Annotated in this window: 73 protein-coding genes, 1 pseudogene and 1 riboswitch (1 of these 75 only partly in view); of the genes and pseudogenes, 37 read left to right on the top strand and 37 right to left on the bottom strand. The window is 59.2% G+C overall.

The genetic code is table 11. The annotated features are described in order from the left end of the window. Positions 1-331 precede the first annotated feature (331 nt). A complete protein-coding gene (locus CAG11_RS29715) occupies positions 332-526 on the bottom strand; it encodes a hypothetical protein (protein ID WP_085599786.1) in 195 nt (64 codons plus the stop codon). 220 nt (positions 527-746) lie between these two features. On the opposite strand from CAG11_RS29715, the gene CAG11_RS29710 reads away from it, so the two are divergent. Further along, a complete protein-coding gene (locus CAG11_RS29710) occupies positions 747-1,016 on the top strand; it encodes a hypothetical protein (RefSeq protein ID WP_085599784.1) in 270 nt (89 codons plus the stop codon). A gap of 161 nt (positions 1,017-1,177) precedes the next feature. Here CAG11_RS29710 and CAG11_RS29705 read toward each other — a convergent pair whose 3' ends face one another. The 18 genes from CAG11_RS29705 to CAG11_RS29620 form a co-directional block, all read right to left on the bottom strand. Continuing rightward, positions 1,178-1,942 carry a C40 family peptidase gene (locus tag CAG11_RS29705; protein ID WP_085599782.1) on the bottom strand — a complete coding sequence of 255 codons (765 nt, stop codon included), beginning with the start codon at positions 1,940-1,942 and terminating at the stop codon, positions 1,178-1,180. A 2-nt stretch (positions 1,943-1,944) separates the two neighbouring features. Then, positions 1,945-2,694 carry a phage minor tail protein L gene (locus CAG11_RS29700; RefSeq protein WP_085599780.1) on the bottom strand — a complete coding sequence of 250 codons (750 nt, stop codon included), beginning with the start codon at positions 2,692-2,694 and terminating at the stop codon, positions 1,945-1,947. 9 nt (positions 2,695-2,703) lie between these two features. Beyond that, on the bottom strand, positions 2,704-3,042 hold the full coding sequence (locus CAG11_RS29695) for a phage tail protein (protein ID WP_053138299.1): 339 nt from the start codon (positions 3,040-3,042) through the stop codon (positions 2,704-2,706). Further along, complete coding sequence (locus tag CAG11_RS29690; protein WP_085599778.1) at positions 3,042-6,335, bottom strand: phage tail tape measure protein; 3,294 nt, start codon at positions 6,333-6,335, stop codon at positions 3,042-3,044. The genes CAG11_RS29695 and CAG11_RS29690 overlap by 1 nt, the downstream gene beginning before the upstream one ends. Beyond that, complete coding sequence (locus CAG11_RS29685) at positions 6,332-6,586, bottom strand: DUF1799 domain-containing protein (protein WP_085599776.1); 255 nt, start codon at positions 6,584-6,586, stop codon at positions 6,332-6,334. Before CAG11_RS29685 ends, CAG11_RS29690 begins: the two co-directional genes overlap by 4 nt. A 62-nt stretch (positions 6,587-6,648) precedes the next feature. Next, positions 6,649-7,029, bottom strand: a complete 381-nt coding sequence (locus CAG11_RS29680) for a phage tail assembly chaperone (RefSeq protein WP_085599774.1) — start codon at positions 7,027-7,029, stop codon at positions 6,649-6,651. A 3-nt stretch (positions 7,030-7,032) separates the two neighbouring features. Next, a complete protein-coding gene (locus CAG11_RS29675; RefSeq protein ID WP_085599772.1) occupies positions 7,033-7,686 on the bottom strand; it encodes a phage tail protein in 654 nt (217 codons plus the stop codon). Between the two features lie 73 nt (positions 7,687-7,759). Further along, positions 7,760-8,176 (bottom strand): phage tail terminator-like protein, encoded by a 417-nt coding sequence (locus CAG11_RS29670; protein ID WP_085599771.1) that lies wholly within the window; start codon positions 8,174-8,176, stop codon positions 7,760-7,762. Beyond that, a complete protein-coding gene (locus CAG11_RS29665) occupies positions 8,173-8,826 on the bottom strand; it encodes a hypothetical protein (protein ID WP_085599769.1) in 654 nt (217 codons plus the stop codon). The genes CAG11_RS29670 and CAG11_RS29665 overlap by 4 nt, the downstream gene beginning before the upstream one ends. After that, positions 8,823-9,194, bottom strand: coding sequence for a hypothetical protein (locus CAG11_RS29660; protein ID WP_053138268.1), 372 nt, complete (start codon positions 9,192-9,194; stop codon positions 8,823-8,825). Before CAG11_RS29660 ends, CAG11_RS29665 begins: the two co-directional genes overlap by 4 nt. A gap of 2 nt (positions 9,195-9,196) precedes the next feature. Then, positions 9,197-9,700, bottom strand: a complete 504-nt coding sequence (locus tag CAG11_RS29655; RefSeq protein WP_085599767.1) for a DnaT-like ssDNA-binding protein — start codon at positions 9,698-9,700, stop codon at positions 9,197-9,199. A gap of 59 nt (positions 9,701-9,759) precedes the next feature. Then, positions 9,760-10,350 (bottom strand): hypothetical protein, encoded by a 591-nt coding sequence (locus CAG11_RS29650; protein WP_085599812.1) that lies wholly within the window; start codon positions 10,348-10,350, stop codon positions 9,760-9,762. A gap of 46 nt (positions 10,351-10,396) precedes the next feature. After that, positions 10,397-11,359: a major capsid protein gene (locus CAG11_RS29645; protein ID WP_053152060.1), complete on the bottom strand. Its 963-nt coding sequence runs from the start codon at positions 11,357-11,359 to the stop codon at positions 10,397-10,399. A 12-nt stretch (positions 11,360-11,371) separates the two neighbouring features. After that, on the bottom strand, positions 11,372-12,136 hold the full coding sequence (locus CAG11_RS29640; protein ID WP_085599765.1) for a hypothetical protein: 765 nt from the start codon (positions 12,134-12,136) through the stop codon (positions 11,372-11,374). 117 nt (positions 12,137-12,253) lie between these two features. After that, complete coding sequence (locus CAG11_RS29635; protein ID WP_085599810.1) at positions 12,254-13,345, bottom strand: minor capsid protein; 1,092 nt, start codon at positions 13,343-13,345, stop codon at positions 12,254-12,256. Continuing rightward, positions 13,320-14,738 (bottom strand): DUF4055 domain-containing protein, encoded by a 1,419-nt coding sequence (locus tag CAG11_RS29630; RefSeq protein ID WP_085599763.1) that lies wholly within the window; start codon positions 14,736-14,738, stop codon positions 13,320-13,322. Before CAG11_RS29630 ends, CAG11_RS29635 begins: the two co-directional genes overlap by 26 nt. Further along, complete coding sequence (locus CAG11_RS29625; RefSeq protein ID WP_085599761.1) at positions 14,735-16,222, bottom strand: terminase; 1,488 nt, start codon at positions 16,220-16,222, stop codon at positions 14,735-14,737. The genes CAG11_RS29630 and CAG11_RS29625 overlap by 4 nt, the downstream gene beginning before the upstream one ends. A gap of 3 nt (positions 16,223-16,225) precedes the next feature. Further along, positions 16,226-16,825 carry a hypothetical protein gene (locus CAG11_RS29620; RefSeq protein WP_085599759.1) on the bottom strand — a complete coding sequence of 200 codons (600 nt, stop codon included), beginning with the start codon at positions 16,823-16,825 and terminating at the stop codon, positions 16,226-16,228. 83 nt (positions 16,826-16,908) lie between these two features. On the opposite strand from CAG11_RS29620, the gene CAG11_RS29615 reads away from it, so the two are divergent. Continuing rightward, positions 16,909-17,439 (top strand): GNAT family N-acetyltransferase, encoded by a 531-nt coding sequence (locus CAG11_RS29615; RefSeq protein ID WP_085599808.1) that lies wholly within the window; start codon positions 16,909-16,911, stop codon positions 17,437-17,439. Between the two features lie 19 nt (positions 17,440-17,458). Here CAG11_RS29615 and CAG11_RS29610 read toward each other — a convergent pair whose 3' ends face one another. The 12 genes from CAG11_RS29610 to CAG11_RS29555 all read right to left on the bottom strand — a co-directional run bounded on the left by CAG11_RS29610 (position 17,459) and on the right by CAG11_RS29555 (position 25,215). Beyond that, complete coding sequence (locus CAG11_RS29610) at positions 17,459-17,806, bottom strand: hypothetical protein (protein ID WP_085599757.1); 348 nt, start codon at positions 17,804-17,806, stop codon at positions 17,459-17,461. After that, positions 17,803-18,132 (bottom strand): MFS transporter, encoded by a 330-nt coding sequence (locus CAG11_RS29605; RefSeq protein WP_085599755.1) that lies wholly within the window; start codon positions 18,130-18,132, stop codon positions 17,803-17,805. The genes CAG11_RS29610 and CAG11_RS29605 overlap by 4 nt, the downstream gene beginning before the upstream one ends. A 158-nt stretch (positions 18,133-18,290) precedes the next feature. Then, a complete protein-coding gene (locus CAG11_RS29600; RefSeq protein ID WP_085599753.1) occupies positions 18,291-18,803 on the bottom strand; it encodes an acyloxyacyl hydrolase in 513 nt (170 codons plus the stop codon). 441 nt (positions 18,804-19,244) lie between these two features. After that, the gene (locus CAG11_RS29595) at positions 19,245-19,940 is read right to left on the bottom strand and encodes a hypothetical protein (protein ID WP_085599750.1); all 696 of its coding nucleotides are present in this window, start codon (positions 19,938-19,940) and stop codon (positions 19,245-19,247) included. Further along, positions 19,937-20,548, bottom strand: coding sequence for a recombination protein NinG (locus CAG11_RS29590; RefSeq protein ID WP_085599748.1), 612 nt, complete (start codon positions 20,546-20,548; stop codon positions 19,937-19,939). Before CAG11_RS29590 ends, CAG11_RS29595 begins: the two co-directional genes overlap by 4 nt. Continuing rightward, on the bottom strand, positions 20,545-21,132 hold the full coding sequence (locus CAG11_RS29585) for a DUF1367 family protein (protein WP_085599746.1): 588 nt from the start codon (positions 21,130-21,132) through the stop codon (positions 20,545-20,547). The genes CAG11_RS29590 and CAG11_RS29585 overlap by 4 nt, the downstream gene beginning before the upstream one ends. Positions 21,133-21,237: 105 nt before the next feature. Continuing rightward, positions 21,238-21,849 (bottom strand): hypothetical protein, encoded by a 612-nt coding sequence (locus tag CAG11_RS29580; RefSeq protein ID WP_085599744.1) that lies wholly within the window; start codon positions 21,847-21,849, stop codon positions 21,238-21,240. Continuing rightward, positions 21,849-22,667, bottom strand: coding sequence for a hypothetical protein (locus tag CAG11_RS29575; protein ID WP_085599742.1), 819 nt, complete (start codon positions 22,665-22,667; stop codon positions 21,849-21,851). Before CAG11_RS29575 ends, CAG11_RS29580 begins: the two co-directional genes overlap by 1 nt. Then, positions 22,654-23,586 (bottom strand): hypothetical protein, encoded by a 933-nt coding sequence (locus tag CAG11_RS34270; protein ID WP_085599739.1) that lies wholly within the window; start codon positions 23,584-23,586, stop codon positions 22,654-22,656. The genes CAG11_RS29575 and CAG11_RS34270 overlap by 14 nt, the downstream gene beginning before the upstream one ends. A gap of 37 nt (positions 23,587-23,623) precedes the next feature. Continuing rightward, entirely contained in the window at positions 23,624-24,418 is a 795-nt protein-coding gene (locus CAG11_RS29565; protein ID WP_085599806.1) for a Rha family transcriptional regulator, read from the bottom strand. Positions 24,419-24,483: 65 nt separating this feature from the next. Next, the gene (locus CAG11_RS29560) at positions 24,484-24,897 is read right to left on the bottom strand and encodes a phage regulatory CII family protein (protein ID WP_256578774.1); all 414 of its coding nucleotides are present in this window, start codon (positions 24,895-24,897) and stop codon (positions 24,484-24,486) included. Positions 24,898-24,993: 96 nt separating this feature from the next. Next, the gene (locus tag CAG11_RS29555; protein WP_085599735.1) at positions 24,994-25,215 is read right to left on the bottom strand and encodes a YdaS family helix-turn-helix protein; all 222 of its coding nucleotides are present in this window, start codon (positions 25,213-25,215) and stop codon (positions 24,994-24,996) included. 106 nt (positions 25,216-25,321) lie between these two features. Between CAG11_RS29555 and CAG11_RS29550 the strand changes: the two genes are divergently transcribed. From CAG11_RS29550 to CAG11_RS29480, 17 genes and pseudogenes are all read left to right on the top strand, one after another. After that, positions 25,322-26,044, top strand: coding sequence for a helix-turn-helix transcriptional regulator (locus CAG11_RS29550; RefSeq protein WP_085599734.1), 723 nt, complete (start codon positions 25,322-25,324; stop codon positions 26,042-26,044). Positions 26,045-26,071: 27 nt separating this feature from the next. Further along, a complete protein-coding gene (locus CAG11_RS29545) occupies positions 26,072-26,452 on the top strand; it encodes a hypothetical protein (protein ID WP_085599732.1) in 381 nt (126 codons plus the stop codon). A 28-nt stretch (positions 26,453-26,480) separates the two neighbouring features. Further along, complete coding sequence (locus CAG11_RS29540; protein WP_085599730.1) at positions 26,481-26,717, top strand: hypothetical protein; 237 nt, start codon at positions 26,481-26,483, stop codon at positions 26,715-26,717. Beyond that, positions 26,714-26,932: pseudogene (locus CAG11_RS29535) on the top strand (hypothetical protein); the annotation flags it as partial. The gene CAG11_RS29540 and the pseudogene CAG11_RS29535, both read left to right, overlap by 4 nt. Before the next feature lie 107 nt (positions 26,933-27,039). Continuing rightward, on the top strand, positions 27,040-27,303 hold the full coding sequence (locus CAG11_RS33465) for a hypothetical protein (RefSeq protein WP_143494815.1): 264 nt from the start codon (positions 27,040-27,042) through the stop codon (positions 27,301-27,303). Beyond that, positions 27,278-27,682, top strand: a complete 405-nt coding sequence (locus CAG11_RS29530) for a hypothetical protein (RefSeq protein WP_085599728.1) — start codon at positions 27,278-27,280, stop codon at positions 27,680-27,682. Before CAG11_RS33465 ends, CAG11_RS29530 begins: the two co-directional genes overlap by 26 nt. A 252-nt stretch (positions 27,683-27,934) precedes the next feature. After that, positions 27,935-28,507, top strand: coding sequence for an SPOR domain-containing protein (locus CAG11_RS29525; protein WP_085599726.1), 573 nt, complete (start codon positions 27,935-27,937; stop codon positions 28,505-28,507). 1,528 nt (positions 28,508-30,035) lie between these two features. Then, the gene (locus CAG11_RS29520; protein WP_085599724.1) at positions 30,036-30,887 is read left to right on the top strand and encodes a ParB N-terminal domain-containing protein; all 852 of its coding nucleotides are present in this window, start codon (positions 30,036-30,038) and stop codon (positions 30,885-30,887) included. Positions 30,888-31,062: 175 nt separating this feature from the next. Beyond that, the gene (locus CAG11_RS29515) at positions 31,063-31,275 is read left to right on the top strand and encodes a hypothetical protein (RefSeq protein ID WP_085599722.1); all 213 of its coding nucleotides are present in this window, start codon (positions 31,063-31,065) and stop codon (positions 31,273-31,275) included. After that, positions 31,272-31,565 carry a DUF551 domain-containing protein gene (locus CAG11_RS29510; RefSeq protein WP_085599720.1) on the top strand — a complete coding sequence of 98 codons (294 nt, stop codon included), beginning with the start codon at positions 31,272-31,274 and terminating at the stop codon, positions 31,563-31,565. The genes CAG11_RS29515 and CAG11_RS29510 overlap by 4 nt, the downstream gene beginning before the upstream one ends. A gap of 20 nt (positions 31,566-31,585) precedes the next feature. After that, positions 31,586-31,990: a hypothetical protein gene (locus CAG11_RS29505; RefSeq protein ID WP_085599718.1), complete on the top strand. Its 405-nt coding sequence runs from the start codon at positions 31,586-31,588 to the stop codon at positions 31,988-31,990. Then, complete coding sequence (locus CAG11_RS29500) at positions 31,987-32,214, top strand: hypothetical protein (protein WP_085599716.1); 228 nt, start codon at positions 31,987-31,989, stop codon at positions 32,212-32,214. Before CAG11_RS29505 ends, CAG11_RS29500 begins: the two co-directional genes overlap by 4 nt. 163 nt (positions 32,215-32,377) lie before the next feature. Next, positions 32,378-32,551, top strand: a complete 174-nt coding sequence (locus CAG11_RS33875) for a hypothetical protein (protein WP_177409195.1) — start codon at positions 32,378-32,380, stop codon at positions 32,549-32,551. Between the two features lie 150 nt (positions 32,552-32,701). Then, positions 32,702-33,514: a phage recombination protein Bet gene (gene bet / locus CAG11_RS29495; protein WP_085599804.1), complete on the top strand. Its 813-nt coding sequence runs from the start codon at positions 32,702-32,704 to the stop codon at positions 33,512-33,514. Next, on the top strand, positions 33,511-35,133 hold the full coding sequence (locus CAG11_RS29490; RefSeq protein WP_085599713.1) for a YqaJ viral recombinase family protein: 1,623 nt from the start codon (positions 33,511-33,513) through the stop codon (positions 35,131-35,133). Before bet ends, CAG11_RS29490 begins: the two co-directional genes overlap by 4 nt. Further along, positions 35,130-35,645, top strand: a complete 516-nt coding sequence (locus tag CAG11_RS29485; protein ID WP_085599711.1) for a hypothetical protein — start codon at positions 35,130-35,132, stop codon at positions 35,643-35,645. The genes CAG11_RS29490 and CAG11_RS29485 overlap by 4 nt, the downstream gene beginning before the upstream one ends. An 81-nt stretch (positions 35,646-35,726) precedes the next feature. Next, positions 35,727-36,041, top strand: a complete 315-nt coding sequence (locus CAG11_RS29480) for a hypothetical protein (protein WP_085599709.1) — start codon at positions 35,727-35,729, stop codon at positions 36,039-36,041. Between the two features lie 36 nt (positions 36,042-36,077). Here CAG11_RS29480 and CAG11_RS33460 read toward each other — a convergent pair whose 3' ends face one another. After that, a complete protein-coding gene (locus CAG11_RS33460; protein WP_143494813.1) occupies positions 36,078-36,347 on the bottom strand; it encodes a hypothetical protein in 270 nt (89 codons plus the stop codon). Positions 36,348-36,460: 113 nt separating this feature from the next. Here CAG11_RS33460 and CAG11_RS29475 point away from each other — a divergent pair, with 113 nt between their 5' ends. The 14 genes from CAG11_RS29475 to CAG11_RS29415 all read left to right on the top strand — a co-directional run bounded on the left by CAG11_RS29475 (position 36,461) and on the right by CAG11_RS29415 (position 45,159). Continuing rightward, the gene (locus tag CAG11_RS29475) at positions 36,461-36,844 is read left to right on the top strand and encodes a hypothetical protein (protein WP_085599707.1); all 384 of its coding nucleotides are present in this window, start codon (positions 36,461-36,463) and stop codon (positions 36,842-36,844) included. An 85-nt stretch (positions 36,845-36,929) separates the two neighbouring features. After that, a complete protein-coding gene (locus CAG11_RS29470; protein WP_085599705.1) occupies positions 36,930-37,298 on the top strand; it encodes a hypothetical protein in 369 nt (122 codons plus the stop codon). Positions 37,299-37,349: 51 nt separating this feature from the next. Continuing rightward, the gene (locus CAG11_RS29465) at positions 37,350-39,455 is read left to right on the top strand and encodes a DNA cytosine methyltransferase (protein ID WP_085599703.1); all 2,106 of its coding nucleotides are present in this window, start codon (positions 37,350-37,352) and stop codon (positions 39,453-39,455) included. 241 nt (positions 39,456-39,696) lie between these two features. Beyond that, on the top strand, positions 39,697-40,194 hold the full coding sequence (locus tag CAG11_RS29460) for a hypothetical protein (protein ID WP_085599701.1): 498 nt from the start codon (positions 39,697-39,699) through the stop codon (positions 40,192-40,194). Next, positions 40,191-40,730, top strand: a complete 540-nt coding sequence (locus CAG11_RS29455) for a hypothetical protein (protein ID WP_085599699.1) — start codon at positions 40,191-40,193, stop codon at positions 40,728-40,730. Before CAG11_RS29460 ends, CAG11_RS29455 begins: the two co-directional genes overlap by 4 nt. A gap of 44 nt (positions 40,731-40,774) precedes the next feature. Beyond that, the gene (locus tag CAG11_RS29450) at positions 40,775-41,026 is read left to right on the top strand and encodes a hypothetical protein (protein WP_085599697.1); all 252 of its coding nucleotides are present in this window, start codon (positions 40,775-40,777) and stop codon (positions 41,024-41,026) included. Next, positions 41,023-41,586: a hypothetical protein gene (locus CAG11_RS29445; RefSeq protein WP_085599695.1), complete on the top strand. Its 564-nt coding sequence runs from the start codon at positions 41,023-41,025 to the stop codon at positions 41,584-41,586. Before CAG11_RS29450 ends, CAG11_RS29445 begins: the two co-directional genes overlap by 4 nt. Positions 41,587-41,638: 52 nt before the next feature. Beyond that, the gene (locus tag CAG11_RS29440) at positions 41,639-41,884 is read left to right on the top strand and encodes a hypothetical protein (protein ID WP_085599693.1); all 246 of its coding nucleotides are present in this window, start codon (positions 41,639-41,641) and stop codon (positions 41,882-41,884) included. Beyond that, positions 41,881-42,627 carry a hypothetical protein gene (locus CAG11_RS29435; protein ID WP_085599690.1) on the top strand — a complete coding sequence of 249 codons (747 nt, stop codon included), beginning with the start codon at positions 41,881-41,883 and terminating at the stop codon, positions 42,625-42,627. The genes CAG11_RS29440 and CAG11_RS29435 overlap by 4 nt, the downstream gene beginning before the upstream one ends. 50 nt (positions 42,628-42,677) lie before the next feature. Further along, a complete protein-coding gene (locus CAG11_RS29430; RefSeq protein ID WP_085599688.1) occupies positions 42,678-42,884 on the top strand; it encodes a hypothetical protein in 207 nt (68 codons plus the stop codon). Further along, positions 42,871-43,056: a hypothetical protein gene (locus CAG11_RS33455; RefSeq protein WP_143494812.1), complete on the top strand. Its 186-nt coding sequence runs from the start codon at positions 42,871-42,873 to the stop codon at positions 43,054-43,056. Before CAG11_RS29430 ends, CAG11_RS33455 begins: the two co-directional genes overlap by 14 nt. After that, positions 43,053-43,262, top strand: coding sequence for a DUF4224 domain-containing protein (locus tag CAG11_RS29425; protein ID WP_085599686.1), 210 nt, complete (start codon positions 43,053-43,055; stop codon positions 43,260-43,262). Before CAG11_RS33455 ends, CAG11_RS29425 begins: the two co-directional genes overlap by 4 nt. A 1-nt stretch (position 43,263) precedes the next feature. Beyond that, on the top strand, positions 43,264-44,295 hold the full coding sequence (xerC, locus tag CAG11_RS29420) for a tyrosine recombinase XerC (protein ID WP_085599684.1): 1,032 nt from the start codon (positions 43,264-43,266) through the stop codon (positions 44,293-44,295). A gap of 444 nt (positions 44,296-44,739) precedes the next feature. Continuing rightward, positions 44,740-45,159, top strand: a complete 420-nt coding sequence (locus CAG11_RS29415; protein WP_085599682.1) for a hypothetical protein — start codon at positions 44,740-44,742, stop codon at positions 45,157-45,159. Positions 45,160-45,311: 152 nt separating this feature from the next. Here the strand turns inward: CAG11_RS29415 and CAG11_RS29410 are convergent, their stop codons facing one another. Beyond that, positions 45,312-46,205 carry an MFS transporter gene (locus CAG11_RS29410; RefSeq protein ID WP_256578771.1) on the bottom strand — a complete coding sequence of 298 codons (894 nt, stop codon included), beginning with the start codon at positions 46,203-46,205 and terminating at the stop codon, positions 45,312-45,314. A gap of 72 nt (positions 46,206-46,277) precedes the next feature. Here CAG11_RS29410 and CAG11_RS34260 point away from each other — a divergent pair, with 72 nt between their 5' ends. Continuing rightward, on the top strand, positions 46,278-46,577 hold the full coding sequence (locus tag CAG11_RS34260) for a hypothetical protein (protein ID WP_256578770.1): 300 nt from the start codon (positions 46,278-46,280) through the stop codon (positions 46,575-46,577). Between the two features lie 92 nt (positions 46,578-46,669). Here the strand turns inward: CAG11_RS34260 and crcB are convergent, their stop codons facing one another. Then, the gene (crcB, locus tag CAG11_RS29405) at positions 46,670-47,053 is read right to left on the bottom strand and encodes a fluoride efflux transporter CrcB (RefSeq protein ID WP_085599680.1); all 384 of its coding nucleotides are present in this window, start codon (positions 47,051-47,053) and stop codon (positions 46,670-46,672) included. Between the two features lie 139 nt (positions 47,054-47,192). Next, positions 47,193-47,253, bottom strand: a riboswitch (Fluoride riboswitch). A 180-nt stretch (positions 47,254-47,433) separates the two neighbouring features. Beyond that, positions 47,434-47,697 carry a DUF1652 domain-containing protein gene (locus tag CAG11_RS29400; RefSeq protein WP_085599678.1) on the bottom strand — a complete coding sequence of 88 codons (264 nt, stop codon included), beginning with the start codon at positions 47,695-47,697 and terminating at the stop codon, positions 47,434-47,436. A gap of 354 nt (positions 47,698-48,051) precedes the next feature. Here CAG11_RS29400 and CAG11_RS29390 point away from each other — a divergent pair, with 354 nt between their 5' ends. After that, positions 48,052-48,540 (top strand): ATP-binding protein, encoded by a 489-nt coding sequence (locus CAG11_RS29390; RefSeq protein ID WP_085599674.1) that lies wholly within the window; start codon positions 48,052-48,054, stop codon positions 48,538-48,540. Positions 48,541-48,589: 49 nt separating this feature from the next. Here the strand turns inward: CAG11_RS29390 and CAG11_RS29385 are convergent, their stop codons facing one another. After that, on the bottom strand, positions 48,590-48,859 hold the full coding sequence (locus CAG11_RS29385; RefSeq protein ID WP_085599672.1) for a hypothetical protein: 270 nt from the start codon (positions 48,857-48,859) through the stop codon (positions 48,590-48,592). 801 nt (positions 48,860-49,660) lie between these two features. Here CAG11_RS29385 and CAG11_RS29380 point away from each other — a divergent pair. Next, positions 49,661-50,401 (top strand): HAD family hydrolase, encoded by a 741-nt coding sequence (locus CAG11_RS29380; protein ID WP_085599670.1) that lies wholly within the window; start codon positions 49,661-49,663, stop codon positions 50,399-50,401. A gap of 131 nt (positions 50,402-50,532) precedes the next feature. On the opposite strand, the gene CAG11_RS29375 is transcribed toward CAG11_RS29380, so the two are convergent. Then, positions 50,533-51,018, bottom strand: coding sequence for a helix-turn-helix domain-containing protein (locus tag CAG11_RS29375; RefSeq protein ID WP_085599668.1), 486 nt, complete (start codon positions 51,016-51,018; stop codon positions 50,533-50,535). Positions 51,019-51,136: 118 nt separating this feature from the next. Between CAG11_RS29375 and fabF the strand changes: the two genes are divergently transcribed. Next, positions 51,137-51,281 carry the start of a beta-ketoacyl-ACP synthase II gene (gene fabF / locus CAG11_RS29370; protein WP_085599666.1) on the top strand. Its footprint extends 1,124 nt past the window's final position, so the window shows 145 of its 1,269 coding nt (coding positions 1-145); its start codon is at positions 51,137-51,139; the stop codon falls past the right edge of the window.

Below are 51,281 nucleotides of genomic sequence, written 5' to 3'. Positions count from 1 at the left end.
CCTTTTCTATGCGAGACGGACGAGAGTTCAGCTGGGCGATGATCTGAGCTTGTGCTCGCTCGCACCGACTGAAATCCATTGGTACCACGCTTGAATGGGTGTCAGCAGACACCGCGAACGGGCAGGAAAGAAAAAGTAAGGCAACCGCAAAACATCCTTTACCCATGACCAGCCCCTCCATGCACATGATCAGCTACCTTGGCGATGCATACGCCAGCGCCATACATGTGCCTGGACCTGCCGTTTATCCTTTCGTTCAAGCTATTTGATGCTGCTGCGAAAGGGCTGGATCCAGATGCAAAAAGCCCAGCGCGGGGCTGGGCTTGGCGGATCAGCGGTGATCGGCATCTCTGCGTCGACGCTCGTCGATCATTTCATCTGCGATTTCACCTGCTTTTGCAACTGCTTTCTTGATGTCGTCATCGACCGAATTTCTGAAAGCGCCAGGGGTTGAAATAGCAGTAATCGCGGCAGCGTAGTAAGCATCCCAGGCAGCCAATTCCTCTTTGTCCAGCTTCCGAATCATACCCACCTCATTCAATGAAGATGGGCGCAACGCTATCACGTCCTTCGGTGCAAAAACCTGATCAGCCTAAAGAAAATCTGATCCTGTCCACCCATCCACCCTGGACGGAAAGCCAGTACGTGAGCTGGGCTTGGGCGTAGTAGCGTTGTGCCTCCCAACGAACCGTTCCAGTCCGTTGCAGGAAAGCCCATAGACTGGGGAGATGAAAAAGGAGAGGCATATGTTAGAAGAGCTCAACATTACCCCGCAGCAGGCATTGCAGCAAACCGCTCAGACGCTTATCGCTCTTTCAAAAGTCCTTGCGAAAATCGCCCCAGGAATTACCCAGATCCAGCTTGAGCTTACGGTTGAGACATGCCTTGCTGAAGGCTGTGGGAGTGAATTGCCTGAGGCTATTCTCGAAAAGGTATTCAAAGGCGCAGCACCTGCAACATTTCTTAAACCTGAAGATTTCGACAACAAGCTGCAGGACACCAGTCAGAAATCTTGATCTTGATTCTGTCCCGAACCGCTTCTTCAATCGCGTCTGTCGAGATGAATATTTTTCCTTCTTCATCTATCAGCCAACGCTGACTCTGCGCCGGGCCTACATCGGAGCCCGGTGTTTTAACTTTAATATCTTCCATCATCCTCTCCTGCGGCCTGGCCGCATCAAGTTGTTGATTGTGCTTCTTTGTGCCTGAGGATCAGGCGAGCCCTGTCGTGCCACGGACCGCCGTAAACGATGATCTCGCTGAGTCGCCCGTACAGGTGGTGCAACAGGAAAGGTCCTGGGCCGAAGGTGCCTGAATCTTCCCCGGGCAATACGGGATCGGCACCCAGGTAGATGCCGGCATGGTTAGGATGTGCAGTGCGCCCCACGGACATGACGATCATGTCGCCGCGTTGCGGCTGGTCGACCCGATAGAAGCCGGCAGCCTCATAGGCCTGCTCGTACAGGCTTGGACCGGCGGCCTGCTCCCACCAGCCGTCCTCGCGGGTGTAGGGCGGGAAGTCCAGGCCCCGCTCGCGCTTGTACCAGTCGGCGCAGACCTGCCAGCAGTCCCAGGCGCCGTGTACGAATGAGCGGCCCAGCAGCGGCGTCTCGCCGTTGGGCATGATGGTCCGCAAGTCACCCTCAGGCCACGACAATATGTGCCACGGCAGACCGGTGGCCTCGCACATGGCCAAGTCACGGGGTGATGGCCTGCTGGTGGCGTCTGGATGCGAATGCACTATGCCGATCACCTCGCCCTGCTCCTCGGCTTCGGCGTACTGCTCTGGTGCGATGCGGAACTCCTCCGTCGGCTCGGTGGCGACGTTGGCGCAAGGGAAGTAGAGCTGCTTTCGGCCCACAGCCAGGATCAGCCCGCAGCACTCCCGCGGGTACTCAGCCGCAGCGTGCTTCTGCACGGCAGCAAAGATGTGTTTGAGCATGGTCAGCTCCTCGCGATCAAGGAGACAGCGGGATACCCCCCGAATGGCAAGGCATTTCCTTCGCCAAACCTGCATTTGCAGCCGGTCGAAAGCAGCCCATTGCACTGGTCTTTTTCAGGATCATCGGTGGGGTTGCCGTCCATGTCGAAGTAGCCTCCGGTCCACCCACAGTTCGGGCCCCGGTACCCGGCGGTCAAAGCCCAGTGGCAAAGCGTGGTCATCTGGCGGCCAATTGACTCCGAGCCCACATCACCAGGACTGGCAAGCTCCCAGGTCACCGACTCCCCGTCCTCGTTCGTCTTCTGGTCGATGTACCAGACCTCTATGGCTTCCTGGGTAGGGTCGGCCTGAGGATTTCCGCCCTCGAAATTTGCGGCGTCCAGGAACTGGCCCAAGGTGTTGCGCATGGTCAGCTTGAACTCCAGCAGATCGTCGAACGCCAAGCACAAGGCCGTGATACGACCGTTGACGTTGCCGACGGAGAGCTTCGGCCGAACAGCAGTACCATCGCCGTTCGCCTCAATGCCCTCGATCTGCATGGGCCAGGCACCGTACTCGTTGCCCTGCCACCAAATCGACTTGGCGGGCAGCTCATCCGCTGCAGCGCCGGCGGCGATCAGTTCCGCAGGCGTGTGCGGTATAGCGTGCCCATGGAAGCGAAGGATATCGGCGCCATAGTCCGTTCCGTCGAGTTCGAACAGCAATACCTCGCTGCCAGGCTCGAGAGTCTGGATATCACGAATCAGAGACATGGGATTCCCTTAGGGGTGAAAGGCCCGCTCGAAAGTGGCCGTGAGTTTGAACACGCCTCCGCCCACAGGAACCGGCGTGGGATTCTTGCAGGTGAACAGGCCCAGCTGGCCCAGGGGTGTAGTCCACAGAAAGGCTTTCGCGCCGGCGTGCCGGTCGAAGAAGGCCATGATGTCGGCTACCTTCGACTTCGAGCCGGTATAGGTGATCGGATAGGAGTCTTGCTTATTGTTGGGGCCGTCCCCCACCACCTGCTTGTACCCGCCCCCAAACTGGGTTGATCGAGTTCGATATTCGATGGTAGGGGAATCCCCGTTCTGCGTTGGCCAGGTGAAGGTCTCTATCGCCATCACGCCCTCCCATTGGTGAGTCGCCAGATGGATCCGCCAGGCTGTAGCGCCCGATTAATGGCTGTTTCCGCTTCGGTCTTGGCTGCTTGCTGGATGCTCTTCCCAATCTGGGCGGCGTCCTGTGGTGCCGTAGCGGCTCCTCCATCGCCGGAGGTCTGGACTGACACCGATACAGGGAAGTTGTAGGTATTGCCGCCGCCCTGGGCACCAGCGGCGCCAGCAGGCGCCCCAGAAGTCAGCGGAGTGACGCTACCGCCGTTGGCACCGGTCATCAGGAACGACCGACCGCCCTGGCTGTACAGCTCGGGGCCGCGTTCGTTGACCTCGTACAGCGAGTTCGCGGCAACAGGGCCGCCAGTAGCACGCTGCCCGGCAACCCACGACGAGAACCCGCTACCGGTGTACCCAGCCTGAGTAGCTCCGGTAGCACCGCCGCCGAAGTACGAGCCTGCAGCAGATGCCGCCATGCCGAACAACGAGCTGAGCGCAGAAGATGCCGCCTGCCGTGCTGCGATCCGAGCCATGTCGGCCAGAATCGATTTCGTGAAGTCCGCAAACGAGAACTTCCCCGTGGTGGCAAACTGCACGATCGCGTCTTCCATGGAGCCGAAGGCGTTGGTGAATAGGCTCTTGGTTTGGCCGGCAACATCCCGCGCTGACTCCAGGTAGTTCTGCCAGGCGGAAGAAGCTCCATTCGTCCAGTCGCCCTGGGCGGCCGTCATCTCGTCGTAGTTGCTGACCACGGTGTCGTGCAGCTTCTGCTGGGTGGCTTCCAGCGCCTGTAGCTTTTGCGTGTACTCATCAAGGCTCATGCCCCGGGAGCCATTGCCGTACTGGTTGGCCAGGTCCAGCTTCTGCTGGTTGATGCGGTCGTCGATCGCGTTCTGTTGGTTGGTCAGATCCCGCTGGCGATCACCCTGGCCAAGGCCCGCGGCAGCGCGCAGGCCCTGCTCGCGCAAGGTTTCGACTTGCTGCTGCAGGGCGTTGGTGTAGGTCTTGACCGCCAGTTCCTGCTTCTTCAGCCGGCCTTCTTCGTTCTTGGCCAGCACGCTCAGCTCGGTGTCAGCGTCTCGCTGAGCCTTGACCATGGCGGCGCGGGCATCGGCGATCTTCTGGTCCAACTGGATGCGCTGGGCCGCTGAGGTACTGGCCTTGCCCTTGGCAGCCTCAAGTGCCGCAATCTCTGCCTCATAGGCCGCTGTGACCTCGTCCCGTTCATTGCCGATCAAGGCCTCACGCTTGAGCAGATAGTCGGCCTGGGAAACCAGCCCGGCCTTCTGTGCTGCGTCCAGCTCCTTCTGGGCGTTTTTGTACTCGGACAGGATGCCGGTGAGGTTGTTTTTCGAATTGTTGAAGGCCGTCAGGTCTACCGCGCCGGCGGCAGATTTGGGGTCCTTTTTCTGCTCGTCGATCGCCTTTCGCAACTTGTCGTAGGCTCCGCCGGAAAACTTCTTACCGTCGTACTGAACCCCATCCAATAGCGAAACCTTTTTCCCTGTCTCTTCGCTCCTCCGGAAAAGCGTCGTGAACTGATCGTCGAGCTTTTTGTAAGCCTCCTGCCGCTTGGCGAGCGGGTTCAAATTCTCCATCTGCTTGTCCAGTTCCTTCTGGACCGCAATGAGCTCCTTATTCGCCCGGGTTTCCTCGCCAGTTGCTACCGCATTACTCTGGCTGGCCGCCTGCCGCGCCTTCAGTGCAGCGAGCTTTGCTTCCAGCGCAGGCGTGGAGTCGTCGTTCTCCCCGTCAGCCAGCCCAAGAAAGGAGTTAAGCGAGCTCAGGCCATTCGATACAGCGCCTGCGACACCGCCTCCCTTGCGGGTATCCAGCACCCGCTGGGTGATCTCGATTTGCTTGGCCAGGTCCGGGAAGATCTCAGATCGAATCTCGGCGTAAGCGCCCTTGATGGCGACCTTCACCCGATCCCAATCGCGCTCGATGTCCGACAGCGATTCACGGTAGTTTTTTAGCCGCTCCTGCGCAGACTGATTCAGGTTTTCACTGAGAGTATCCAGCGCACGCTGGTGGTCACCCTGCTCGTCGATGGCCTTGATGACCTGGTACTGCTCATAGGTCAGCAGACCATATTGATCGCTGATCTTCGAAGCTGCTTCCGTCGCGGTATCACCAGCGTTGGCCAGTGACTTCGCGATATCCCCTGCCCCTTTACCAGTCACCTCACCGATAGCGGCGGCGGCCTGGGCTAGGTTCTGCATCTGGAAGCCGCTGGTAGCTGCACCAGAAGCCAGTGCGATAACAGCTTCACGCGCACCACTCAGGTTACCGGTGAGAGCCCCGGCCGACTCGCTCATTGCCTGGAGGCTGGCGATGCTTTGCCCCGCGTCGTTTGAGCCGCCGTTGATAGCGCTGTTGAACTCCCGTGCCTGCTTCATGGCGTCGAGATAGGCATACCCGAGACCACCAATGACCCCGGCGAGCAGACCTGCCGGCAACAGGGCCGCAGCCAAACTCTTAGCCGAGGCACCAGCTTCGGCGCCGAGCTGGGCAACGGCACGAACGCCGCTCCCCCAATCCCCCGACTGCAGGGCATTGCTCAACTGCATGACGTTTTCTTGAGCCTGGCGGGTGCCGAGCTTCAATTTGTCGAATGCAGTTTCTGTTGCAGTCAGACCAGCTCGGTCCTTGCCGATCTTGGCCAGGGCCTCGTTGTAGCGTTCAGCGCTGATCGTTCCACGCTGAAACGCCTCATTCGCCGCCCTTTCTTGCGCCTCCAGCTTGGCCAGCTTCGCGTTCACCGGGTCAATGCTGTTGACCGTGCGCTTGAGTGCTTCGATCTGCCGGTTCTCGGCATCGATTAGGCGCTGTTTCTGCGCCGCCTCCTTCGCCTCGGCCTTCTCGATCTTGTCGAAGGATTTGCCGAGACGCTCCTGGTAGGCCTCCTGCTGCTCGATGGTGACCAGACCACCCTTGCGGGCACGCTCAAGCAGTCCCTCTGCCTGAACCAACTTCTCCATGCTGTCGATGTTGCCGGTCATCGCTCTGTCGAGCTGGCTGATGATGGCGATTTCGCTTGCTGCGCTTGCACCAGCCTTACGGCTGGCGTCGACCTGGCGGTCTTTCGCGCTGGTGGCCTTGTCGATGCCCTGGGCAGCCTCCGCCTCCGCTTGGCTGATTTTCTTGCCGGTGCTGGCCAGGCCCTCCCCGGCCTTGCCAAGATCATCGACGGCCTTCTCTGCCCCTTCGGCCGCGTCGACCAGTTTATCCAGGTCATCGGCAGCCTTGACCGCCTGAGACGACTCAACCGCAATGCCAAGCGAAGCGAAGGTAGTGCTCATTTGTTGTCTCTCTGTTCAGCCATGACGGCCAGGGCTTCAGCCTCCATCTGCCGGATGTCACTGAAAATGCTTTGCCGGGAGCTGGCTGGCACGCCACACATTCGGATGACACTTGGCAGCGCTCCGTAGTCCAGGCCTGTCGCGCCACACGCCCCCACTCGCCATTGAGTGCTCATCGCTTCGAAGACAAGGAAAGCTGGCCAAACATCCGGCCACACCTCAACGTCCTGGCCAGTCAGATCACCCGCCAGGAAGCCAAAGGTCTTGAGCTCTTCAGTAGATGGCCCCTGCTGATACAGGGCGCGTGCGACGCTTAGGAGTTTCCCAGGCGGGCCTGATTGAAGGCCTCGGAGTAGGCCGCCAGCACAGCGCTGGGTACCGAGACAATCGAGGAGACCAGGAGCCGGACATTCTGGTCGTTGAACTCTTCCTTGAAATCCCAGCCAGCCACCACAGCCTTGACCTGGTCGACCTGCAAATCGATCTGGGCAGCGGTGAAAGCCATCAGGTCCATGTCATCAGCCTTCGCGACCAACGCCTTGTGGCGCTCACCCCACTCGGCGTAGAGCTCGGCCAGGCCGGCCCTATCGAGGTACTTGAACACGAACCCAACCTTTACCGGCTGGCCGCCCAGTTGCGGGACCATCACGTCGGCCTTGAAGGTCGGATTCTGGATAAGTGAGAACTTGGCCATGGGTTACACCGAGGTCAGATAGCGGGTTGGCTCGGATTGCAGCGCCAGGTTGACGGTGCGGGTCAGCAGGTTGTTACGGGAAACCGCCGGCTGCTTGGAGAACGAGGTGTAAGCCCCGTACAACAGGGTGTCATTGCCTGGAAGATCGAGGCGTGCAGCATGTACCTGCTTGCCGGCATCGGCCGACATCAGCACAGCATTGAACGGCTGGGCCGGGTCATCAGCGATAGTCAGGACCATGCTGGCAGCCGACTTGTCAGTAGGGATCTGCTTGCCCTGGTCGTTCTCGAGGAACACCACGTCGAGGTAGTTCTGCTCCCCGCCGGAGAAAGCCAGATCGGTTACTTGTGGAATCAGCACCCAGGTCAGCACCTTCTTCATGGTGCCCGAACCAGTGCCTGCTGGGTAAATCTGGGTATCAGTGGTGTCAATGCCTTCCAGCGTAATCGCGGTTGCCGTAGCAGCTTTCACGCGAACGACTTTGCTGTCCAGCTTGCTCCAACCGGAGGTGAGCAGCACGATGTCTCCAGCATCCAGATCGGCGCCTACAACGGTGGCCACAGCCTCACTTGCATTGGAGATCGCAGTAAATGCCAGCGGAGCCTCGTAGGTGGCAGCGTGTTTAAAAGTGCCGCCGTTAGGAATTTTGTATCCCATTGGGTGTTTCCTCTTTGCAGAAATAACAAAACCCGCTCGATGGCGGGTTCGTTGGGTTGCCCGATGGGCAGAATCAGTTGGTATCAGCTCGGTACTGGAATGACACAGGCACCGTGTAGGTCGTATCCCCCTGAATGCCTGGGCCCTGATCTGGTGGCGTCATGGTGACTACCGTCAGGCCGCCCTTCTCGTTCCGCTCGTACAGAGGGAACAGTGCGCTGATCTCGTCAGCCAGGCCGCCAGCCATACTGCGGTACTTGCCCGAGGGCGTCACGATGCTGACCTGGAACACTCCGGTGTACAGCTTGTGGTCACCCGCCAGCGTGTTGCTCGCGGTATCACCTGGCAAAGTGAACGCCCTCAGATAGGTGGCGCCATCAACAGGTGTATAGGCCTCGTTCTCGACCATGACCTTCAGTGGCGCCGGCAATGCTTTCGCCCAAGCGATTAACTTGGCCTCGTAGATCGTGGCAATTAAATTGTGGCTCATGCCTGGTGCTTCCTGATGGCTTCATCAACGATCTGCTGGAAGCGGGACAAGGTCACCCGGATCATCCCGTGGGGAGCCAGTTTCGAATGCCCATATTCAAGCGGGATGCCGTATGGCAGGTTGTTCACGATGTACGCCGTTTGCCCGATGGTCAGTTGCTCAACCTGAAGCTTCAGCTTCGCCAGGGTGACATTGCCGGATGGGTCGATCTGATCCAGCACACCCTCAGCCGGCGTATCGATCGAGAACTGCCAGTTTCCCCGGAAGCGGCCGCCGACATAGTCCTTTCCAGCGACCAGACCGTTCACGTTGAAGTTTTGGTCGCGCTCGGTCTTGGTCAGGGGCTTGGCGTACTTCACGCCGCGGCGCAACTTGCCGGCCTTGGTGAAGTTGCTTTCGTCCAGGTTGATCAGCGTGTTGCGTACCGAGACTTTGAAGTCGTAGTCGTCGGCCGCACGCTTGTTGGCTTGTCGATGCGTTACGTTCGCCGCCCAGATCTCCGGATTGCCCACCGGTGACATGCGAATCACGCTGTTGCCGATCTCGATCATGATATCGCGAAAGGTTGCGTCGATGCCGGCCTGGGCCTGCTCGGCGAACTGGCGGATGTTTTCGGCGAAGCTACCGTTCCTGCCCACATACCGGTTCATGACCGCACCTGCAGTTCGTACAGAATCGGCGTACCGGCGGGGTTGATCTCTTTCAGCGGTGGAACGATTGACCAGGTCCGGCCCTGAATGACCACCTTGTTCAGCAGGTCCGGCGCCCAGGCCAGCCCCTGCGCGGCGACCTTGAGCTTCTTGTCGCCCTGCTTGATGAGGCTGTTGTTCTGGAACTCCAGGCCAGTGAAGTCGAGCAGGATGCCTTGGGCGGTTTGCTCGGTGACGGTGTCGGGGCCGGCTGATCCTGTCTCAGGGTCGTACTCGCCGGGCTTGATGTCGCGGATGGTCACGGGTTGGCCGAAGCGCGTAATCAACCGCAACGCGGTTTCAGCCGTGCGGTCATAGAACGCGCTCATGATCATACCCTCATAGCAAAAAGGCCTCGCTTGGCCAGGTAGTCGGCGAACTGGGTTCGGCTTGGGCGGTCCGGAGCAGCCGGTAGAAGTCTGCCGCTGGTATTGCTGATTGGCGCATATTCAACATCAACTGCACCCTCGACACGCTCGCGAATTACTGCGCCTTGGCGCTGGTCAATCGGGTCAATGTCGTCGGTATGGATCTCGGCGGCCAGGGCCATCTGGCCGTACTGAATCCGCGCCGGCAGGTAGTTGTTGGGCTTGATCTCCTGATCCAGCAGCACTTCCCGGCGCGGCCAGGCCAGAGCCTGCTCGCTGCTGGTCTTGCGGCCTTTCCAGGTCATGCCATCCATTGCCAAGGCGGCCCGGCGAAGAAGCGCTTCTTGTGCAGGCACTTCCACAGGGATGGTGAGGCCGAATTTCACGGCGTACATGGCGAGATCCTCGGCGGATGCGTAGCTTTCGGCGTCAGCCTTCCCGGTGCCGTCCTCGATGATGAGTGTCATGCGTCAACTCGCTGGAATGGGTTGAAGATTGGCCACCGGGTCACCGGCAGCCAGCAGTATCAGGCCTTGGGCAGCTCAGCGATGAGCTTTTCAAGCGATTCTTTGGACGCGTTGGCCCGGTACTGCACCTTTGCTTCGTCAAGCGTTGCCTTCAGCGCCGCAATTTCCCCAACCTCGTCAACTGGCGGTGCAGGCACCGTCTTCTTCAGAGCTTCGACCTCGCCGCGCAGTGCGTCGACAGTCAGGAGCAAACCATCACGCTCAGCTGTCAGCTCACCGACTGAGGCATGGATGATGCCCAGCGATTCAAACAGACGGGTCGCCAACTCGCCAGACTCGGGTCGCTGGATTTCACCAGCGTCCAGACCATCAAGCAGGAGAATGACTGCGCCATTTTCAGCTCGCAGCTTTGCAACTTCGTCTGCCAGCTCATCAGATGCAGGCACCTTGGCGCTTGGGGCAGGTACGGCACGGGCCTCTACGACCGAAACATCAACACCTGCTGCCTCATAGGCAGCGACAATGTCCGGATAGTCGCCAACGACCACCACCGCCGTTGCATCACGCTCGATGCCGCGAAACAGGCTTGCAGTCCGGTAGCGCTTGTCCGGATCGAAGCCTTCAAGCTGGTTCGTGTAAATCAGTTCCATGGAAATCTCCGTGGCGGCCATTGCTGACCGCTTCCAGGGGCAGGTATCAACCACCGGCCGGTGGCGTAGGGGTCAGCGTGATCATCACGCCGGCGGTGACCTTGTTACTGTCCGCGTGCTTGGCCCAGTTGGCTGCCGAGCCTACGGCGGCCAGGGTTGGGTTGGCACCACCAGCAGACTCCTTCCAGCTGTAGCCCAGAACATCGATGTTCACGGTGCCCTCGGCGCGGTAGCCGATGCCCAGGTTCTCTTCATCGTTCACAGGGTACGAGCGGAAGCCCGGGGCCTGGGACTCGGTGATCACCACAGCATTCGGCAGCAGACCGAAGATCACGTCCGCAGGCGCGGTGTCGGTTACCAGTACCGGCTTACCGAGAGTGCCCGGCAGGCCGCCGTAGATCACAACGCCGGCTTCTTCGTAGATCTTGTTGGTGATGGCCTCGTCGACGATGTCGAAGTAGGCGCTGGAGTGCATGACCCACAAGGCAATGCGGCCGAACTTGTCGCCGAACTTGCGCATGCCACGGGTCAGAGTCTTTTTGCCATCGGTTTCGATGTTGGCGGTGACCACCATGCCGGCGTTGGAGCCAATCGAAGCCCGAAGCGCAGCAGTGGCGTACTGGATGAAACCTTCCAGGGTCGCGTCAGCCACGTCGGCGCCAATGATCTGAGAGAACTCATCAACCGGACGACCACGACGCTTGAACGCCTCTTCGGTGGTCTGGTACGGGCCGTACTTCCATGGGGCCTTGACGCCCACAGCCTCGCCGGCCCCGATCTTCTTGGCGGTCACCTTGCCGGTGGAGTTGACGTCGCGGTGTTCCAGCGAGCCGCCGATCTTGTAGAAAGCGCGCTTGCGGAAGTCGCCCTCGATCAGCTCGTTGTCGAGGACGATCGCACCATTGGAGGATGCGTTGAACACGTCCAGGTTGTCCTGGACACGCTCCAGGTAGGCAGTTTGCGCCTCATCGTTGTAGATGATCAGGTCGCTGTTAACAGTAGTTGGCATGGATGAATCCCCTTACTTGGGCAATGCGAGGTACGCGGTTTGGCCGTGCTTGCGCTGGTAGTCGCGCTTCTGCTCAGCAGTCATTTCGGAGCGCTTGAATGCAGCCTGGCCGCTACCCCCGCCCGGGGCTTGTGTGCCTGAAGCCCTTGGCCACAGGTGAGGTGCGCTTTCGCGCAGAGATTCCGCCCATTCGAGCGGGGTCAGAGGGGTTTTGCCGTCTTTGCCGAGGATGACCTGGCCGGATTCATCAACGGCGACCGCTTCGCCCTCTTCGTTCAGCGAGAACACGCCCTTGGCGCGCAGGATGATGTCGTCGGTTGCTTCTGGTAGTGCGCCTGCTTTCAGTGCCGCACCGCGTACCGAATCGCCCAGGACCTTGCCCTGGAACTTGGCAGCGAAGGCTTCGGCCTTCTCGGCCCGCGCGGTGACCGTCTTCAGTTGCTTGTCGAAGTCGACACGCAGGCGCTCGGTACGGCGGTTGAAAACCTCGTCCACTTTGCCTTCGGTGAGCAGCTTGGTTTCTTCATCTTGGCCGGCCTTGGTAAGCAGCCCCCTCACTGCGTCGATATCCAGGCCATCGAACTGACCTTTCAGCTTGTCCAGTTCGGTCTTGATGGTCTTGTTGGAGCCGATAAGCTCCTGATTCTTGGACTTGAGGCCGGTCACCTCGCCATCCAGGTACTTCTGCACCTCACCGCCGAGAGCGGTTTTCAGTGCGGCAACCTGTGTTTCATCGAGGTTTAGGCCGTGGGCGGCCGGATCGAAATCAAAAGGCATGGTGCTATCCCCTGGGGATTGATTGGCCCGCCTGGCGGACATAAAAAAGCCCCGGCTTTACCGAGGCTCCAGATTTGCGCGCCACGTTTTCGTGTCTCGCTTTTTTGTGGCGCGGATTTATCTATTGATACCGGCACGCTCAAAGGCCAGCGGCTCCAAACTCTTCATCTGCACCAGGGTCAGCGGTGCGAAGTTGCGATCAAGCTGCAGCTCTGCGAACCGCTCCACGGTCAATCCGCCCTCGCGGAACAACTTGCCCCGAACAGGCCCAATTGCCACGTCCTGAAACTCCGCAGGCTGCTGCTGAAGCCACTGGTAGTAGTCCAGGCTTGCGCTGACCTGCTGGGGTCCACCATCACCGACAGAGGCCCGGGTGGCGCCCTTGGCGAAAACTGCACTGAGCTTGGTGATGAGAACGAAGGTCGTCCGACAGTTCGGATGGAACGGAGGCCTGGGCCCGGAGTCGACCGGAAACCGCCGCTTATCCATCGATCGGCAGGTCTGGCTGGTCTTACTGTCCAGCGTGGCGACCATCTCGACTTCGGACACGATGTCCGTGTTGGCCTTGGCCACCTCCATGCGCGCCTGGGACGACACATGCTGAATCGCGGTGTGAACGACAGTGCTGGCATTGCGGCTGGTTGTGGCCAGGATGCCGTCCTTGTAGCCAGCCGCCTTGGTACCGCGGATGTTGCGGATGATCTGGAAGTTCGTCTGCCCTTCGAAGAAGCCCTGCCGGATCGTGCCTGTGACGCGCTCGCGCTCGGCCGTGGTCCACCCCTTGATGAAGGCCTTCAGCAGCTTCCCGCCACCGGTTCCGCGCACGCTGAGTGGATTTGTCAGTACTGCGGCGCGAACCGCAGCAACAGTAGGTGCCGCCACATCCAGCGATACGCCAACCGGCGCCGACCGAGCAATGCTGCTGGCTTCGAACTCAGCCTCATAGTTGGCGATGTCCACTAGGTCGAGATTCAGTTGCGCGCTGTAGCGGTCGAAGATGCCCAGCAGCAGGCTATCGACCTCCTTCAGCAGCGCTTCCAGGCGCTTGACGTTGTACTCGGTCAGGTCCGACCGGGTGAGCCGATCCCGGATCGAGCGATCAATCTCCTTGAGGAAGGGAGCGAACTTGTCCACCTCCCCCGCCTTCAGCTTTTCGAGAAAGACCGCGTGCCGGATCGTTGCGTCAAGGATTGCTTGATTTGCCGCCATTTTGGTTGTCCTCGTCGTCCAGGCCCAGGCCATCGCTCTGCTCCTGCAGCTCGCCATCGATCTGCTGGTCCGTGCGTTCAGGAGCGATCAGCCCCAGCTTGCGCAAGTAGGCCCGCAGGTCAGCCTTCGCGAATCCGCCGTTCTGCCAGAGCCCGACGAGCGCAGTGATCATCTGCGGATCCGCTGTCAGCTCCACGAACTCTTGGTTGACCTGGTAGGAGACCTTCTTGTCAGTGATGCCCATGTACGCGCAGCACCACATGAGCGCCCTGGTGTAGGCCTCGCTGACGTTGGCCACACACCCGGCAAGGACCGAAGTCGATGCAGACTGATCGCCGCGAGCCTCGGTTGCCGTCTTAGACGACAGAGACGCTACGACCATGCGAGCGCCCAGCTCGATCATCATCTGGTTCTTGTCGTCCATGGCCTCCTTGACCAGTGTGTTCGGTTCCGGCTGCGCATAACCAAACTGACCGCCAACCGGCAGGAGCATCGGCGCACGAGAGCCGACGTAAACGCCCTTTTCTTCCAGTAATTTCACCCATTGCTCGGTCAAACCTGAGATCCACGGCTGGGCCTGGCCGCACCAGAAGACGCTGTCTTCATAGTCAGCGCTATTCCGGTAGTGGCCCAGGTTGATCATGGCGATGTCGTAGAGGGGCGATTCATCAATGCTCGGGTCGTTGTTCTGCGCGCCGACGAAGGTGAACGGGATCTCTTTGAGGCGCCCGGAGCCGCCTTCAGGCCTGAACTCCTCAACAATGGCCAGCGGGCCGCCGCCTTTCGGTCCAGATCGCCGCCAGACCCGACAGACGAAGCCATCGGGCTCCAATGCCAGCTCTCGATACTGCTCAATCACCTTGAAACCGAAGCCGTCTTCCTCCTCCGGCGCCTCTCGCAGCACCACCAGGGTCAGCACACTGTGACCATTCACCATCCCGGTACGCCAGTTGATGATGTCCTCAGCGCAGTAGGACAGGATCACCGAGTGGCCACCGATGCCATCGTCCTGGTGGTAGTCGACATAGAGGCCATGCCGACCAGCCTCAAGCACCTTCTCAAGCGTGCCCTGGGAGTGCTGGTAGATGCTCACGCCGGAGCCGTTGGCGTTGTCCTGCAGGTACTCCAGCTTCTTCGATACCGCCAGTGTCGGATCTTTGTGGAACGCCAGGCCCAGCAAGCCGTTTCGGGTGTGCCCGGTGGCGTTCTTGAACACTGCGCGCTCGCGGTAAGCCCGGTTCCGGTCTTGGTTTTCCGGCGACTTGTCGTGCGCGTTAATGTACGGCAGCCGGTCGACTACCCGATGCTGACCTGCACAGACGTCGCGGACTGTCGCCCAACGGGCCAGCGCATCAATGTAGTCCGCCCGCTTGAAGGAGACATCGTTACTCATCGGGCATATCCCATTTTGATAGAGGTGGCTGGCTTCCTGGCGCTCTTCGCCACAGCGAAGTACCGGAATCCGTCAGAACCGTGTGAGGTCCAGTCGTGAAGCGGCTTGTCTTTCCAGCAGCCGCGCTTGTCGTCCCACTCCTTTCGGTAGTTTTCGAGACAGCCGATCCCTACTTCACACTTGGCCTCGTCGAATACACATCTCGACAGGATCTCCCGAACTTGTTCAATGCCGTCGTTGACGCCAAGCTTTGGGACAACCTCGAAGGTCATACTGTATTTCTCGCCGTCGATGTCGTAGCCCTCACGGGCCAGCTCTCGGCGGGTCTTGGCATCGCTGCCGAACTCGCGGTTATCGATATCGTGCGGGCCCCAGTGCTCCGAGTAGGTGTAGCCCTTATCCTTCAGCACCTTCATGTAGTGCCGCAGGCCCTCGCCTGAGTTCTCGTAGTAGTCGATGACGTGATACTGCTCGCCAACCTTGCGCACAAACCAGATGGCCGTGGAGTCGCCGACGCCGATGTCCCAGAAGGTCATCACCGGCAAGTGTTTGTTGTCTGGTATCGAGCCGATACGCTGAGCGGCGTACAGTTTGTTGAACTGCTGGGCGTAGTAAGCGCCCTCAATCGACTGCTGGAAGGCTTCAGCCGGTATCGACGGGTACTCCCGTTTCATGTCGTCGCCGAGGGTCTTCTCCTTGGCGCTGTACCAGGCGCGCTGGCCTGGGTTGGTGACGATGCCGTGCTTGGCAGCCAGCTCGTCGAAATACTTGGCCAGCCGGTCGGGGATGACGACGTCGGTTGAGTCGAGCCAGTACAGCGGATTGCGCCACCAACTGAAGAAGAAGAACTTCCAGTCCAGCAGGCCCAGGGGCACGCCGGCCAGTTGCTGCTTCTCGGCAGACTGGCTGTAGTCGAAGAAGTACCCGGCCCGGCCCTCAGCCGTGGACTCGATGGTGACGAAGCACTCGGCGGCCACTGCCTCGAAAGCACCGGTGACGATCTCCCGCGCCTTGTGTGGGAACTTGGCGCAGATCTTCCCGAACTCGGACACATGCAGGTAGCGCAGCGTGCCACCCCGGAAGGAGGTCGAGACGTACAGCGACCCGCCCTTGCTGAACACCAGCTCGCCTGCGGCATCGTTACGCGCAGGGTTGGCGGCGCGGATCTCTTTCGGCAGATTGTCGTAGGCGTACTTCACCTTTTCCCGGAAGAGGCGCTTGGCGTCATTCAGGGTGTGAGCGATCAGGGCGCACTTGGCAGCCTCGAACAGCGCGACATCCAGTTGGACGATGCAGACCAGCGTGGTGAAGCCCAACTGCCGGGCCTTGAGGATGATGTTCCGGGTGTGCATACCCTGGAAGTAATCGATCTGCTCCTGCGTCATACGGAAGCGGACCTTCTTACCCTGCTTGTCCGTGATGAAGTAGAGGTTGTTCAGCCGCCAGAACCGATCCCGGAGCAATTTCAGGTGCTCGGGCTTCATGGGTCAGGCTTCCTTCGATAGTTCATCCATCAGCTTGGACAGTTCGTCCGCTTCATCCGTCTTCTCCTTCTCGTCCAGGCCGAATGCCTGACGCTCGAGCACCTGGAGGTTCTTCATAGCCGAGGACAGCTGGAAAAGGGTTTTGGCGTTGCTGGGCAGGGCTACCGCTGCGAGCATCGAGCTACGGCGAAAACCACTCTCATCATCGGCAGTCTCTTCAGCGATAGCATCCTCGATCTCCTCACGGCGTTTGATCGTGGTGAGCAGGTCATCCATTAGGAGGTTCGCAATATTCGTGGCCTTGCGAATATCACGGCGGTGGCTGCGAACCACCTGCGCACCCTCCTCCGCAGCCTCTTCGATGATTTCTGCATCACGTTCGCGGTTCGCGCCTTGGTCGTTGCGAACCTCTCCGCGAACCAGCTTGCTGCGAACCTCTTTCCGCACCTGCTCAGAAAGGTCTCTCGCCCATCCAAGGGCCTTAGCCTTCTTTCTGATTGCGGTGTCACTCACGCCTTGGCGCTCAGCGATGGTTCTGATGGAAAGCGCGCCGGCCCGGTAGGCTCGTTCGATCGCCTCCCAGTCGGGTTGCTTGGTTGTCATGGAAATCCTTCTGATACTTGAAATAGTGTCGCCTTGCCGGTATTGGTGAGATTAAAGCCACTCTCCAGCCCAGCGGGAAAATGATGCAATCGCTACCAGTACCAAAATCAATTGTTGGTGAATCGATAGAACTGCGCCCGCTAGAGGCTACTGACTTCGAGGCGCTATACAACGTCGCGTCCGATCCTCTCCTTTGGGCTCAGCATCCAAGCCCAATGCGCTATCAGGAATCTGTTTTCCGTGAGTGGTTCAAGGAAGCACTTGCTTCACAATGCGCGCTCGTCGTTCTAGATCGCAGCAATAATCAGGTTATTGGCTCCTCCCGCTTCTACGAATTCGATGAAGAAAAGCGAGAAGTAGCTATCGGGTACACCTTCCTGGCACGAGCCAAATGGGGCGGAGGAGCCAACAAAGAGCTGAAGGACTTGATGCTGACTTACGCATTTCAGCTGGTGGATACCGTTTGGTTTCACGTTGATAGTCAGAACATCCGGTCTCAGCGAGCCATGGAGAAAATCGGGGGTCGCCTGTCCCATCGCGCCACGAGACAACTCATCAATCGCACTCAAGAGTACTTGCTGTACAAGATAGAGAAGCCAAGTCACTCTGAGTGATGCAAAGGTTTATAGCGCGCTACTTATTGCCTCTGCGATCAATTCCACCCACTGCCTTATCACAACTAAGGCAGTGCTCGCAGTCCAGCACCCGGCACAGCCAGACCTTCACTCGCTGCCAGTACGTGACCATGAAGACGTGCCGAACGCCAGCAAGGGCCAGGGAGGCGTACAAGGTCGCCTCGGCCACCGACTGGGACATGATCAGCCGCTCGTTGCGCACCAGGAGCGCGTAGCCGCTCAGGGCGATGGTCGCGTAGATCAACTTCCCCAGCACACCGTCGCGGACCTTCCCGCTCATACAGCACCAGGTTGCCCATAGCGCGATCAGGCCAGCCGACCACGTTGCAACGTGTTCCAGGATCATGTGCCACCTCCCCCGAACTTCGAACGAATGAACGCCCAAAGGTCAGCAGCTTTGATTGCCCGGGTGATGGCAGCGATCAACGATCCGCCGAAGGTGCCGAGCAGAAAACCGATGCCCGCAACGCTGCGGGGCTCAACCACTCCCAGGTACGCGCTTACCAGTCCAGTCAGGTAATGGGCGCAGACAGCACCCGAGAAAATGAAGATGGCCCAGGCCTTCCGGTCCACCAGGTCATCCCGGTGCCACCAGCTCGCGGCGAACGCGCCAACCAACCCTGCGGTAAACCAGGTATCAAGCCTGTCGAGCAGGCGGTATAGAAACTCCATGCGCTCGACTCCGTGGGTGCATGTGAATAGCTCATCCCCTTGGCACTCCCAACTCGGAGCAATAGGTTCGGGTAGCCGAAAACGAAAAAGCCCCAGCAGAAACCAGGGCCCGGAAACAAAATACCCGCACAAGGCGGGCATTTCGGGAAATTGCTGTTTCAGATCTGATGGCTGTAGAACAGCGAGTACGACTCGATGCCGTCGTTGGGCTGCTTGATGCCAGCGTTGGAGTAGTGAATGGCACGAATGCCGACCTTCTGAGTCTCGCCGATCTTCAGGCCAGCACCGATGCGGTCTTCGAAGTTAAACGCCGAACCGAACTCTTGGTCACCTGCGGAGGTTCCGGAGAACACCGCTACCCCAATACCTGCCTCAACGAATGGTTTCACGTTGCTGCTACCGAACTCGTAGACAAACACCGGAGAGAAAGACAGAGAGTGTTTGCCACCGGCAGCGTCTCCAGCCTCCCAATAGGTATACCCCGCGTCCCAGTAGCCCGTCAGGCGCCCTGTGCTGGACTCAAACCAGCTCTTATCCCAGCCGAACCCCATACCTACTCGGGCCGTAAGACCGCCTTGACTTGTGGCACCAATGGCACCTGACAATTCTGCGGCATTCACACCAAAGGACGCGCAGGAAAACAGTAAAGCACCCAGTAGAATTTTCTTCATTTTATGACCAATAAGTACTGATTATGAGAGGTGTAAGCAACCATCGACGGCTAAGAGGCATTGAGCCATCAAATCGTTCAATGAAATTTTCACCTGTCATTTTTAACTTATGATTTGGCCGATTCTACTTACCCTTCTCCTACCTAACCCGCTGGGGAAAAACTAAAAAAGCGTGGAGTTAGGGCCTAGATTTGATCATCTCCAGAAACGAGAAACCCCGCTCAGTGGCGGGGTCTGGTCCACTCCTCATCCCAGACCCCAAAAGAGAGGGATGGAGGACTGGGTATGAGGAATGGCGACCGGATGATGCCAAACAAGGATCAACCGGGCAACAAAAAGCCCGACTCAATGGCCGGGCTTTTTATGATCACTCCTCAACACGCGCAGGAATGACAGGATGGGATTAATTTCGCTCATCCGCTCACTGATGTCAACAGGCAATCACGCAGCTCTTTCAATCAGCAAACCTTCTGCCTCCAGAATGTCGGCAGCGTGCGCCAGAGCCTCGTCGACCAAGACATCAGCAGCCTTGCCGATATCCTGCCGCCACCGGCGTCGAGTCGATTCCGGCGTGCCGTCGTTGTCCCAGGTATTCATGTCGTAGAAGCTGTCCTTCAGCACGATCATGTCGGCCGATCGGGATTCGTCTTTCTTCGCCTTGGCCTGGCCTGCCGCCAGCGCTGCCTTCACCACCGCTTCGCGGCGCCACTCCGGTGCATCGAGAGGGATGTCGACGGATACGGACGTGGCCACCTTCGGCCGCGCGCCCTTCAACTGCGGGATAGCCCAGGCAGTGGTCGCCTTGAACAGGAACAGCTTCGGGGCCGGGGTGTTGATGAGAGCCTGCAACGCTGAGATGGCTTTAACCTTGCGCCCCTTGTGGGTGCTGTACTTCGCCACCAGCGCGTCCCAGTGTTTCTGCTCAAGCGCACTATGCAGCCTGGCCGATACCCAGCAATCCACCTGGATGCGGTCGATGGTTTCGGCTCCGCGGGAGCGAACCAGAGTGGCCAGATCGCCGCCCTCCTCCTCTTCGGCAGAGTTGTACAACTTCTGCCATGCCTGCTTGCTGGTGTTGTCGATGGCTTCGGCGGCGAGGGCCGAAACAACTGCGCTTAGAACGCCTGGGTAGATCATGCTGCAGCCCTCTTCAGTTCTTTGATCTTTTCTCGGTATTCGGCCTTGATGGCCTTGATCTCTTCGGTGGTGTACTTGCGTGCTGGATGCGGCCCCTCCAGCCAGGCCAGTTTCTCGGCGCCGATTCGTTGCAGGAGCGAAAGCCGGTAGTTCACCAAGTTGCCGGACAGGTGTGTATTGCACGGGGCACACTGCTTCCAGGCGTTCAAGGGTTCGAAGCGAATCTCTGGGTTCGCGCCGACAGTGCGGTAGTGGCCGGCGTGGTACTGGCCGTCGTGATGCCGTCCGCAGCTGATGCAGGGCAGATGGGCATCGCGCAGGCGCACCCATTCGTTGAAAACGGACTGGGCTTCTCGGAGGTGGTCCGCCCTACTCTTCAGCTTTTCCTTGCGGACCTTGATCTCGCGGCGACCTACTTCGGCCAAGGCCTTCCCGGCGATTGCGCGCCCCCTCTCCGACTGCCCATAAGCAATGGCGCACTTGATCTCTCCGCATACGACTTGGCCATTCCGCGCAGGTACGAACATCATCCGGCACTCTGGACAGCGCTTGCGACGCTGGCCACCGGACGCCAGAGGGGTTTTGCGCTGCAGTGGCGTACGCTTCATGAAAAGCTCCCGATCTGATCAGCTGCTGCCAGGGCGGCGCCTTCGGTTTCAAAGTGCGCGGACAACACCAGCCGCCAGCAAGCGTTGAAGACGTCGCGGTAAAGCGGCTCGAACTGCGTATCGTCCATGCTCGCCCAGCTGATGGATTTGGCCTCCTTGCGAACGCCGTCGGGTGTACGCACCAGGTGGAAGTGGCCGGCCTCGATGGTCACCCACTCACGAAAGGCTTCGCGGGACTTGTCGACTGAGGGGAAGCGTTCGGCGCGGGCCTGCTCGAGCCCAGCGATGTAGGCATCAACCGCATTCGATAGCTGTCCTGGCCTGCCGTTCTGCGCTTCGAAGAACTTGGCCAAGCCACGGATGCCGCGCATCTCCTGGCGCGGGATCAGGCCCCCGACAGGCTCCCAGTACTCCCAGGCCAGATCCAGCATCGCGAAGAACTTGCCGTGGAACCGGGCGTTCCTCATCTTGGTGAACTTGCCGTGGATGACCTGCCCAGCCTTCCAGCACTGGATAGCTTCGCGGTCAGCCTCAGTGGCCGGTACCAGGCCCTGGGCGGTGCGAATAAGAGCGAGTTCAGCCATGGCTGACCTCCTTGAAAGAGAAATTGCAGGAAACTAATATCCGCAGTACCAGCCTCCACCGCTCGTAAGCCTTGCGGAAGTCTGTACGCAGCAGGAGGCTGGAGCTCATGACTGCTCCCCCTTGCTTATGACCGCATCGATGGCCATCTCCAGCTTCTCACCCGACGGCAGCATTCCAGGTCCGATAGATCCGGCAATCGCCTTGTACTCAACAATCCCGCATCGATCGCGAAGCCACCGGTACCGCTCTGCATCCTTGCGCTGCGCCTCGTTCTCAGCCTTGGCATCCCCCAGCCGGCGCTCATGCACATCGCAGAGGTGATCAACTCCCCAGCGTACCTTTTCCACAAGATCGGCTGCGCTGAGGTATTCAGCGTTGTAGCCACCAGCGCCAAGAGTCGAAGCAATGGCGCGCATGCCTTCGTCGAAGCACTCGATTTTTGCAGTCAGAGACTCGTTCTCGGCTTTGAGCTGGTCGATCTCGCGCTGAGTCTTGCGGGCCTGCTTCTGCGCCCTGGATGCGTCCTCGCCCATGCGCTTGGTGCTGCCGCGGATGCTGCCGTTGTCGACTTCCAGCCGCTCGATCTCCGCGAGCAGGGTCAGGACATCGACTGCGCGAACGGCAAGAGCAGGGAAAGGGTTGCCGCCGCCACCAGGATGGTTGTTGGCAATGGCGCGCTCGGCCAACGCCTTCAGCTTCTCTTTGTCGATGGTCATCACACCTCCTCCCCGGCCGTCTGCCCGGCGCGCTTGATGTTCAACTGAGCAATAGCGATGCGCGCCCTCCGCTTGCGCAGATACGTGTCGACCCGATCAAACTGGGCTTCCTTGGCGCGCTCGCGGTCCTTCTTGGCTTTCGATGCCTCGAGGATGCAGCGCACCTCGGCGATCTTCTCCCGCACCTTGGGGCTTGCCTGAGCTCGAACCTCGCCGGTGAGCAGGCCAGCAATGGCCTGGCCGTCCTCGGTGATCGGCGTGGTACGCAAATCAGCCAGATACAAGGCTGCGCGATCCTGGGGCAGTAGTTGCAAATGCACTGCGCGCTCGATGGCCTGGGTGCGGCCGCTCGGATCAACCCCAATGGATACCTCCCAGTTAACCGGCTTGGCCTCCGCACGGGCCTGAGCCACCAAGCGCTCGTATGCACTCATGAAGGCCATCCGAGCTCCAACCTTGTCACCAGCCAGGAAGGTTGCAGCGGCCGAGTTCATCGCCACACTCATCTCATCGGTCAGTACCACGGTCTCACGCTCGTCAAAGCCTGCCATGGCGATTCCCCATGCCTCGTCCTTGCCTGGGCGACCGTCGGCGATCTGGACGCGCTGCAGAATGTCAGCCATGGCCAGCTTGCCCTTCACCTCGAAGCGGCAGGCCTTCAGCGCTGCCTTGACCACAGGCACCGGGTAAGCGCACAGGTCTTCGGCCATCATCGCCGCGGTACCCGGGTTCATTTCCTGCCCCATTGCCTCAGCAGTAGCAACGATCGCAGACGACAGCCCGGCGACCTGAGCGTCGTTCATTTCAAAGGTATTCATTGCGCTCTCCCGACTGGCGCCTGGCCAGGACCAATTGAGCGGCCTGCTCAGCAGCGGAAAGGTTTGCCTCAGTGCGCTCCATCTGGCGGGCAGTCGTCCCGTTGATGCGCTGACCGGTCACCCACTGGGTGTGGTAGCTCTCGGCGTTGGCCAACAGCTCGTTGAGGCTGTGGCACTTGCGCAGAACGGCGGCGTCGCTGGTTTTCAGGAAATGAGCGGCAACATGGTGGGCAACGTCGGCGCCGAGGCGGTCGACGAGCTGCCCGAGCTGGCCACCGACCTTAGCGTTCCACACCGGCCAGGTGCTGTAGCGCTTGCGGTAGGCCATGGCGTAGTTCGCCCAGACCTTGAAGGTTTTGCAGGTCTGGTCTTTCGGGCCCGGCATGTCGGCGGGAATTTCGACTCGGGGCACTTCGATGCGGTCAAGTACCACCAACCCGCCGGATGCAGCCGGCTCGCCAGAGCTGGGCGGCAAAGTATCTGCCGTAATCTCTGGGGTAATCTCTGCTGTAGTCTCTGTAATAGCCTGCGGCTTTCTAGCACGCTTGCTTGCGGGCTTGCTGCATCCTTGTTTGCAGGATTCCTGCAAACTGGATTGCGGGTTTTCCGCAGACAAGTTTGCGCGAATGGCTTCGATGTTGACCCGGTAAAACAGACGGCACGGGACGCCCTTTTTCATCTCCTGCAGCGCCCCAACCTTGACCAACTTCTTGCGCGCACTCTCCTGCTCCGAACGCGTCATGCCCGTCTCGGCCTCCCACTCCTCCATGGTCTTGTAGAACCAGCCGTCCTGGTCATCGGTACGATTTGACCAATAGATGGCTTGGGACAGCATCAGGGCCCCTGTGATGCCCACACCCAGAGTCACGAACGCGCGCTGGAATGCGATAGGACGATCAAGCAGTTCTTGGAAGGTCATGACATCACCTTCGACCCGAATTGACGGCTACCAAGCTTCAAGCAGCACCTCGAAGAGCCTTGTCGTGAGTAAACAGGCCGTCCCAGGTCTTTTTCATAGGCAGCTCGCCGGCCAGATACAGGTCGTACAGGCGCACCGCGCCCTTCTTGAGCAAGACTGGCGTGAAGGAAATGAAGGCTTCTTTGCCGTGGGGAGTGACTTCGTGCTGATGCTCGGTCATGTACTTGTCGCGGGCATAGGAAGCCACACGAAGGCGCAGGCCAGACTTGCTCTCGTTGTAGAGCCAGTTACGGCTCTCCAGGTATTTGCCCACCTGCATAACGTTGACCCCATTGAGGCCCTTGCAGAATTGGGTGTGGGTCATGCCTTCCTTGAACAGATTTTCCAGGGAGTGGATCTTGGTGGCCTGGGCCTCGACCTGGATGGTCAGCTGAAGTCGGGCCTGCTCTGCCTCAAAGGCCATCTGAATCAGATCCATGCGAGAAAGCTCGCGTGGCTGGGAAGTGGTGGCTTCAAGCTCGCGCCAGCGGCGAACAACAGCTAGACGCATCTTGGCGCTGTAGCCGGTCAGTAGCGTGTCGGTCATCTCTCGGTTGAGGTTGAAGCACGGCAGGAAGCGCCCGGTGCTGTCCTTGTACTGGGCTGAAAAATCAGCCGAGTCGATTTCAAGCTCAGCGAGCATCGAGCGGATATCAGCCAACACGTTCTTGTGCAGCTTTCCGGTCAGTTCGGCGATCTCGACAGACGACATAGTCCGCGCCACGTTTTGCGAATTCTGAAAACGTGGCGCGATATTAGTAGGGGTATTGCTGGAATGGGGTTGGCTCTGCATAATCGGCCTCATCAAGTGGTAATGAATCAGCCGGGCCGCAATCCCGGCTTTTTTGTGCTCGAAAATCAAGCTGCCTTCACGGACTGCTTGAATACCTCCAGGCTGACGATTACCTCCTCAGCCTCCTTGAGCAGGCTCGTTTTCTCGACTGAGCAGACGCGCCCATCGGCCTGTGCGTCGAACGCAAGTCGGGTAACGTCGGCCAGGTCGGCATGCAGCCGCAAAAGCGCAGCGTTGAGATTGATCCCTTCCGGTTTCTCCTTTGGCACTAGGTCGAAGCCGAACGCTTCCGCCCAGGCTTTGAGGGGGCGAAAGTCCTTAGTGAACTTCATGATCCGGTGCAGTTCCTCGACATTCATGCGATGAGTGTCGTAGTCCGGGTTGGCTTTCTGCGAAAGAAGTGTCCTAGATTTGAAGTCAGCGCCCTCGGCAATTTTCTTAGTCCCGTGGTCGTCGACCACGTCATAGATCGCCTTCATTAACTCCTGCATGTAACACCTCGAAATTCTTTACGTGGAGCCCTGCAGATGCAGAGGCGATCATTTGCTCAATGGAGTGGCGGGCAGGGATGTTGCTTACGCGACCTGCGGTCTTTTCACCCTTGGCGGGTAAAGATCAGGCCGAAGCTCGGAGCGATGAACCCCGGTTAATTTCTCTATTTCCAGCACTCGCTCAGCAGGAACGCGCCCGGTTGCGCACATCTTCTGCACTGCTTGCGGCGTGACCTTCAGTGACCGAGCTAAGGCGGATTGACCGCCGGCGGCTTTCGCGGCCTTCTGGATTGCTGATTGCGTCATACGCACCTCAAAGTTACAGCTACAACCCAAGGTTAACCCATGCGTGCATTTATCTACAACTTAAATTCGCAATTACATCTACAACCGTTGTTTGTATGATTCGGTGATGAAAAATATCGGTGAGCGCATTGCGCAGAAAAGAGAGTCGGCAGGCCTTAGCCAGTCGGAACTGGCCCGCCGCTTGGGGCTGAGTCCACAGGCTGTCCAGAAGTGGGAGGCTGGTGTTTCTACGCCGCGAAATAGCAAGCTGGGCGACCTGGCCGAGGTGCTTGGGACGTCGATGGGCTATTTAATAGGTGGCGACCTCAACGAAGCGGTCCGAGCAGCGCCAGATTCAAATGCCAGTTCACTTCAGCCCATCTCAGGCTGGGACGAGAAAACGCCGCTCGACGATGATGAAGTTGAGGTTCCTTTTCTCCGTGAGGTCGAACTGGCCGCAGGGTCAGGCCGCTTTGTCATTCAAGAAGACGAAGGCGAGACCCTGCGCTTCCGCAAAAAGAACCTTCGCGAAAACGGCGTCCAGTTCAGCAACGCCAAGTGCGTGACAGTCAGAGGCAACAGCATGACCCCAGTTTTGCGCGATGGCGCGACCGTGGGCATAAATCTTGGCAAGACAAGCCTGGGCGACATCGTTGACGGCGACCTCTACGCGATCAATCACAACGGCCAGATGCGCGTTAAGCAGGTGTTCAGGCTTCCATCGGGCATCAGGCTACGAAGCTTCAATCGCGACGATCACCCGGACGAGGACTACAGCTTCCAGCAGATGCAGGATGAGCAGATCGGCATCCTGGGGCACGTTTTCTGGTGGGGCATGTACGCCCGGTAAAGTTTTTTATGTTTCAGGGAGGGAGCGATGGAGGCAGGCGAACGGAAATGCCCGCATTGCGCGGAACAGATCAAGCTAGATGCACTTAAGTGCAAGCACTGCGGATCAGACCCAGAAAGACCGCCAAAATCAAAGGCTGACAAGGCAAGATCAACGCAGAAAATCGCGCTTTTCTGGCTTGTGGTTGTAATGGGGGTGTATGCCCTCATCACGAAAAGCGTCAGCACTGGATCGCTGGAGCCGTCCGAAGAGGATCTCTCCCGCCAAGCAATTGATCTGTGCTGGAAGGATGTGGACGACGAGCTCGCCGGTCTCGATACCCGAAGAGTGATGCGAGATGCGTGTAGACGAATGACACAGGTGCACGGCCAGAAGTACGGAAGCACTGCTGGCATGCGTACAGAGTGATGTGTCCAATCGCCACAAGGAGCACCCCATGCCCCTAACCAAACCCAACCAAGAGCTCTATGAAGACTTAGATGGTCATGCCGCCACTCTAGACTGGACCGCGTTGGAGGTGCTTGATGTCGCCAAGCGCTTAAATGAGGCGGGCCTGTCCGAGTATGCGATAGAGCTTATGGAGATCGGCAAGTCCCTCAGAGGGCAGCATGAAGTCATTCTAGGCATCGCAGACGATGTTCAGGATGGATTGATCGCCAGGAGCGGACTATGAGTCTGACTAAGCCCAACCAACAACTGCGCCGCGACTTGAAAGAGGTCGCTGCCCTGCTCAAGTGGTCAGGCGTAAACCTGATGCAGATAGCTACCCGATTGTCAGAAGCCGGCCATGAGCAAGAGGCTCGAGAACTGATTGAGGCAGCCTTAAGCTTTCAGGAGGCGGAGGACAAGATGGAGGGGTATGCGGAAGAGGTGAAGGCAGGAAGGATTTTTGCAGTGTACAGTAGAGCAACCACCGCCGGGCTGATGAGCTGTAGGCGTGAGAAGATACATGCGCGCACAACTTATTTTAATTTTGAGGGTGCTAGGGAAATATCATGAATGAAAAGCACGATCCGGATGATCGGGCGATCACCTTGAGAGATGTTACCGCGCTCACAGAGCCGCTACAGAGCGCGATAACTGCTCTTGCAGTTTCTATTATCAAATTATCCTCAGTCATAAGCGTGATGGAGGACGAGGACGCTCAAAAAGAAGGTCAAGAGGCATTTGACAACATCGACGGCGTGATAGCCGATCTTGAGCAATATGAAAATGTGCTTAATGAGCTGAGACATGGACGAAAAGTCGAATGTGACTGACAATATAAGATATCTGATGCAAGAGTATCGTCAGGAGATCGGGGACTCCTCCAAGCATGGTGGAGGCAACCCGCCAGGGGGTGGAGGTTTGGAATCAAGAGTTTCGGCGCTAGAAAAAGCAATCCCTGACCTTAGGGAGAGACTTGTTCGCGTCGAAATGCGACTTGACTCGATTGAGTCGTCGATGGCTACAAAGACTGATCTGGCCGCACTAGCTTCTAAGGACGACCTGAACGGCTTTGTGAGGGCTAGCAGCAAAGATATTCAGGATCTTGCCGTCTCTTTTCAAAAGGCCATCAATGAGCAGACTTGGAAGTTCGTCAGCGTTGCTGCCGCTCTAGCCGGCCTTGCTTTTACTGCCGCGAAGTTTATTCACTGATCATCCTTGAATAAAAAGCCCGGCCCAGCGCCGGGCTTCTTGTATCTGCACCATTGCAGATCTACGCCTAAGCTTAGCCTGGGCGCCTAGCTATCTCTCCGCCATGATCACTCCTCCACCTGGTCGGCGGCCTTCTTGTATCTGCCCTTCCCGCCCCCATAAATCGACCCGCTGCCAGGCCTGCAAGCCATCGCCGATGGAGGCTATTCGCCATGGATGGTAAAGTTCCAGATCTAGTTGAGGAGTAGTCCAATGAAAGGAATTGGGACGCTTGCCTTGGTGGTGGGCATTTGCTGGGCTGTGTTCGCACTGAGCATGGACGTGTCTGTCGCTACTGGATCTGGCGGTAGAGTGAACAATCTTGGGCTTATGGCTGATCGCCAGCTACATACCATTGTCGGCGGGATGATCGCCCTCGCCGGCCTGATTATCTTGATGCTCGGCGGTAAAGGCTCTGCCCCGTCGACAACCACTGCAACTGATGCCCGGCCCTGCCCCGCCTGTGCGGAAACCATCAAGAATGCCGCCATCAAATGCAAACACTGCGGGGCTGATGTTGAGCCAGTTGCAGCGCCAAGACTCAGGAATGGCTGGGTGGCCTCCATCCCCTGCAAGCCCGAAGATGTTGATCGGTTTCAAGAGGCCGTGCGGTCCTTGGGCCTGCCATTGGTCAACATGGTAGAGGGGCAATGGGGAGCTGGACCTTACGAGTCAAAAAGCGAGGCTCGCGAAGCGCTGGCCAAGCTCCATGAAAGCTACAAGTTCTTTGGCGATATCGTCTACAGAGACTCGGTGAGCGGCAAGTACCCACCGATCATTGACTGACCCGACAGGCCTATCAGAGCCCGCCTAGTGCGGGCTTTTTCATGCCTGCGATTCGGACCTACAACCATGGCAGAACCAATCAACAACTTTAAATCTAAATACCTACAACCAAAAAGCTTGCAGACTGTAACTATAGGTTGTAGATTTAACCCATCGCAGCGACACACAGCCCCTGCGAAGGGCCTCAAGAGACCCGCCGTTCTTTAACAGTCAGCGCAACACAGAAATACCAACAGACCGCATTGCCTCTACTGGCGACCGGCGATCAGACGGGTCAGATAGCCCGCCAACGACAGGAACAACCTGTACGGCTGATCGATGGCGAAACGCCTTAACCGTGTGAGTAACCCGGCATGCAATGCGCCCCGCCTTCCCCGGCGGTAATTGGGAGGAAGCGAGCTGCGCCGACCGGCTACCGGCGGCGCGGTGAGTGACCAGATACAGAGGAGCGAACTGGACTAGGGCCAGGTGGTAACGGATGCGCACCAACGAGCTTCAAGCCGCGACCGACGCCAGTAGCGGGTCGCGGCGCACCACGAGATTCACTGATGCCGCTTCGATGAAGCGGCATTGGGAATCCATTGGAGGAGAAAACGATGCGACCAGTAATGACCCTTTGGGATGACGGCCGTGACAATCGTCAGGGTTCGTTTCACAGGTGGGGATCTTCCTACCACGACAGCGGCTACGGTTCCGGCAGCCAAACCACCGCGATTGTTGAGTTTGCTGACGGCTCCGTAAGCGAATACGAGCCGCGCTCAATCCGATTCTTAGACGCTCCGGATGCTGGGATCTACAACGAGCGCCGCCTTCAATCACTACAGAGCACAACGATCTAGCAGGCCATTTGGTTTCACTGGCTGGCCTTGGAGACAGGGCTATACGGGAAATGAATCCTGACCGGGGTTAACCGGCCGCTGGACTCCCAAGCGCATAAAGGGATAGCCCTTCCGCATGACGGGCTCAATGGTTGTGCGGTGACAGCCGGAAAGACGGCCCGATGCCCTGCTCCCCATCGCAGGCTGCATCGGGGTGTGATCTGAATGCGCAGGCTGATGCGCGAACCGCACCTCGTTTGGCAGCTACTGAGGCACATCGAGTTAGGCGCCAACGACGGAGATCAGCACCGTCCAGATCACACCCCGATGCGGACGAGAACACACCGCGAAGCGGCCCCCTGCATCACCTGACAACCGGAGGAACCTATGCTCCTACTGCTCCTGATCGGCGCGGCGCTTAGCCATGTGCAGCCCGAAGCGCATGCGGCGAAAAGCCCGTTGTCCGGTCAATCCAAGTCGATCCGTGAAAAGCCTCGACTGAGATGCGGGGCATCAGTGCTCGGGTGCTGACTGTCCCGCCAAGAACCTCGCAACTAAATCACGGCATCTGTGAAAGCCCCGAACGTCCAACGGGGCTTTCATTTTTCCGCCATTACTCGCCAGCACCCTCCCCTGCGCCCATCGGCAACCAGCAGTCGGTCAGAGTGCTGACGAGTAATCGCAACCTACGCAGCAACCAGGAAGCAAAAATGACCAAATCAATCAGGCAGATGATCACCGCCGGAGAGGTTCGCCGCGCCGATGCAATCAAGGTTCGGCTTGAAGATATTCACGAAGAGCCCGGGTTCAACCTTCGCACCGAAGGTGAGTCGCTAGAGGCCAGCATTTCAGCCCTGGCGGAGTTCATCGCTGATGGCGGTGTCATCCCACCGCTCGAGATCAGGCCACGGGCAAATGGTGGTGTGTGGTTGGTTGACGGGCACCGCCGGCGCCGGGCGCTGATCAAGCTTGACCAGGCCGGTCGACTGCCGCGATTGCCCAGCAAGGAAAACCCAAAGGTCACCGAGTATTGGGTTGATGTGCGGATGTTCGAAGGCAGCGATGCTGATCGTGTTGCCAGGATCATCTCGAGCCAGGAGAACGAGAAGCTCTCCCCTCTCGAGCTCGCGGAGGGCTACAAGCGCCTTCGTGCGTTCGGCTGGCCAGTCGAACAGATCGCCAAGAAGGTCGGCAAGACTCGGCAGCACGTAGAGCAAGTGCTTACCGTGGGCAACGCGAACACCGATGTACAGAACCTGGTAGCTGCTGGCCATGTGTCGGCAACAACGGCAGCACAGGTCGTTCGGGATCACGGTGACAGCGCCGGCCAGGTGCTGGGTGTTGAGCTGGAGAAGGCCAAGGCCAGTGGCAAGAAGCGCGTTACCGCCGGGACCATGAAAGGCCCTTCAGTCTCAAAGCCTCGTCTTGAAGCTGTCCATGAAGCCTCACGCAATTTGATTGCATCGCTCGATGCCGTAGACGAAGACAGTCTCTCACTCACCGTTCCAACCGCGCTTGTTCTTGAGCTGCGCAAGGCTCTGGACGGCGCTCAGCCGCGATAAGTCCGCTCAATCCAACCAAGCGGCCTGGAGCATCCGATGCAGTCTTCTGCCAATCGAAGCTGCATCCCCTTCCCTTCACATACGACCGCATTGGCAGGCGCCAGGCCACCTTCACGGTGGGTTTGGTCACCCGCGCCTGGCTCCTGGCCAATGCGGTCCTACTGAGGTTCACGCAATGAGCAAACCAACTGGTGGCCCGGCATTCCCGGTGCCAGGCCTGCAGCACGACGACGACTTCAATGGCATGACCCTGCGCGACTACTTCGCGGCCAAGGCGCTGCAAGGACTGTGTGCAGACCCCAATACCGCTGATGCAAAACGCGCAGATCTGGTAGCCGAGTGCTACGAACTGGCCGACGCCATGCTCGCCGCCCGGGTGAAGCCATGATCGGCTGGATCAAGTGCAGCGACAGGCTGCCACAACAGCTAACAGGAACGGCCAAGGAGTACATCGTCTGCACTGTCGTCGATGGGCAGAAGTTTGTGTTCTCGGCTCAGTATCTGAATGGCTATGGGTTGTACAACCCAGATGATGATTGTGGAGAAGAGGACGGTATCACCGAGGCTTTCGGCTGGTATGACGTGAAAGAAAGCGCCGAATACGCGGGATGGTATGAGCCAATAAATGACCGTGATGTCACCCACTGGCAGCCCCTGCCTGCCCCACCCACCGAGTAACCCACCACCTGGAGGCGACCATGTCAGCTCTGCGCAAGCCCATTCCGGAAGACTACTTTCTCGACACAGAGGCTGGCCAGGAATGGCTGGCTGAGTCGGTCGACGATCTGCTCTCTCGGCACCACATCGAAGCGCCAAACCCGGTTGGCCGAAGCAAGATCCTGGTCAACGCCGACCACCTACCAGAAGCGCTTGCGGATTACATGGCCGCGAAACCAGATCCAGATCGGTACATCGAGAAGATCCTGATTGAACTGATCAGGCGGGAAGACGGCGGAATTCTGCACACCTGGGCCATCGAAGCTGTCGGCGGCGATCCACAGATCGTTCGGTCTATCGCCAGCGACCTGGTCGCCGTGCACGCCAACGAATACCGAGACGCCAAGCGTGAGAGCGATCGCGTCGAGCAGGAGTGCGGATTTTGAAGACTCCAGAGCAGATGCACGCCCTGGCGATCGGCGAGGTGATGTCGCAGCTTCGCCAGCTGGCCAAGTCCCCTACCCCTGTACCGGACCAGACTTTCGTCCTCGGGATGCTTGAAGGCTTCGAGAAGATCGGCGTCTTCGACCTTCCGACACTGAGCAACATCCGCGACAAGGTCTTCGTCACCACCACTCAACGCGTTGAGCAACTGAGGAAATCAGCATGACCACAGCACCTGTGAAGTCCCTGATTGACGAACAGATAGAGCAGATTGAGCGGAGTCTTGCTGTAGTAAACGCTGGAGTTCCTCGCAACCTTCCAGTGTTAGCTCTGCCCCCGATCCTGGTAGAGGCTATCAAGAACGGTCGAATTGCAATCAGGTCGCGGCAATGAGCGGCGCAGGCGCTCACAAGCGCGGCCAGCAACTGGCTATCCGTTGCGCAAAACTCCGTCGTGAAGGCATGTCGCTATCTGAGATAGCGCGCCTCACCAGCATCAACAAAGAGCAGGTCAACGCCAAGGTAACGCTGGGCGAGCGGCTTCTCTCGCTGGTCGAGTCGTGATCGCACTTCTCTACTGGCGTAGCTCCTTCCCTGCTCTCGCCCTCTGCATTGTCGCAATGCTGATCAGCGCTCTCGCCGATCACCTCACACAGTAACCCTTCTGATAAAGCGCTGCGAGATTCGCGGCAAGGATCTCCCATGTCCGCAGTAATGAAGCAGGATGACCAGTTTCCTGCATTGTCGGAGGCAGCGCTCGTTGAAGTGCTGAGTAGCAGCCTCTACCCAGGAGCCGAAAAGAACTCTGTTGTGATGGTTTTGGCCTACTGCCAAGCCGCACACCTCGATCCAATGCTGAAACCCGTTCACATCGTGCCGATCTGGAACGCCAAGACGAAAAAGATGCAGGACACGGTGATGCCAGGCATAGGCCTCTACCGCATCCAGGCGGCGCGTACCGGGCAATACGCTGGAATCAGCGACCCCGAGTATGGTCCGCCGGTCACTGCCAAGCTGGGCGGCGTTGAGGTCACATACCCGGAATGGTGCCGGGTGACAGTCAAGCGCCAGATGTCGAACGGGCTCGTCGCTGAGTTTACGGCGAATGAGCGCTGGCTCGAGAACTACGCCACATCAGGGAAAGACACTGTCGCCCCAAATGCCATGTGGAAACGCCGGGCATTTGCCCAACTCGCAAAATGCGCCGAGGCCCAGGCACTGCGTAAAGCCTTTCCCGAGGTTGGCTCGGCACCGACCGCCGACGAGATGGAGGGGAAATCATTCGATGAAGTCCCCCGCGACGTAACCCCGCAAAGGCAGCCAGAGCCTGAGCCGGGGCCAGAGGCGCTACCAGCATACCCGGATGATCTTCTGGCAAAGAACATCGTTGTTTGGCAGCCACTCGTCGATGCGGGCAGGACTAGCCCTGAACACATCATCTCCAACGTCCGCAGCAAGTACACCCTGACCGATCAGCAGATCGAAACCATCGAAGGCCTCGCGCCGATTGAAGGTGAGCCAGCATGAAAATTCACAACGTAGCCCAAGGTTCCCCGGAGTGGCATGCACTCCGCAGTCAGTACTTCACTGCTTCCGAGGCTCCCGCCATGTTGGGCGCCTCCAAGTACCAGACCCGAACCGAACTGTTGACCGTGAAGAAAACCGGCATCGCTCCGGACATCACTCCAGCCCAGCAGCACATCTTCGACAGAGGCCACTCTGCCGAAGCTATGGCCAGACCAATCGTCGAAGAAATGATCGGTGAAGAGCTTTATCCCGTGGTCGGCACCGACGGCAACCTGTTGGCCTCCATGGATGGCGCCACAATGCTTGGCGAAACCCTGTTCGAGCATAAGCTTTGGAACGAGTCACTGGTCGCTCAAGTGAAAGCTGAAGAGCTGGAGCCGCACTACTTCTGGCAGCTTGAGCAGCAATTGCTGGTCAGCGGCGCCGAGCGTGTGATTTTCGTTTGCTCCGATGGCACTGCCGAAAACTTCGTACACATGGAGTACCGGCCCGTCGCCGGCCGCGCCGCCCAGTTGATCGAAGGCTGGAAGCAATTTGAGGCCGACCTGGCCACCTTCGAAGTGGCTGAAGCGCCGTCGATTGTCGTCGGCAAGTCGCCGGATGAGTTGCCAGCCCTGCGTATCGAGCTGACCGGCATGGTTACTGCGAGCAACCTCAAGGTGTTCGAGGAGTCGGCGCTGGCGGTGATCGATTCGGTCAAAACCACACTGGTTACAGACCAAGACTTCGCCGATGCCAAGAAGGCTGTGAAGTGGTGCGGCGACGTCGAAAGCGCTGTAGCCGCGGCCAAGAAGCAGGCGCTGTCGCAGACCCAGACTATAGATGAGCTGTTCGCTTCGCTGGATCGCATCAGTGGACACGCCCGCGAAACGCGCCTCAAGGTCGACAAGCTGGTGAAGGCTCAAGAACTGCTGGTTAAAGCCAGCATCAAGCAGAAAGCAGAGCAGTCGCTGGCCGATCACGTCGCGGCAATCAACAGAACCCTGGGCCGGGTCATGCTGCCCACGGTGGATGCCGACTTCGCTGGAGCCATGAAGAACAAGCGCACGATCGCAAGCCTGCAGGACGCCGTAGATACAGAGCTGGCCAGGGCAAAAATCGCCGCCAGTCAGATCGCCGACAGCATTCGTTTGAACCTGGCCAGCCTGGCCGAACTGGCGGTCGACCACGCCTTCCTCTTCAACGACGTTCAGCAGTTGGTGATGAAGGCCAATGACGACCTGATCGCGCTGGTCAAGGTGCGCATTTCGGAACATCAAAAGGCCGAAGAGCATAAAGCCGAGGTCCAGCGAGAGCAGATCCGCCAGCAGGAGCTGAAGCGCATCGAAGATGAGGCGAAGGCCAAGGCGCCAATGGAGCATGCCCCGGTCACCAATCCGGCACCGGTGAAAGCTGCAGCACCGGCTCAGTCGGCGTCGAGTCCATCAACCGCAACCGCAGTACCGGTAGCCCTTCAGGCTGAGGTCTTCGATCTGGAGGCATTGATTCATGCCGTAGCCGGTGGCCATGCCCCCATCTCGGTTCTCACCGTGGACTGGGAGAAGCTGGACGCGATGGTTGCGGCCCAGGGCAGCGCGTTCAATGTGGCCGGCGTGAGGCTGGTCAAGGTGGCAGCATGACCAACAACTACATTCTGGTCCGCTCCGAGCGCCAGGAGGAACTGGAGGAGGCTAAGGCTGCCTTCTTCATGTCCGGCAAGCAGATACAGGTGCTGGAGTCTAGGTTCGAGCCCCGTCGACCACGCAAGGACGCAGGCAGCGAGCACGTTAAGAGCAGCCCTCGCGGCTCACTCAAGCGCACTAGTGAAAGCCACTTCAAGCGGCGCCTGGCCTACGTCGACACGATCCGCGAGCTGGCCAAGACCATGACCATCGGCGAGGCCATGGCCACCACCGGCAAATCGGAATCAGCAATGCGCCGGGCAGCCCATGAGGGCGGCTTCATGTTCAAGAGCAAGATCGTGGACAGGGAGCGGGATCTGAAGCTCATTGAGCGTCTGACAGCATTACGGGATGACGGTCTTTCACGCATCGCTGCATGCAGGAAGGTTGGCATATCCGACTCACTCCTCCGCCGCCTGGAGCTCACCTATGAGTTCAACTTCCCCAGGCGCTGGGAGAAGCGAGCTTGAAGCGGATCAACAACCAGGTCCGCACGCGGCGACGACAGGTTTGGCTGGACTTGCCGGCCAGTGAAATTGAAGAGGTAGACCATGGCCAAAACTGGAAAAGAGCGATCTGCGAAAACCGCCGCGAAGCGGATCGAGTACGACGAGAGGGAACTACGGCACAGGCTACGGCTGGGCACTCGGCAGAAGCTTGAAGAGCTGATGACCTGGAACGGTATTGAGGAGATCAGTGAGGCAGTTCAGAACCTGATCCTGAACGCTCACGCTCTGGGCCCGACTCTCTCCTATCAGGTAATTGAAAGTCCGCGCCACAGAATCCAAGTTAGCGAAAACGTGGCGCGGATGATTCATAGCGCAGGCCAGCGCAAAGCGTCTCGACTCGATGCTGAAGAGGCATAGACCCACCCTATTCGCTGCATCCTGTCACTGGAGTTGCTAGCGTCGTGGATTCAGCGCCCAGCGACGTGCTTCTGCCATTGCCACTTCCAAGGCCTCTTCATCAGTCTCATCGGAAATGTCGTGAATTTGCTCGGTGATCATCTTGCCGTCTTCGCGATAGACACCGATGAACATGTATCCTATGAACCCATTATGAGTGCGGCGCAATCGAACCTCTGAAAAGCATCCGTTTTCATGGCCGTACTCTATGAGCTTATCGCCTTGTTGAGAAGCCCACTGCTCAAACGCTGTTGAACGCTGAATCACCTTGCCCTCCTTGATCCGGCCCTATGCCGACGCCCCTGTAATACCCCATCCCACCCCAAATAGCCACCATGCCGCCACCAGCGCGGAGGGCGGCGCATGCATGGAGTTAAACCATGAGCAACTACAACTGCGCGTATGTGCGTGAGCATTACAAGGTGCCGGCCGAGGTCGGGCGCCGAGTGATCGCCAACGGCGAGCCCGGCGTGATCATGGCCGACCGCGGCCACTACATCGGCGTCATCCTCGACAGTGACCCGAAGAAGCGTATCCGCAACTACCACCCAACCTGGGAAATGCAGTACGGCGAGATGGCGGACAAGCTGCCGCTGAAGAGCTACCAGGTGCTCGTCTCTGGCTGTGGTTGGTGGGACATCACCAATCGAACCATTGTCCAGGTGTTCGCCAGCACGCCATCACAGGCCAAGTACAAGGCCTATGAGCAGTGCGAGTACCACGATATCGAATGCATGTTCGGTTTTAAGGTTCGCCTGGCCTGACCATCCCGCTCTACCCGCCAGCACTCCACCCTACCCCATCGATCACGCCAGCCAGGTCACGGCCATCGGCTGCCCGGAGAAACCTATGCAAGCAGTCATCTATGCGGGCCTGCGTAACGGCGCCCGCGACCAGCAGATTCACGATGCCCTGATCTACAAGCGGGTGATCGAGGTCGCCCGGGAGTTCAAGCTTTCCCCTAGCACCATCCGGGCAGCAGACAAACGCATCTCCAACACATCTGTTTTCGAGCTGAGCCTACTGGGGGGGGGCAACCCGATGCCGATCGGCAAGATCGTGGCCGACTCCTTCCGCAAGGCCGCGCTTGGCGCCTACCGGAATTACCACGGCACCTTTCGAAACCTTGAGCTGCCCTGCTGGGTGATCACCGACGGCACACAGAAAATCGAAGTGCTCGAACTCCGCAAGATCGATATCGGCGAAGTCTCGCTGTAACCCAACCTCCTCCCCAACTCAACGAAGCACGCCGCCCGGCGAGGACCTCCTATGTCTGCACATCAGAAGAAACACCCCTTCGACTTTAAAACCCAGTATGGGCTTGGCTTCAGTACTCAGGACGATGAGATCGTTGTCGACTTCTTCTGCGGTGGCGGCGGCGCCGGTACTGGGCTGGAGATGGGTCTAAGCCGGCCAGTGACCGTGGCCAAGAACCACAGCCCCGCGGCCATCAGCATGCATACCGCCAATCACCCGGCGGCGCGACACTTCACAACCGACGTGTTCGAGGGCGACCCGGACGAAGAATGCGAGGGCCGGGCCGTGGGCTGGTTCCACATGAGCCCAGATTGCACCCATCACAGCCAGGCCGCCGGCGGTCAGCCACGCAAGCGCGAGATTCGCAACCTGTCATGGATCGGCCTGAAGTGGGCCGGCAAGAAGAAGCCCCGCGTCATCAGCCTGGAGAATGTAAAGCAGATCCTTCAGTGGGGTCCGCTGATCGCCAAGCGTGACAAGGCGACTGGTCGAGTCGTTACCCTGGACCTGGTGCCGCACCCCGCCAAGCCCAAGAGCAAGATCAACCGGGTAGCCGATCTCGGCGAACAGGTGCCAGTCTCGAATCAGTTCCTGGTGCCAGACCCGAAGCGTCGCGGCACGACCTGGCGCCGGTTCGTTCAACTGCTGGAGGGTCTGGGTTACTCAGTTGAATGGCGAGTCATCAAGGCCTGCGATTACGGTGCGCCGACCAGCCGAGAACGCCTGTTCATGATCGCCCGCTGTGACGGCCAGCCGATTGTGTGGCCTGAGCCGACACATGCGAAGAACCCGACCAAGGGCCAGAAGAAGTGGCGCACCGCCGCTGAGTGCATCGACTGGGCCGTGCCGACCAAAAGCATTTTCGGGAGACCGACCCCGCTGGCAGATGCCACCCTACGCCGGATCGCCAAGGGGATGAAGAAATTTGTCATCGATGCAGCCGATCCATTCATCGTGCCAATTGCGAATTGGTCAGGGGAAAGCGTGCAATCTGCGAACGAGCCTTTGCGTACCGTCACATCGTGGCCTCGCGGCGGATCGTTCGCTATTGCCAGCCCGATCATCGCGCCAGCCACGCACCAGGGTAGCGATCGCATCAACGACCCATCTGCCCCGCTTCCAACAGTGACTTGCGCCAACCGTGGCGAACTGACGCTGATCAGTCCGGTGATGGTCACTGCTGCGCATGGCGAGGGGAGCCCCGGCGGTGTTCAGCGCTGGGGCGACGGCAGCAAATTTGCCGGTGACCCCCTGGGGACGGTGACAGCCAGCGGCGGGCATTCAATTGCAGCCGCTCACCTGGTGAAGTTCAGGTTTGCGGACGAAGGAAAGGCGCTCGGCGAACCGCTGCCGACGATCACCAGCGGTGGCAACTACCAGCGCCCGGCTGGTGCTGCACACGCCATGGGTGTCTCGACGGTGTTCATGGCCCAAATGAATGGAGGCTTCAACACTACGGCGGTCAAGAGCATTGAGGACCCTATGACCACGGTGACCAACACCGGCAGCCAGCAGCAGTTGGTGACCGCAAACCTGGTGCATCTGCGCGGCAACTGCGATGCGCGGGACGCCGACGACCCGCTGCACACCATCAGCGCTGGCGGCACTCACCACGGGCTGGTCACCGCATTCATGGAGCGTCAGTTCGGCGCCAGCGTCGGCCAGGGAGTGGACGAACCGGCGCCGACCATCACCGCCGGCGGTGGTGGCAAAAGCTCGCTCGTCGAGCTGCAGCTCTCGCCAGAGGTTGAAGCCGGTGCGCTGCGGGTTGCCGCCTTCCTGATTAGCTACTACGGCACCGAGAACATGAGCGCCGCCGACGCACCCGCGCCAACCATCACCACCAAAGATCGGCTGGGCCTGGTCACCGTTACCATCAAGGGCACGCCGTATGTGATCGTCGACATCTGCCTGAGGATGCTGCAACCAGCCGAGCTGTACAAGGCTCAAGGCTTCCCCGCCGACTACATCATCAGCCACGGCGCGGACGGCAAGCCCTTCACGAAGACCCAGCAAGTGCACATGTGCGGCAACAGCGTCAGCCCACCGCCGATGGCAGCGCTGGCCAGGGCCAACGACCCATGGAAAATGGCGGAGCGCCAGGCAAAGGCAGCATGAAGCCAGCCAAGCTCTTTCAGTGCCAACAAAATGGCGAGTATCAGAGAAATAGTCTCAAGGATTTCGTTCAGGTTCTGCATATCGGTATCACCGCTTTGTTGAGGTGATACCTATTCTGTTGTCACGACTGAACTGATTCCTCTTGGGTTTTTTCCAAGCAGCATCCCGCAACTTCATCGCGATTCACGACAAATCACGAATCAATCACCGCTCGTCAGTTAGACGAATCGGAGGACTCCCCATGCGCACAAAAAACCTACACCTGGAGCAGCGAGTAGCTGCCCTTCAGTCCGACCTGAACCAAAAGGACGAGCAGATAGACGCTCTCGCGTTCACAGACAAGGACCGCGAGCTGTCGCGGCGTGATTGGTTCGAGGAGGCGCAGAGGCTGGAGAATGAAAATAGCGCCATTCGCCTACAGGCTGGCGGTATGCAAATGGAAATTGACGAACTACGCACCAAGCTGGCCGAGCGGGATGCGCTGCTGGAAAACGCTCTCGACATTCTGAAAAACGTGGACGACTTGGACTGGACCGGAGAAGGGGTAAAGACCGATATCGAAGCCATCCTATCCGCCAGCGCAGAGCCGAGCGCGGCTATTGAGCAGGATGGCCTGTGCGGGGTCGAAGACGTGGCGCGGCAGATCTCCGGAAGAGCAAAAGCCCGCGCCGCCCTGGACTGCCCGGACTGTGGCGATACCGGCGTAGAGCCATGCAGCAAGCACGGGTGGAAGCCATGAGTAACGAAACGATCAGCGTGCCGCGTGAGCTCGCCGAGCTTTGCTTCCGAGCCCTCAACGGGGGCAGGCAGCGACTAACTGGAATGGAGCATGGGCAGGCTTTCCGGGAGCTGCGCGAACTTCTCGCCCAGCCTGCCGATGCCGGAATCTCGGCATCGCTATCTAGTCTGCCGCGCTTCGACATGGATCAAACGGCCTGTGAGATCCAAGACCCGGATGGCGTGTGGGTTCGCTACGACGACGTAGCCGCCTTCTTGCAGCATCAGGGCGAACCGGTGGCATGGGAAGTCCAATACAGGGACGACGGGGTGCACCAGGGCTTCGTCACCACTCAGGAGCGAGCCAATTACTACGGAAAGCAGGCCTACAAGATCGTCCCGCTCTACACCCGCCCAGGCGCCCAGCCCGCGCCGGCTGCGGTGGTGCTGCCTGAGCGCCAATGCGCGGACCATTTCAGCGAAAAGCTGCGCGACAACGCAGACGGCTGGAACGCCTGCCTCGACGAAGTAGCGCGCCTCAACCCTCCCCAGCAGTAACCCCTTCCCATTACAGCCAGCCGCAGCAGCGGCAAGGACAAGTCATGCCCAACAAAAACGTAGAGCTCGGTCAGGAGATGTGGTCCCTGCTCTCAACTGAGTTCGTTCAGTGTGCCGTCGATAACGGGGCAAGCGAGCAGAAGGACTTGGCGCAGGTGTGGGCCGGCTTCTTTGCCGCAGCATCTGGAGCGATGTGCGCGCAGATCGGCGCCGCATATTCGCAGGCCATCCTCGACGTCGTCCAAAAGACCTGCATGGACGCGGTCAGGTCTCAGATGCAGGAGGTGCAGCCATGAATATCGACAAAGAACGCCTCAAGAAGCTGGCCCAGGCTGCACAGAACGACAGCGGCGACTATGCAGCGCTGAACGATTACGGGATGGCTGTGCCACCGGCTGTAACGTTGGCCCTGCTCGCGGAGATCGAGCGGCTGGAGGTCGACAACAGCAGTATGCGCGGCAGCACCAAACGTATGGGTGAGGACGCCTCGCGGGCGCAGAAGCAGGAGCGAAAGAGACAGCGCGAGATTGCCCAGCTCAAGGCCGAGAACGACACCCTCAAAGCAGCCGCCATGGGCATTCGAGACGTTTGGCGAGAGGATCAGGCCGAGAACGAGGCGCTGCGCGAAGGAATGAAGGGCGATTACGACCTGGATGCCTGGCTCGACTGGGTGAAGAATGCAGAGGCGCTGCGCAAGGACGCCGAGCGCTACCAGTGGCTGTGCACGCAATTTGGCGTCACGAAGCTACCGTGCGCGATCGAGCGCATCCTTGGTGGCGAGGCCTACGTGGCAGACGGCAAGGCGAGTATCGATGCTGCTATCGATGCAGCCCTGGCCGAGGAGGTGCAGCCATGATCCTCCCCGCCCTGCTTTTCATGGCCTGGAACGTCTACAGGGGGCCGAGGCCATGAACATCTATCGCCACAGTTTCGTAGCAACGTGCCCCGCCGACGGCGATGCCATCGTGTATAGCCTAGAAATTCGCAGCCTCTCAATGATCCGGGTCGAGCACATCAAAACCGCAACCCGCCTGATCCGTTCGGGCTACCAAGAGACGATCGCGGATGAGTTGTTCGAGCGCTTCGGCGGCGAGCAAATCATCACGGCAACACACCAGGGCGTCGAGATCGAAACAGTGAGGCTTAGCGGATGATTCATTACCACGGTCTGCCGATCACGCCAGAGACAGCGGCCGCGGCGGCCATCAGTGGTGGCCACGCTTTTGTGAGCTTCAGTGACCCACGGCAACTCGCGCTTGCCGCTCAGGTCTGCCAGTCGTTTGCCGTCGATAATGGCGCGTTCTCGGCATGGAAGCAGGGTAAACCCGTGATGGACTGGCGGCCATTCTACGAGTGGGCAACTTCCGCAAAGCTGATCCCTGCATGCGACTTCGCAGTGATACCTGACGTGATCGACGGAGACGAGCGCGCAAACGATGCGCTGCTGGATGAATGGCCATTGCCTCGGTGGTTCGGCGCCCCCGTGTGGCACATGCACGAAAGCCTTGAGCGGTTGGAACGCCTGGCAAGCTCCTGGCCAAGAGTGTGCATCGGCAGCTCAGGCGACTATTCGCAGCCAGGAAGTACCGCTTGGTGGGTCCAGATGGGGAAGGCAATGCGGGTTGTTTGCGACGACGATGGCAGGCCGATGTGCAAGCTTCACGGCCTACGCATGCTTGATCCTGCAATCTTTGGTCACCTGCCCCTCTCGAGCGCCGACAGTACGAACATCGGTCGAAACATCGGGATCGATCAAGCCTGGCGCGGTACATACCAGCCCCCGACAAAGGAGGCCAGGGCCACAGTGATGCGCAGCAGGATCGAGTCTCACAACTCGCCACCACGCTGGACATTTAGCGTGCCAGACGAAATGCCCGCCCAGGGCACCTTGCTGTAACCCCTCCCCCAACAACTCTGCCTGCCCGCGAACGCGGGCGAGGAGTCACTGTGTCCGCCATAGAATTACAAGAAGGCCGCAACTTCGCGGCAGAAATGCTGATGCATGCGTCCCACCTGCCGCGGTCGATGTTCGACGACCGCGGGCCAGTCGAGACAATGATCTGCAATCTCGAGCAGTCAGCTCAGTTAAAGCCTGCTGACTATGCAAAAGGCATCAGGCAAGTCATCGAGGTAGCACGACATGGCAACTGCTGAATTGCACGGCCAGAAAATAGGCCCATTCGAACAGGGCTATGCCGCGTTTTTGCGCGGCGCAGGGCTGAATCAAAACCCGTTTGAGACGGAGAACAATGCCTCGCCATTCTCGAAACAGAGATGGATCGACGGCTGGAACAAAGCACAGCGTGAAGCATGGAGGAAGGCATGAGCACTATCGAGTTCCTAAGCCATGAGGAGGTGTGCCAGCTCACTGGCGCGCGCAACAAGGCCCGCCAGATTGCAAATCTAAAGCGCAACGGTATACGGCATTCAATTAAGGTAAATGGCTGGCCTAGCGTCACCGCAAACGCGGTAATGGCATTCGGCGCGGCGGTGACCGAGGTTCAGGCATGGAAGTCACGAAAGGCAGGGTGATATGGGAAGAAGGCCGAGTAAGGCGGGTTCGATAGCCCGGATGCGGGAGCGCTTAAAGGCTAGCGGTCGCACGTATTACTACTACGACGCTGGTGGCCATCCGCGCAAGGAGATACCGCTTGGCTGTGATTATGGGCTAGCGGTGATGAAATACGCGGAACTGGAGCGCGATCGAACGGCAACGGCGCTTGTCAGCCAGGTCATCACGTTCCGGTACGTCGCGGAGAAGTACCTGGTGCAAGTAGTGCCGACCAAGGGTGCAGCCACGCAGAAGGACAACATCCGGGAAATGAATCGGCTCCTGGAGTTCTTCGATGACCCTCCCGCCCCGCTCGATGCCATCAAGCCGGTGGACGTTCGGCAATACCTGACATGGCGCAAATCTGCGCCAGTGCGTGCGAACCGCGAGAAGGCCTTGCTCAGCGCCATCTGGAACTTCGCACGGGACGTAGGATATACGGCCCTGGCCAATCCCTGCGCTGGGATTAAGGGAAACAAGGAGAAAGGCCGGGACGTGTACATTGAGGATGATCTGTACCGAAGGGTCTATGAAAAGGCCGAAATCGGCCTGCAAGATGCCATGGACTTGGCCTACCTTACCGGGCAGCGGGTGACCGATACACGCCTCATGGATGAGCGGGACGTGCGCAGCGGCCAAATCTGGGTGAAGCAAGGCAAGACGGACACCAAGCGGCGGATCGAGATCATAGGGGAGCTGAAGGTAGTGATCGACAGGATCATGGCCAGAAAGGCTGGGCACAAGATCAGATCAACAAGACTTATAGTGACAGGAGATGGAAAGCCGATGAGTTCGGCTATGTTGCGAGGCCGATTTGACTTGGCCAGGGAGGCCGCGGGGGTCGATAAAGCGCTGTTCCAAATGCGCGATCTGCGCGCTAAAGCAGGTACGGACAAGGCGGAATCTAGCGGCGACATCCTCATGGCCAGGGATCAGCTTGGGCATACTACGGTCAGCATGACCGAGCAATACATTCGCGAGCGCAAGGGTAAAAAAGTTACTCCGACACGCTGAAAATGCCAAAATTTCGGTCCGCAACGTTTTTCAACTACCTGAAAACATTGGATAAAATCCACATAATTTCAGAAGTTTTGCGGACCGGAAATTGTGGCGCGCGCCGCACTGGCTATGGATTCCTCGCCGGACTTAAAATCCCCCGCTCGTAAGGGCGTGCCGGTTCGATTCCGGCTTCGGGCACCATATAAATCAAGGGCTTGCGTGATTTCATCATGCAGGCCCTTGTTGTTTTTGCTCCGCAATTTTAAAGCGTGCTCCGCAATTCTCATTTCCGCGGTTTCCCGGAATTTGACGCTTTTTCATTGCCGCTGTTATTTCCGCCTGACTGTGGATGCTGGCCAGGTATGTGCATACCTTGCGCTTCAGGAAATCCGTCAAACCGGAACCGGTAGTTCTGTCCTGACGCTCTTGCTGCTGAATATCGACTGATGGAACTGTCAAATGAAGGCTGCGCCCCTCACGCTCGTCGTACTTTTTTACATCGGCATCTGTTCAGCGTTCGCCGATGGCACGCCGGCGACAAACGCCCTGCGTGGGCCAGCCGGTATCATTGCCGGAGAGTCTTTGCTCACGGCTAGAGCCAAGCTGCTCGAACATGATTGGAAGCCGACACGGATACACGCCAGTGATGACTATGAATACAGCGGCGTGGAACGGGAGCTGGCTATGCACCATTTGTTCGAGGTCGATACCTGCTCTTTTGATAGCTCGCGTTGCATCCTGTTCTACTCAAGGAAAGGTGCCTGCCTTCGTGTCGACACCATTGGCGAGCGACTCAACGACATGACCGTTACGCACTGGGCAGACATGTGCCCTGGTGCGCCGGCATCAGGCAAGGGTGGCACGCAACAACCACGATAATGCTGCCTTGTTGATCAGTCAGCCCAATACGGGCCAACTAGTACCCTCTGGCTGGCAAAGGCGGCCATCAGCGAAAGGCCCGGCGGGTAATGAGATAAACCGGGCATGCCTCGGTATTTTCTGTTGCGCAGTCCTCTGTTTTTCCACCACTCTCATTGCTCCGGCGCGCTGCCACCCCCTCCTTCACAGGCCATCCCGGGCACCGCCGAAGTACGCGGTTCGCTACGCGAGCGCAAGCCCGAGATGATCATCAGCACGATCGCCGGGACGATCACCAGGCTGGCCGAGAGCATCGCGCCCTTGAACCCGGCCACATCCAGGGCCTGCCCGCCAATGATCACGCCCACCCCGATCGCGCTGTTGAGCACTGCGGTATGGATCGCGGTCGCCGGCACCGTGTGCTCGCCGGCGATCCTCAGGACCCAGGTCTGCAAGCCGGTGAACAACGCCGAGATCGACACACCCCAGAGCAGCAGCAGGCCGACCACCAGGACGACGCCCAGCCGCGGCCCATAGCCCCCCAGGATCACCAGGGCCAGGGCCATGCCGAGCAACGCCACCAGGATGAATGCCTTCAGGTAGCGATCGATGAACAGCGCGCTCAACAAATTGCCCAGGAAACCTGCGGCTCCAAAGGCGAACAGCAGCACCGCGATCATGTAGGAGGTAATGCCCGGTACCTGGCCAATGAACGGCTCGACGAAGGTATAGGCGCCAAAGTGGGCGGCCGCCGTCAGCCCGGTGATGACGCAGGTGATCAGCAGGTCCTTGCGGCGCAGGACCACGGCGAAACCGCCGCCCTCGACCAGCGAGGGAATACGCATGCTCGGCAGCACCAGGGCCATTGCCGCGGCGCTGGCGACACACATCAGGGCCCGGCAGGCGAACGCCGTGCGCCAGCCATCGTACTGGCCTACCAGATTGATCAACGGCACGCCCATGACGGTGGCGATGGTGATCCCGCCCAGCACGATCGAGGTGGCCAGGCCCATGCGCCGTGCCGGCGCTATGTGTGCGGCGGTGGCCGCCACGGTTGCCCAGAACACCCCTGGGCCAGGGCTCCCACTGCCCGGGCGCCGAGCAGCATCGAGAATTCAGGGGATAACGCCGCCAGTGCGTTGGATACCGCCAGCACCAGCATCAACACGATCAGCAGCGTCTTGCGGGCGATCCAGCGGTTCAGCCAATTGGACGACAAACCGCTGGCGGCACCGATCCACGCCTACAGGGTCACGGTCAGGCCGACGGTGGATGGTACCTGGTCAAGATCGGCAGAAATCTGCGACAACATGCCGATGGGGGCGAACTCGGAAGTCACCATCGTGAACGAAGCCACGCACAGCACGCTGACTGCACACCATATTCGCAAGGCCGTGTCGACCATCGGTAATACCCACCCCTGTCTGCTACGCCCCTGAAAATATCCAGAGACATGATTATTCAGTTATACGATTCAGCTCTTCGAAGATAGCTTTTCATCGCCCAAGCAATGGCACTTTTTCCGCATTCCTCATCGGGTACCGAGCAACTGGAAGGATGCCAGGCCCGCCGCCGTCATCAGCAACGAGCCCACCACATGCAGTGCCACCGAGCCCAAGGCCCACAGCAACTTGCCCTCCTGGAGCAGGGATACAGTCTCTGCGGAAAAGGTCGAGAACGTGGTCAGCCCTCCACAGAAGCCGGTGATGATCAATAACCGCCATTCAGGGCTCAAGGAAGGAGATGCCGCGAGGAAAGCCAGGGCCAGGCCAATGATGTAGCCACCGACCATGTTCGCCACCACGGTCCCCGGGGGGATGGCCGCAAACAACAGATTGAGCTTGAGGCCCAGGAACCAGCGTAACCAGGCACCGGTCGACGCGCCCATGGCAATGACCAGGAGTGATTTCAGCATGCTGGGCAAACCTCCATCGAACGGCATGGCCGATGGGGAAAGCGAGAGGTGATGCAAGAAGGGAGTGCTAGAGCAGTCGGTATCATGGTCCTGTCCTGGTTGAGGACAGGGGCAGGCACACCTACGCACCCTGTCCAGGGTTCACGTAGGCATCATCAGCACGAAGCGGTTCAAGGAGGAATGCCATCTCCGGGGGCAAATCCTAGCGCAGGAGAAATCGCAGCTTCAAGGATCACGTGCAAGTCCCCAAGGGAGTTCGCCCAGTACAGATGACCTCGCCATCCATGAACCGGTAAAGAGCCACAGATACTGGGCGAACGGCTAAACGCTATGCCCTCGCCATGGGATGTTCAACTGTCAACAATGATCGGGCAGGCAAGTCAGCCGACAGGGCTGCCGAAGCCGCCGGCGAAAGCTCGCCGCCCTGCTCGCAGCTCGGTGCGCAATTCGCCGATCAGGTTGGAAATATCCCGCACGCTGGTGAGCTGCGCGGTGGAAACGCCCGGGAGCAGCAAGTCCACCCGGCCAGATACCGCATCGTAGATCTTGATGGTCAGCGATCCGCCAGGATTGACATTGCAGGCGCAGGAAAGCGGCAGGAAGCCGGATTCCAATATGTGGCACAGCTCATGGGTCGAGAGCATGGCATCCTAGCCTACGTAGTGTTGATGGGAATTTTTCCGATCCAGCATAGGCGAGCATGCGCCTTGTGTATCGGAAAAAACACACCGCGGTGTTAACTGCATCGCAGTTCCTGAAAATGGCCGACCACGAACTAGCCGCCACTATTTTGCTGCTGACAGCCCTTAAGGTTTTCCTGGGCATGGTTTCGCCAACTGTGTATGTTCGCTCCATGGACCGACTTCTTCAGCCCTGCCGCCCAGCGATTATTACCATCCTCTAGAGGGTGGGCCAGCGGCTGTCCGAACCGCAATCAACCCGCCTCGGAGGCGGGATTCATGACCGCTCTTGCGAGGCTTCAAGCAAGGAGACGAAGCATGAACCCTCCATCCAACCCGGTCTTGCACCTGCTATGCGGCAAGATCGCCTCAGGTAAATCGACACTCGCCCGGCAACTGGCCCAGGCCCCTGGCTGCGTGCTGATCTGCGAGGACCTGTGGCTGGCCCGGTTGTATCCGCAGATGATCCATTGTGTCGCGGACTATCAACTCCACGCCCGATGCCTGGGCGAGGCCCTGGGGCCGCTGGTCGTCGCCATGTTGCAGGCCGGCACCAGCGTGGTGCTGGACTTCCCCGCCAATACACTGGCCCAGCGCGCCTGGTTGCGCGGCCTGGCGGACCAGGCACAGGTTCCACATCGCCTGCATGTACTGAATGTCGCCGAGGATGTCTGTCGCAGCAGGCTGCGTGAGCGCAATAACCAAGGCGAGCACCCGTTCGCCACCAGCGACGAACAGTTCGAGCTGATCTGCAGTTATTTCGTCGCGCCCCAGGCGGCGGAAGGGCTGAACATCGTCGAGGCCTGAAGCGGCAGGCGGTGTGCGCAGCGGCTATGGCGGTCGCTGCGCTGCAGGCTCAATAGGAGTGGCCGAACCGCCTGGCATAGTGGTCTTCCAGGCTGCGGCATTCATCCGCAGGTGAGGTGGCGTCGACCACAGGCTTGGTCGAAGGCAGGTTCTGCCGACGGCAGTGCAGGATTTCTTCCTGGGCCCGGGCACGCTCCCTGTCGACCTCGATGTTGAAGCGGACGATGCACGCCCCAAGGATCACGGCAATGCCCATCAGGGACAACGCCAGTGCCCTGAACCCGTCGCTGTCGGCCCTTTCATCCTCGTCCCGGATCATCAGCGTCCCACCGCACGCATACGTCCTCCTACTCAGGCTGCGTACTGTATCAGCTCCGGGAACCGGCACGAAAATGGCGACCCAAATGGTCAAAAGAACAGGGGATACCGGACCAGGAGGCGCATGCGGCCAGTCCCTGGCAGCACTGGCCTGGGCAAATCGCAGGCAAAAAAAAGCCCAAGCAGCTGATGGACACTTGGGGCTAAAAATGCATAAACCGTGGTAGGTGAACGCGGAGCTATAGTAACGGGTTGGTACATTCTGTAACAAGTTATTTTTTGAAAAAAACGTAAATAAGAGCACTTAACCATTTAAATATCCACAATTTTTTTAAGTCATTATTTTTCAACAACTTAACTCTCCACCCTGGCCACCCGCCCTTTGAGCACTACTACACAGGGACTTCAGCCCCCCATTCCGGTTAAACGAAAATGCGCTGAAAATTCACACAATCGCAACAGACAGGCCCCTGGAGCCCCCTTACATTGCCGGCACCCACCTGAATGGACTGTGTTGGCATGAACGATTTTCTCGACACCCTGCCCCTGCTGCTTTGCCTGACCACCTTCGCCTGGTGCTGCTGGGGGTAGTCCCTGGAAACCCCGTCAATCGACCCCACTGCCCTCCCTGTTACGCCCCACCCACGCTCCCGCCAGAAGTCGTCCGGCCCCCGAACCGCTCCCGAGCCGATAACGCCCTGCCGGGCAGGCGAAAGTGAACCCGACGATGCAGAACGCGTAGACTGCGCGAATGACCACCGCACCGGTCCCCCGCCAACGTCCGCACCGATCGAGAGCCAGCATGTCGTCCCCAGCCGATCCCGTCCCAACGCTCGCCGCCAGCCCCGCTGATCATTCCCCGGAGCCCGAGCAGCCCGGGCCACCGCTAACCCCGGAAACCCTGGTGCTCGACCCTCGGGCCAGCCAGGTACTCTCGGTCTTCGATTTCGATGGCACCCTGACCCGCCATGACAGCTTCGTGCCCTTCTTGCGCTTCGCCTTCGGCCCCCGCAGATTCCATCAGCGGGTGCTCAAGCTGGTCCTGCCAAGCCTCGGCTTCCTGGCGCGCAGGGTCGATCGTGACCAGCTCAAGGCCCGCCTGATCAGTTGCTTTCTCAAGGGAGTCGAGGCCGCGTGGGTCCAACAGCAGGCCGAGGCGTTCTGCCAGCGCTCCTGGTCCCGGCTGATGCGTCCGGCGGGGCTGCAGGCGGTAGCCGAAGAGATCGATTCCGGAGCCCGGGTGACCCTGTGCTCGGCCTCTCCGGCCCTGGTCCTGCAACCCTTCGCCAGGCGCCTGGGCATCGCCCTGATCGGCACCGAACTGGAGGTCGTCGATGGCGTGCTCACCGGCCATATCGTCGGTAACAACTGCCGTTGCGAAAACAAGGTGCTGCGCCTGGAGAACGTCTATGGCCCGCTGGACCAATACCGGCTACGCGCCTGGGGCGACACTCGGGGCGATCATGAGCTACTGGCCGCCGCCCAGGACGCCCACTGGCGTCACTTCCATCCCGCCTGGCGCCGCGGCCAAGCGCCACGCTGAACCTTGCGCCAAGGGCCAGGCGCCAGGCACCGGCGACTGGCCGCCACTCGAGCGGAACAAACCGGGTGAAATCCCGCTATTGCCACGGCAAGCCAGTCGCGGCGGCTAGGTGACCGACAAGCCGAGCGCTGTCAATCGGCCCGGACGCAGAAGCGCTCGCGCATGCTGGCGCTGGCGGCCGGCCCGACCTGCACCGTGCAGTCCTGCAGGGGCACCAGCTGGTGCCCCTGCACATCCATCATCGCGGGTTGTACCGGCCGGCCGGTTGCCCGCTCGACGATCTGCACACTTTCGCCCTCGGGGGCGAAGTGGCGATTGCCCCAGGCGACGAACGCCATCAGCACCACACGAAAGTCCTCGCCCTTGGCCGTCGGCACGTACTGATAGCGCAGCGGGCGCTGGCTATAGGCCTGGCGTTCCAGCAAGCCCGCCTCCACCAGGGAGTTGAGGCGCCGGGTCAGCATGTTCGGGGCGATATCCAGACTGCGGGAGAACTCATCGAAACGCCGCAGGCCGTGCAAGGCGTCGCGCATGATCAGGATGCTCCACCATTCCCCGACCCGTTCCAGGCCACGGGCGATAGGACATTCGGCGTCCTCCAGGCTTTTTCGTTGCATCACTTGCTCCTGCGCTATGGCTCGAAATATTGTCGAGCCGGATGTTACTTTCATGATGATAGTATCGTCCACGCTTCGTTACCCCCCAACCCAAACACACTGAAGGAGCAGGACCTGCATGAGCAAACGCATCGTAGTCACAGGTATGGGCGCAATCACTCCGCTGGGCTGCGGGGTCGAGCAGGTATGGCAACGCCTGCTGGCGGGACAATCGGGCATCCGCCAATTGCCCGAGGAGTTCATCGGCGGACTGTCCACCACGG

It is taken from the genome of Pseudomonas sp. B6(2017), from assembly GCF_002112765.1.
GTDB lineage: Bacteria > Pseudomonadota > Gammaproteobacteria > Pseudomonadales > Pseudomonadaceae > Aquipseudomonas > Aquipseudomonas piscis.
The sequence above is the reverse complement of the archived record's forward strand: the minus strand, read 5'-3'. Positions and strand labels throughout refer to the sequence as shown.

What these genes read in the sequence shown, in the direction of transcription:
- CAG11_RS29390 (WP_085599674.1), top strand. Translation starts at nt 48,052, where the DNA reads ATGAACCCTCCATCCAACCCGGTCTTGCACCTGCTATGCGGCAAGATC.
- CAG11_RS33875 (WP_177409195.1), top strand. Translation starts at nt 32,378, where the DNA reads ATGAGCGGCGCAGGCGCTCACAAGCGCGGCCAGCAACTGGCTATCCGT.
- CAG11_RS29610 (WP_085599757.1), bottom strand. Translation starts at nt 17,806, where the DNA reads ATGATCCTGGAACACGTTGCAACGTGGTCGGCTGGCCTGATCGCGCTA.
- CAG11_RS29520 (WP_085599724.1), top strand. Translation starts at nt 30,036, where the DNA reads ATGACCAAATCAATCAGGCAGATGATCACCGCCGGAGAGGTTCGCCGC.
- CAG11_RS29635 (WP_085599810.1), bottom strand. Translation starts at nt 13,345, where the DNA reads ATGGCGGCAAATCAAGCAATCCTTGACGCAACGATCCGGCACGCGGTC.
- CAG11_RS29695 (WP_053138299.1), bottom strand. Translation starts at nt 3,042, where the DNA reads ATGGCGATAGAGACCTTCACCTGGCCAACGCAGAACGGGGATTCCCCT.
- CAG11_RS29590 (WP_085599748.1), bottom strand. Translation starts at nt 20,548, where the DNA reads ATGAAGCGTACGCCACTGCAGCGCAAAACCCCTCTGGCGTCCGGTGGC.
- CAG11_RS29555 (WP_085599735.1), bottom strand. Translation starts at nt 25,215, where the DNA reads ATGACGCAATCAGCAATCCAGAAGGCCGCGAAAGCCGCCGGCGGTCAA.
- CAG11_RS29640 (WP_085599765.1), bottom strand. Translation starts at nt 12,136, where the DNA reads ATGCCTTTTGATTTCGATCCGGCCGCCCACGGCCTAAACCTCGATGAA.
- CAG11_RS29380 (WP_085599670.1), top strand. Translation starts at nt 49,661, where the DNA reads ATGTCGTCCCCAGCCGATCCCGTCCCAACGCTCGCCGCCAGCCCCGCT.
- CAG11_RS29605 (WP_085599755.1), bottom strand. Translation starts at nt 18,132, where the DNA reads ATGGAGTTTCTATACCGCCTGCTCGACAGGCTTGATACCTGGTTTACC.
- CAG11_RS29475 (WP_085599707.1), top strand. Translation starts at nt 36,461, where the DNA reads ATGAGCAACTACAACTGCGCGTATGTGCGTGAGCATTACAAGGTGCCG.
- CAG11_RS29455 (WP_085599699.1), top strand. Translation starts at nt 40,191, where the DNA reads ATGAGTAACGAAACGATCAGCGTGCCGCGTGAGCTCGCCGAGCTTTGC.
- CAG11_RS29525 (WP_085599726.1), top strand. Translation starts at nt 27,935, where the DNA reads ATGAAAGGAATTGGGACGCTTGCCTTGGTGGTGGGCATTTGCTGGGCT.
- CAG11_RS29540 (WP_085599730.1), top strand. Translation starts at nt 26,481, where the DNA reads ATGCCCCTAACCAAACCCAACCAAGAGCTCTATGAAGACTTAGATGGT.
- CAG11_RS29675 (WP_085599772.1), bottom strand. Translation starts at nt 7,686, where the DNA reads ATGGGATACAAAATTCCTAACGGCGGCACTTTTAAACACGCTGCCACC.
- CAG11_RS29550 (WP_085599734.1), top strand. Translation starts at nt 25,322, where the DNA reads ATGAAAAATATCGGTGAGCGCATTGCGCAGAAAAGAGAGTCGGCAGGC.
- CAG11_RS29425 (WP_085599686.1), top strand. Translation starts at nt 43,053, where the DNA reads ATGAGCACTATCGAGTTCCTAAGCCATGAGGAGGTGTGCCAGCTCACT.
- CAG11_RS29600 (WP_085599753.1), bottom strand. Translation starts at nt 18,803, where the DNA reads ATGAAGAAAATTCTACTGGGTGCTTTACTGTTTTCCTGCGCGTCCTTT.
- CAG11_RS29665 (WP_085599769.1), bottom strand. Translation starts at nt 8,826, where the DNA reads ATGAACCGGTATGTGGGCAGGAACGGTAGCTTCGCCGAAAACATCCGC.
- CAG11_RS29645 (WP_053152060.1), bottom strand. Translation starts at nt 11,359, where the DNA reads ATGCCAACTACTGTTAACAGCGACCTGATCATCTACAACGATGAGGCG.
- CAG11_RS29655 (WP_085599767.1), bottom strand. Translation starts at nt 9,700, where the DNA reads ATGACACTCATCATCGAGGACGGCACCGGGAAGGCTGACGCCGAAAGC.
- CAG11_RS29445 (WP_085599695.1), top strand. Translation starts at nt 41,023, where the DNA reads ATGAATATCGACAAAGAACGCCTCAAGAAGCTGGCCCAGGCTGCACAG.
- CAG11_RS29490 (WP_085599713.1), top strand. Translation starts at nt 33,511, where the DNA reads ATGAAAATTCACAACGTAGCCCAAGGTTCCCCGGAGTGGCATGCACTC.
- crcB (WP_085599680.1), bottom strand. Translation starts at nt 47,053, where the DNA reads ATGCTGAAATCACTCCTGGTCATTGCCATGGGCGCGTCGACCGGTGCC.
- CAG11_RS29565 (WP_085599806.1), bottom strand. Translation starts at nt 24,418, where the DNA reads ATGCAGAGCCAACCCCATTCCAGCAATACCCCTACTAATATCGCGCCA.
- CAG11_RS29375 (WP_085599668.1), bottom strand. Translation starts at nt 51,018, where the DNA reads ATGCAACGAAAAAGCCTGGAGGACGCCGAATGTCCTATCGCCCGTGGC.
- CAG11_RS29385 (WP_085599672.1), bottom strand. Translation starts at nt 48,859, where the DNA reads ATGATCCGGGACGAGGATGAAAGGGCCGACAGCGACGGGTTCAGGGCA.
- CAG11_RS29690 (WP_085599778.1), bottom strand. Translation starts at nt 6,335, where the DNA reads ATGAGCACTACCTTCGCTTCGCTTGGCATTGCGGTTGAGTCGTCTCAG.
- CAG11_RS29670 (WP_085599771.1), bottom strand. Translation starts at nt 8,176, where the DNA reads ATGAGCCACAATTTAATTGCCACGATCTACGAGGCCAAGTTAATCGCT.
- CAG11_RS29470 (WP_085599705.1), top strand. Translation starts at nt 36,930, where the DNA reads ATGCAAGCAGTCATCTATGCGGGCCTGCGTAACGGCGCCCGCGACCAG.
- CAG11_RS29630 (WP_085599763.1), bottom strand. Translation starts at nt 14,738, where the DNA reads ATGAGTAACGATGTCTCCTTCAAGCGGGCGGACTACATTGATGCGCTG.
- CAG11_RS29620 (WP_085599759.1), bottom strand. Translation starts at nt 16,825, where the DNA reads ATGACAACCAAGCAACCCGACTGGGAGGCGATCGAACGAGCCTACCGG.
- CAG11_RS29515 (WP_085599722.1), top strand. Translation starts at nt 31,063, where the DNA reads ATGAGCAAACCAACTGGTGGCCCGGCATTCCCGGTGCCAGGCCTGCAG.
- CAG11_RS29625 (WP_085599761.1), bottom strand. Translation starts at nt 16,222, where the DNA reads ATGAAGCCCGAGCACCTGAAATTGCTCCGGGATCGGTTCTGGCGGCTG.
- CAG11_RS29580 (WP_085599744.1), bottom strand. Translation starts at nt 21,849, where the DNA reads ATGACCATCGACAAAGAGAAGCTGAAGGCGTTGGCCGAGCGCGCCATT.
- CAG11_RS29440 (WP_085599693.1), top strand. Translation starts at nt 41,639, where the DNA reads ATGAACATCTATCGCCACAGTTTCGTAGCAACGTGCCCCGCCGACGGC.
- CAG11_RS29505 (WP_085599718.1), top strand. Translation starts at nt 31,586, where the DNA reads ATGTCAGCTCTGCGCAAGCCCATTCCGGAAGACTACTTTCTCGACACA.
- CAG11_RS29560 (WP_256578774.1), bottom strand. Translation starts at nt 24,897, where the DNA reads ATGAAGGCGATCTATGACGTGGTCGACGACCACGGGACTAAGAAAATT.
- CAG11_RS29545 (WP_085599732.1), top strand. Translation starts at nt 26,072, where the DNA reads ATGGAGGCAGGCGAACGGAAATGCCCGCATTGCGCGGAACAGATCAAG.
- CAG11_RS29465 (WP_085599703.1), top strand. Translation starts at nt 37,350, where the DNA reads ATGTCTGCACATCAGAAGAAACACCCCTTCGACTTTAAAACCCAGTAT.
- CAG11_RS29660 (WP_053138268.1), bottom strand. Translation starts at nt 9,194, where the DNA reads ATGAGCGCGTTCTATGACCGCACGGCTGAAACCGCGTTGCGGTTGATT.
- CAG11_RS29400 (WP_085599678.1), bottom strand. Translation starts at nt 47,697, where the DNA reads ATGCTCTCGACCCATGAGCTGTGCCACATATTGGAATCCGGCTTCCTG.
- CAG11_RS29530 (WP_085599728.1), top strand. Translation starts at nt 27,278, where the DNA reads ATGGACGAAAAGTCGAATGTGACTGACAATATAAGATATCTGATGCAA.
- CAG11_RS29575 (WP_085599742.1), bottom strand. Translation starts at nt 22,667, where the DNA reads ATGAATACCTTTGAAATGAACGACGCTCAGGTCGCCGGGCTGTCGTCT.
- CAG11_RS29715 (WP_085599786.1), bottom strand. Translation starts at nt 526, where the DNA reads ATGATTCGGAAGCTGGACAAAGAGGAATTGGCTGCCTGGGATGCTTAC.
- CAG11_RS29510 (WP_085599720.1), top strand. Translation starts at nt 31,272, where the DNA reads ATGATCGGCTGGATCAAGTGCAGCGACAGGCTGCCACAACAGCTAACA.
- xerC (WP_085599684.1), top strand. Translation starts at nt 43,264, where the DNA reads ATGGGAAGAAGGCCGAGTAAGGCGGGTTCGATAGCCCGGATGCGGGAG.
- CAG11_RS29705 (WP_085599782.1), bottom strand. Translation starts at nt 1,942, where the DNA reads ATGCTCAAACACATCTTTGCTGCCGTGCAGAAGCACGCTGCGGCTGAG.
- CAG11_RS29595 (WP_085599750.1), bottom strand. Translation starts at nt 19,940, where the DNA reads ATGATCTACCCAGGCGTTCTAAGCGCAGTTGTTTCGGCCCTCGCCGCC.
- CAG11_RS33455 (WP_143494812.1), top strand. Translation starts at nt 42,871, where the DNA reads ATGGCAACTGCTGAATTGCACGGCCAGAAAATAGGCCCATTCGAACAG.
- CAG11_RS29680 (WP_085599774.1), bottom strand. Translation starts at nt 7,029, where the DNA reads ATGGCCAAGTTCTCACTTATCCAGAATCCGACCTTCAAGGCCGACGTG.
- CAG11_RS29415 (WP_085599682.1), top strand. Translation starts at nt 44,740, where the DNA reads ATGAAGGCTGCGCCCCTCACGCTCGTCGTACTTTTTTACATCGGCATC.
- CAG11_RS29485 (WP_085599711.1), top strand. Translation starts at nt 35,130, where the DNA reads ATGACCAACAACTACATTCTGGTCCGCTCCGAGCGCCAGGAGGAACTG.
- bet (WP_085599804.1), top strand. Translation starts at nt 32,702, where the DNA reads ATGAAGCAGGATGACCAGTTTCCTGCATTGTCGGAGGCAGCGCTCGTT.
- CAG11_RS29615 (WP_085599808.1), top strand. Translation starts at nt 16,909, where the DNA reads ATGCAATCGCTACCAGTACCAAAATCAATTGTTGGTGAATCGATAGAA.
- CAG11_RS29700 (WP_085599780.1), bottom strand. Translation starts at nt 2,694, where the DNA reads ATGTCTCTGATTCGTGATATCCAGACTCTCGAGCCTGGCAGCGAGGTA.
- CAG11_RS29460 (WP_085599701.1), top strand. Translation starts at nt 39,697, where the DNA reads ATGCGCACAAAAAACCTACACCTGGAGCAGCGAGTAGCTGCCCTTCAG.
- CAG11_RS29450 (WP_085599697.1), top strand. Translation starts at nt 40,775, where the DNA reads ATGCCCAACAAAAACGTAGAGCTCGGTCAGGAGATGTGGTCCCTGCTC.
- CAG11_RS29710 (WP_085599784.1), top strand. Translation starts at nt 747, where the DNA reads ATGTTAGAAGAGCTCAACATTACCCCGCAGCAGGCATTGCAGCAAACC.
- CAG11_RS29585 (WP_085599746.1), bottom strand. Translation starts at nt 21,132, where the DNA reads ATGGCTGAACTCGCTCTTATTCGCACCGCCCAGGGCCTGGTACCGGCC.
- CAG11_RS29480 (WP_085599709.1), top strand. Translation starts at nt 35,727, where the DNA reads ATGGCCAAAACTGGAAAAGAGCGATCTGCGAAAACCGCCGCGAAGCGG.
- CAG11_RS34270 (WP_085599739.1), bottom strand. Translation starts at nt 23,586, where the DNA reads ATGACCTTCCAAGAACTGCTTGATCGTCCTATCGCATTCCAGCGCGCG.
- CAG11_RS29650 (WP_085599812.1), bottom strand. Translation starts at nt 10,350, where the DNA reads ATGGAACTGATTTACACGAACCAGCTTGAAGGCTTCGATCCGGACAAG.
- CAG11_RS33465 (WP_143494815.1), top strand. Translation starts at nt 27,040, where the DNA reads ATGAATGAAAAGCACGATCCGGATGATCGGGCGATCACCTTGAGAGAT.
- CAG11_RS29435 (WP_085599690.1), top strand. Translation starts at nt 41,881, where the DNA reads ATGATTCATTACCACGGTCTGCCGATCACGCCAGAGACAGCGGCCGCG.